The organism is Lentzea aerocolonigenes (genome assembly GCF_000955955.1).
Taxonomy (GTDB): Bacteria; Actinomycetota; Actinomycetes; order Mycobacteriales; family Pseudonocardiaceae; genus Lentzea; species Lentzea aerocolonigenes_A.
Window position 1 is genome coordinate 1 of record NZ_JYJG01000153.1, and the last position, 45,464, is coordinate 45,464.

Here is a 45,464-nt window from a genome sequence, read left to right on the forward strand (position 1 = left end):
ACACCGAGCTCTGCTCCACCGCGGCACCGGACTTGTGCACGCTGGTGACTACCACGTCGGCGCCCGCGTCCATGCCCCACGGCGGCAGGTCGTCGTGGAACGGCAGATGCGCGCCCCACGCCTCGTCGACGATCAGCGGTTTGCCGAACTCGTGGCACACCTCGGCGATCGCGGCGATGTCACCACACGTGCCGTAGTCGTTGGGGGTCACCAGCAGCATGCCCTTGGCCTCGGGCTCGGCCTCGAACAGCTTCCGCACCTCGTCCGCGCCCGGCGGATGGGACAGGTGGCGCTCGGCGTCCCAGTGCGGCGACAACCACACGGGGGAGACGCCGCTGAGGATGAGGGCGGAGGTGACCGACTTGTGGGCGTGGCGCGGCACGATGATCTTCTCGTGCGGCCCCGCGACGGACAGCATGGCGCTCTTGACCGACAGCGAGCTGCCGCACGTGGAGAAGAACGCCTGCTCCGCGCCCACCGCCTCGGCCATCAGCTGCTGGGCCTGCTCGATCACGCCCTGCCGGTTGAGCCGGTCGTCGAGGCCGTTGACCGAGATGACGTCGGCGGCGAACACCGCTTCGCCCAGGATCTCCAGCACGCGGGGGTCCACACCGCGGCCCTGGCGGTGTCCAGGCGGGTTGAACGGTGTGAAGCCGCACGCCCGGAACACCTGCAACGCTTCCAGTACCGGTGCCCTGTTCTGGTCCATGCAGGAGAGTTGCCGGGACGAGGCGCCTTCAATCCGATCTCCGGATGCATCAGCCGTCGGTGTCAGGTGAGCAGCTGGCCGCCGGTGACGCCGAGGACCTCGCCGGTGATGTAGCTGGACTCCTGCGAGGCGAAGAAGACGAAGACAGGCGCCAGCTCGGCGGGCTGCGCGGCACGGCCCATCGGTGTCTGCGCACCGAAGTCGTCGACCTTCTCCGCGGGCATCGTCGCCGGGATCAGCGGTGTCCACACAGGACCGGGCGCGACGGAGTTGACCCTGATGCCCTTGCCGATCAGGTCGGCCGACAGCGCCTTGGAGAAGTTCACGATGGCGGCTTTGGTGGCCGCGTAGTCCATCAGCTCTGGCGACGGCATGAAGGCCTGGATCGACGAGGTGTTGATGATCGCGGAGCCGGGGCGCATGAGCGGCACCGCTGCCTTGCACAGCCAGAACATCGCGTAGATGTTGGTCTTGAACACCCGGTCGAACTGCTCGCTGCCGATGCCGAGCAGGCCGTCGCTCTGCGCCATCTGGTACGCCGCGTTGTTCACCAGGACGTCGATGCGCCCGAACTCCTCCTCGGCGCGCTTGACCAGCTCGCGGCACGCGTCCTCGGTGCGCAGGTCACCGGGCACCAGCACGGCCTGCCGACCGGCGTCGCGCACGAGCTCGGCGGTGCGTTCGGCGTCGGCCTGTTCCTCTTCCAGGTACGAGAGCAGCACGTCGGCGCCTTCGCGGGCGAACGCCAGTGCCGCGGCCCGGCCGATGCCGGAGTCACCGCCGGTGATCACGGCTTTGGTGTCGGGCAGGCGGTCGCTGCCGCGGTAGGTGCGCTCACCGTGGTCGGGCTCAGGACCCATGTGCCGGTCGGTGCCGGGATGCGACTGCTCCTGGCCGTCCTGGTGACGGGGGCGCGGGTACTGCTCCCGCGGGTCCTGGCGCGTGTACTGGTCTGCGGACATCTGTGGCACCTCGTGACGACGGGACTACGGCATCGCAGGTGTTCCCGCGTGGCCGTCGTTCAACCGCGAGAGCACTCCGGTGTCGCGGACGGCGGTGAGGGAGAGCGTCTTGTAGCCGACGTCGTCGAACAGCACCATCAACCGGTCAGTCTCGTGGTGCACGACCGTGCCGCGACCCCATTGTTCGTGCCGCACAACGGAGTTCGGCGGGTACTCGCTGGTCTGCGGGCTGTCGTCCGGCACGCCCTCGTCGCAGGTGTCGCAGTGGCCGCACGGCCGGCCGAGCTCCTGGCCGAAGTAGCCGAGCAGAAACCGCCTCCGGCAGTCACGTGTCTCGGCGTACCGGCGCATCACTTCCACGCGCGACCGGTCTCGTCTCTCCTGTCTGCCGGCCTCCTCGGCCACGGCCGCGACGGCTTTCGCAGGTGGGGGAGCGTTCTCCTCGTACCGCACCCGATCGTGGCATGTTCGCACGACTTCCGCGCTCTCCAGCAGGTTCACGACACCGGTGACCTTCCTGCGGGAGCGGTCCAGCCGCCGCGCCAGGTCGGTGATCGCGATGCCCGCACGGCGGCGACGCACGGCGGCGGCGACCTCGCGCACGCACTCGCGGTCCAGCGTCCGGGAGGTCAGGAACCGTTGCAGGCCTTGGTCTTCCGGGCGGTGGAAGAGGATCACCTCGGCGGGTTCCCCGTCCCGCCCCGCCCGGCCGATCTCCTGGTAGTACGCGTCCAGCGAGCCGGGTGTCGCGGCATGCGCCACGAACCGCACGTCCGGCTTGTCGATGCCCATGCCGAACGCGGACGTGGCCGCGACGACGCGCAGCTCACCCCGCATGAAGCCGTCCTGCACCCGTCTTCGCTCAGGCGCCTTCATCCCGGCGTGGAACGGCGCCGCGGCCACATCCCGCGCGGCCAGGTCCGCGGCGTACCGCTCGGCGTCCTTGCGGGTGGGCACGTACAGCAGGCCGGGCCCGGTGCGGTCCGCGACCCAGTCGGTGACGGCCCGCCTGCGCTCGTCGTCGTCGGTGCAGAACCGCGCGGCGAGGTGCAGGTTGGGCCGGTCGAACCCGGCGACGATCACGGCCGCGTCGCGCAGGCCGAGGTGCTCGACGATGTCCGCCCGGACCGGACCGCTCGCGGTGGCGGTGAGGGCGAGCACGGGCGGATGTCCCAGCCGCTCGACCACGTGCCGCAGCCGGAGGTAGTCGGGCCGGAAGTCGTGGCCCCACGCCGACACGCAGTGGGCTTCGTCCACCACGAACAACGAAGGTCTCGCCCGGTGCAACCGTTGCAGCGTGCCGGCGTTCGCGAGCTGTTCGGGGGAGAGGAAGAGATACTCCGTCCTGGCCTCACCGAACGCCTGCCACGCTGCTTCGTTGTCCCCGGCCGACTGCGCGGAGTTGATCGCGGCAGCCGGCGGCGCGCCGGTGTCGCGCAGGGAGGTGACCTGGTCGCGTTGCAAGGCGATCAGCGGAGACACGACCACGGTGGGGCCGTCGAGCAGGATCGCCGGTACCTGGTAGATGGCCGACTTCCCGGCACCTGTCGGCATGACGACCAGCACGTCGCGGCCGTCGAGGAGGCGCCGCATGCCGAGCAGCTGCTCCTGGCGCAGTTCGGTCCAGCCGAACACCTCCTCGGCCGTCCGGAGAAGGCGTTCGCTATCCGGCATCGCGCAGGTCGAACCGTTCGGCCGCCCACGCGGCCAGGCGCGGCCGCAGGGCGACGTACACGTCCGGGTCCAGTCCCATCCCGGTGTGGGTGCTGTGCACCTCCACGCACTCGGCGGACGGGTCGAGGCTCAGCTCCCACGGCACGATGCCGTCCGACTTGGAGTACACCGACACCGCGGGCATCTCCAGCGGCGCGGTGGCCGCGGCGACGTTGTCCTCGAAGCAGGTGCCCGACAGGCAGTCGGTGTCCATCAGACCGGGCACACCGAGCGCGGCCAGCCCCGCCAGCGCCCTGGCCGCGAGCAGCACGTGCGGGTGGGCGCCCATCGGGTCGAGCACCGGGCTGCCCAGCATCACCAGGCCGCACACCAGGTCAGGACGGCGAGCGGCGGCCAGCCGGGCGAGTCCGCCGCCGCGGCTCTGGCCCAGCAGCACCACCGGCCCGCCGGTGGTCTCGACGTGCTCCTCCAGGCGTTGTTCGATGCGGTCCACCAGCTCGGAGGTGCAGCCCACGTTGAACCCGACGCCAGCGCCCACCGGCACGTAGCCGCGGTCGCGCAACCAGGTCGTGGCGAAGGTGAGGCTGAAGTCGCTCGCACCGAAACCGGGCACCAGCACCACCCCGAGTCCCGCGCCTTCCCGGGGATCCGCGTTACGCCACACCGGATGGCGCAGCAGGCGGGGAATCGTGAGGGCGGCCAAGGCGACGTGCTCACGTGCCAGCGACCGCAGTTGTCCTGCAGCACTCATCGTCATCTCTCCGCTCATTCCGTCCAGGTGCAGAGGAATTAGCCCGCCAGAGCGTGGGCAAACGCGGAGCAGAGTCACGTTTGGCGTGCCGCGAGCCGGACGCCGCTGCGCGGGCACGGTTCGCCGGGGCAGCGGTGCCCGGTGTGCGGATCACCGGCGCCCTGCGGCACGAGGTCCCGGGCGCCGATCGCGCGGTCGAGGAACCGCCGCGGGTCGAACCGGTGCGGGTCCGTCCACAAGCGACTGTCGTGGTCCTGGCCGGCCTTCGCCGGGTGCGGACTGACCGGTGTGGGCTTCAGCGTGGTCATGGTCCCCTTTCGGCACCGCACGGCAGGTGCCGCGCAGCGCCGGGACTACCCCGCGGAATCCGCGTGACACCGGCCAGAGCGCGTCCGTCCGGACGAAGCCGAGCCAGCCCGTGCGTAGACGCGCAGGACGTCCTCGGCCACGCGGCTCCAGGAGTACCGCGCGGTGACCCTGTCCCGGCCCGCCACCGCGAACTCGTTGCGCAATGTGTCGTCCAGCAGGAGCGAGCGCAGCGCCCGTGACAGGCTCTCCGGTTCTCCTGGCGGCACGAGCAGACCGGTCACGCCGTTCACGACGAGATCAGCCGGCGCACCGGCAGCCTTGGCGACGACCGGCACACCGCACGCCATCGCTTCGAGCGCCACCGCGCCGGACTCGTGCGACGTCGCGCAGACGACGGCATCGGCCGATCGCAACAGAGCGGGCATCGCGGAGTGCGCCACCGCACCGGCGAACACGACCCGGTCGCCGACGCCGAGGTTCTCAGCGTGTTCCCGCAACTTCGTGACCTCTGGATCGTCGTGCAGCCGTCCGCTCTCCGGACGTCCGGCGATCACCAGCTCGGCATCGTCGAGACCGGACAACGCCGTGATGACGGCCTCGATGTCCCGGTACTGCGGCGACGGAGCCGCAGTGACCACGCGGTACGACTGGTCGCGTTCTGCTCGGGGACCTTCGGGTGTGAACTGGTCGATGTCGACGCCGACGGGCACGACGGAGATCTTCGCCCGGTCCACTCCTGCCTTGATCAGCTCGGCCATCTCGCCGGAACTGGCCGCCGCGACGTGGGCGGCTTCTCTCCCGACCAGCACCTCGATCCGGCGGCGTTCTCGCGGTCCGGTGTCGCCGGCCCGCTCGGCCGCGGCCAGCGAGTGGAACGTCTGCACCACCGGAACTCGGGCCCGCCGCCCGCCGAGCACGCCGACCATGCCGGACATCCACCCGTGCCCGTGCACGACGTCCGGCCGGGACGTCGCCCATTCCCGCAACAGGAACGAGATGAAGTCACCGGTGTGAGGCAACGCCTGCTCGTCCGCGAGAGGTGTCGCCGGCCCGGCAGGTACGTGCACCACCTCGTAGCCGCGATCTGTGCGCATCCGGCCCGGCACGTCCGGGGCTTCCCTGCGGGTGTACACGGTCACGTCGTGCCCATGTCTGGTCAAAGCGGACGAGAGTTCGGCGACGTGCGTACCCCGTGCTTCGTCCAGCGGGCTCGCGTGAGCGGACACCATCGCGATCCTCATGATCACTCCAGTTGACGGGTTCGACAAGCTCGTTGCGAGCTGCTTGGTCAACTCGGAGTCACCGGTCGCTGCTGTGGATCACCCGAGTACCCGCACCAGAGCTGCGGGAAACCCTGCGGCCGGGCGCCCCGCCGCTGCCTGCCCATTCGGTGAAGGCACCGACGCTGCTGGGCGAGGAGATCACGCCGGACGGGGCGTGCCGCTGCAGCCGTTGGTCCGCATGCCCGAGGCTCCCACCGCCACCGTGACACCGTTGCACGACAACCCGGCCGGTTGAACGGGGAGGTCCTTGAGCACTTGTGCCGCACGCCGCGGCGGCGCGAAGCTGTCTTATGGCGTCCGAGGAGCGGGCAGCGTCGAGGGTGCGCGGAACGGCGGAGCGCATCCGCGAGCTGGAAACGCGCCGGGCCCAGCTCGGCACGCGCGCCCGCAGAGCGTCGACGACAGGAGACGCCGAAACGGCTGCGGCCGCGCTGACCTACGCCCTGCACCATGCGGCTCAGGCACGGGACAGTGGTCACCGGTCCCGCTCACGCCGAAGCTCTCCGCCGCACACCCATCCGCCGGTACGTGACGGTGTTCGCCGATCTCGAGGAGGCGCTGGCGAACGTCGATCGGCCGGCACCTCGCAGGCGCGCCTTCAGCGCGTTGCCTCACGATCTCAGCAGCCCGCACGGTGCCCGCCGGTTCGTGCGGCGGACGTGTGCGGAGTGGGGCCTGCCGGACGTGCTGGTGGACGACGCCGTGCACGTTGCCTCGGAGCTGGTCCAGAACACGATCCAGCACACGGGTTCCGAAGCACGCCTGCGCCTGGAGCTGCGGCACAACCTTCTCACCGTCGCGGTGGGCGACGACGACCCGGCGCCGGTCGTGCTCGCCGATCCGGGACGCGATCCGATCCAGACGGGGAAAGGCCTGCGGATCGTCGCGCAGCTCCCGAAGACCTGGGGCTGCGTCGCGGACCAGAACGAACACCGCAAGACGGTGTGGGCGGTCCTGGTCACCTCAGGCCGCGGCAACTGAGCGCCTGGCCAGAAGTCGTGCTCGTCACTCGTCAAGCGATCCCGGGTCCGGGGGCCGCTGTCCCGGCTCACAGCAGAGCGACCACTCCATATGCGCCGGCGGCGACGATCGCGGAGGCGGGCAGGGTCAGCACCCATCCCTTGGCGATGTCGCCGGCCACGGACCAACGCACCGCTGATCGACGGGTGGTCGCGCCGACACCCATGACTGCCGAGGTGATCACGTGCGTGGTGGAGATCGGGGCGTGGAACACGAACGCGGTCAGGTACAGCACGGAGGAGGCGGACAGTTCGGCGGCGAAGCCGTGCGGCGGGGTGAGGTGGAAGATGCGCCTGCCCAGAGTGCGCATGATGCGCAGGCCGCCCGCGTAGGTGCCGGCGGACAGAGCCAGCGCGCACGCCCCGATCACCCAGAACGGCACCGAGTAGCCGTCCTGGTTCATGGTCACCACCAGGGCGAGGACGATGACGCCCATGCTCTTCTGGGCGTCCTGCAGGCCGTGCCCCAGAGCGAGGCTCGCCGCGGAGAACACCTGCGCGCGGCGCATCAGACGCCCGGCGCGGTGTGCGTTGGCGTTGCGGAAGGCCCACATGATCACCGTCATCAGCGCGTAGCCGAGCAGCAGGCCGACGACGGGGGAGACCACCATCGGGATGACGACCTTCTCCAGCACGCCCGCCCAGTGCACGGTGGTGGCGGACGCCAGGGCCGCACCGACCAGACCGCCGACCAGGGCGTGCGAGGAGGAGGACGGCAGGCCGAAGTACCAGGTGATCAGGTTCCAGGTGATGGCGCCGACGAGTGCGGCGGTCACGACGTGCAGCGCGTCGTCGCCTGCCGGGGTGTCGATGATGCCCTTCGCGATGGTGACCGCGACGCCGGTGCCCAGCAGCGCGCCGACCAGGTTCATCACCGCCGCGAGCGCGAGTGCGGCGCGCAGGGTCAGCGCGCGGGTGGAGACCGCGGTGGCGATGGCGTTGGCCGCGTCGTGGAAGCCGTTCGTGAAGTCGAAGGCCAGCGCGAGCACCACCACGACCACCAGTCCGGCGGTCAGCATCACGCTTCCTTGACCGCGATCGTGTGCACGGCGTTCGCCACGTGCTCGAAGGCGTCGGCGGCGGCCTCCAGCTCGTCCACCACCTCCTTGAGCTTCATGACCTCCAGGGCGTCGCGCGAGCCGTTGAACAACTCCGACAACAGCCGCCGGTACACCTGGTCGGCCTCGTTCTCCAGCTGGTTGACCTCGACCCAGAACGCGGTCAGCTCCTGCGGCTCCTCCAGCCGCGGCATGGCCTCCGCGGTGAGCTGGGCGGCCCGGCACAACAGGTCGACCTGCGCCGCGACACCGTCCGGCAGCTCACCCACCCGGTAGAGCGTCGCCAGGTCGACCGCGGCGTCCATGTGGTCGACGACATCGTCCAATCTGGACGCCAGCCGGTAGATGTCCTCCCGGTCGAACGGCGTGACGAACGACCGGTCCAGGTGCTCGATGATCGCGTGGGTGGCGTCGTCTCCCGCGTTCTCGAGCGCGTGCATCCGCGCGGCCATCTCCGCGCGCTGCTCGACAGGCGCGCGCACGAACTCGCGCAACAACTCGACGCTGGTGCCGATGTTCGCACCGATCTCGGAGAACAGCTCGAAGAACCTCGCACCGGTGGGCTTGCGGCTGATGCGCATGCGGCTGTTCCTTCCTCGGCGCGCGAAATCGGGCGTCGGCAGCGGTCGTCAGTCGCGTCCGCGTGCCGGGGTCTGTCCGTGGACGCCGTGGCGCAGCGGTGTGCTGTCGGGGGAGGGACGGAAGGCTCGGCCGGTGTTGGTGACGTACCGGGTGCCGAGTTCACGCGGCTTGGCTACCCACCGGAACGGCGATCAAACATGCGGTTCTCCACCAGCCACGCCGCGACCTGGTGCAGTTTGACGTTGGTCGACTGGGAGGCTTCCACCAGCAACCGGAACGCCGACGCCGCGTCGATGCCGTGGCGTTCCATGAGAATGCCTTTGGCGGTGGCGATGATGTCGCGGCTCTCGATCGCGATGCCCAGTTGCGCCTCTCGTTGAGCGCCGATCAAGGCGATCGCGGCGTGCGTGGCGAAGAGACGGCCGTCCTGTTCGGTGTGGTGGTCGAAGGCGTCGACGCGGCTGGAGTAGAGGTTGAGGGCGCCGAGCGTCCTGTCCGTCACGAACAGCCGGTAGGAGAGCAACGAGCGGATGCCCTTCCCGGCCGCGGCCGGGCCGAAGGACGGCCAGCGGGCCTCCGCTCCGACGTTGCCGACGCGGAACGTCTCGTGCTCGGCGATCGCGTCCACGCACGGCCCCTCGTGCAGGTCGTACTGCAGCTGGTCGATGCATTCGACGATGTGACCTGTCGGCTCGACCGTGTGAATCCCGCCGCGTTCGACCAGGGAGATGCCCGCGTGTTCGGCGCCCGGAACGTAGTCGACGGCGGCCTTGACGATCGCCCGCAGCGTCGCCTCCACGCCGGGTTCCGCCTGCAGCGTCCGCGCGACGTCGCCGAGCGTCTCCGCGAGTCCCCTGAAGTCGCTGTCCTCCTCGGCCGCGCTCATGATGCCTCCACCACCACTCGATCCGGCGCAGTTCTTCTACCCTGCGCGGCCATCAGGGCAAACGCTCCGCAGGCCACGTGGGTGGAACGGCCGCGGCGCAGGGGTAGCCGCCGCGCCGCTGGGTACGCCAGTGAGCATCCGCTCTCGGGAAGGAACATCTCATGCGCAGTCGCGTACGTGCCGCGGGCCACGCCGTCCACCCGATCCTGATCGTCTTCCCACTGGGGCTGCTGACCACGGCGGTCGGCTTCGACGTGCTGCACCTGGTCACCGGCCGGGAGAGCTTCCAGTTCACCTCCGCCCACCTGATCGCCGCGGGCGTCCTCATGGGAGTGCTCACCGCGGCGACCGGCTGGCTGGACTGGCTGCTCGTCGTACCGCGCGGCACCCGAGCCCGCCGGATCGGGTTGCTGCACGGACTGGTGAACGCCACCGTGCTGGTGCTGTTCGCGGTGAGCTGGCTGCTGCGCCTGGCCGAGCAGGACTGGGCGCCCACCTGGCCAGCGCTGATCGCGGCGTGGCTGGGCGTGCTAGCGGGTGGTCTCGGTGGCTGGCTGGGCGGGGAGCTGGTCGAACGGCTCGGCATCAGCGTCGAGGAGGACGCGAACCCCGACGCGTCCAGTTCGCTGCGCGGCGTCGCGGTCTCAGGTCGATGAACCGAGCCGCTTGCCGTAGCGCCGCGCCATCCGGACGATCGCCGACGACGCGGGAGCGACCACGACGTCGAGCACCCGGCTGACCGGAGCGAACGAGCCGAGCCGGGCGATCTCCCACCAGCGCGGCACGGCCACGGTGCGGGACGCCCGCGCGGTCAGGCACTTCTCGACCGCGCGGGCGACGAGCTCGGGATCGGAGCCGGCGGAAAGCCTGGTCCGCGCGGAATGCTCGTCCGGCGTGCCGTTGAGGTCGCGGGTGAGCCACTCGGTGCGGATCGGTCCGGGGCAAATCGCGTGCACCCGCACCCCGCGCGGCACCTCCCTGCGCAGACCGAGGGCGAGGCCGAGCACTCCGGCTTTGGTGGCCGAGTACAGCGACAACGGCGGCACCGGCACCCAGGCCCCGATCGACGACAGCATCACCACGTGCCCGCCGCGGGCACCGAACAGCGGCAGCACCAGGCGGGTGAGCTCGGCGACAGCCGTGAAGTTGACCGCCACGAGGCTTTCGACCTGCTCGCCGCCGAGGTCGGCGAGCTTGGCCACCCGGCCCTGCCCGGCGTTGTTCACGAGCGCGTCGATGCGGCCGAAACGTTCGACGACAGCCCGCACCAGCAGCTCGCGGCCGGCGGGATCGGTGACGTCGCAGGACATTCCCCACGCGCCGGGCATCTCGCGGAGAGCGGCGTCCAGCCGGTGCTGGTCGCGGCCGCAGATCGCGACCTGCGCGCCGAGACGGGCGAGCCTCCTGGCGGTGACGCGGCCGATCCCGGCCGAGCCGCCGGTGACGAGAACAACGGTGCCTGCAACGGATCGCATGGTCATCACCTCGCGCGCAAGAGCGTGACGTACAGGGTCAGTCCGGGGCCGAACGCCATCGCCACCACGGGATCACCTGGTCGCAGCACGGTGCTTCCCAGGATCTCGTCGAGCACCATCAGCACCGTCGCCGACGAGCAGTTGCCGTTGTCGCGCAGCACTTTCTGGGACGGTTGCAGCGCGCTGGACGGCAGCCCGAGCTCGTGCTGAACGGTGTCGAGGATGCGCGGCCCGCCGGGGTGCACCGCCCAGGCGCGCACCTCGGGCACGGTGAGGCCGTGATCGGCGAGCAGGCCTTCGACGGCGTCGCGGACGTGCTTGCCCAGCACGTCGGGCACGTACCGCGAGAGCGTCATCCGGAAGCCGTGGTCGGTGACGGTCCACGTCATGTGGTCCGCCGTCGAGGGATCGGTGAGGGCAGCGGTGGCGACCACCTCGAGCCTGCCCTGCTCTGGCGTCACCACGACCGCGGTGGCGGCATCTGCGAACAGCGCGTGCGACACGATCTGTTCCACGTCCATTGTGGACGGTTGGACGTGCAGCGACGTGAGTTCCAGGCACAGCAACACCGCCGGCTGCTGGTGCACGGTCACGAAATCGGCCACGGTGGCCATTGCGGGCAGTGCGGCGTAACAGCCCATGTGGCCGACCATCAGCCGTTGCGCGCCGGGAGCCAGGCCGAGCGACGCGGCCAGCTGCACGTCCAGTCCCGGTGCCGTGTAACCGGTGCACGACGCGACGGTGAGCTGTCCGATGTCGGTGGGATCGAGTCCGGCGGAGTCGAGAGCGGACAGCACGGCCTTGTGCCCCAACGGCCTCGCGTACGCGTCGTACCAGCGCATCCGCTCGCCGGTCGTGCACTCCGACAGGTCGAGTTGCAGCGGGTTCACCACGGCGTGCCGGCGTTGCACACCGGCTGACGCGAAGATCCGCCCAGCAGCCCTGCTGCCGTTCAGGAGTGCGCGGAAGTGGTTTTCCCACAGGGAACTCTGCTCGAACGCGGGAGGCAGCGCGGTGCCGATCGCGGCGATGTGCGCGGTCACCAGCGGGCCACCTCGTCCGGGTCGTCGCCCATCGCGCAGGCTCCGAGCCAGTCGGCGCACACGTCGGACGTGGCCGGTTGCAGGGCACCACACCGCGCGTCGCGGTAGAGCCGCTCCAGGGGATGACCGCGACGCATGGCCGACGCGCCGGCGGCCTCGAGGACGGAGAACGCCACCTCGGCGGCCGTGTCCCCGGCGGCCAGCTTCGCCCGCCACACCCAGCGGTTGGTCTCGGGACTGCCGGGATCCTCGGTGACGAGCCTGGCCGCGTTGCGGACGACGAGCTCCGCGGCGGCGACCTGGGTGTCGGCGCGTCCCATGCGCGCGCGGACCATCGGGAGTCTCTGCAGTCCGCGCTCATTCAGGTGTTCCGCACCGTGCCGCAGCACGGCTTTCGCGACACCGACGTAGACAGCGGCATACGAGGCGACGAGCCACTGCGGCATCACCTGGGCCAGCAGCAGCGCGGTTCCCTCGATGCCGCCGAGGAGGGCGTCTTCCCCGACTTCGGCGTGCAGGTGCAGGTCGTGGCTCGCGGTGGCGCGCATGCCGAGCGCGTCCCAGGCGGGCCGGACCTCCACGCCAGAGCCCGACGGGACGAGGAAGTACGAGATCCTGGGTCCCTCCGACGTGCTGTCCCTGGCGGCGACGAGGTAGGCGTCGGCGTGGCCCGCACCGGAGACGAACGTCTTCGCGCCGGTGATCCGGAAACCGGAATCCGTTCGCTCATAAGAGGTTCGCACCTTCGACAGGCGCGAGCCGATGCCGCGTTCGCTCATCGCCACCGCGTACAGGGCACCGCCCGCGGCAGCCTGCAACACACGGTCGCGGGACGCGGCGAAGCTCTCCGGTGCGCCGAACTGCCGTACCAGTTCCTCGGGGATGTGCGCGAGCGCTCCGGTGACCGACGCGTGCATGTTGAAGATCAGCGCGGTGGCACCCGCTCCGCTGCCCAGCCGCATCGCCACGTCGGTGTACTCGGCGAACGACGCACCCCCGCCACCGAGCCGGCGCGGCACCATCAGCCCGAGCAGCCCCGCGGCACGCAGGTCGTCGAAGTCCTCCTCGGGGAAGTCGCCGGACACGTCGTACTTCGACGCCCGGCTGGACATGCGGTCGGCCAGGGACTCCAGGTCCACGGCTCATCCCTCCTTGCGGCCGGCGCCCTGGAAGAGCACGGCGGTGGTCGCGGTCGGAACCATGCGCACGGAGGCTCTCCTGCGCACCGACCACGCGAGCAGGTCGGCCAATGAGGGGCGGATACCCCGCAAAGCCATGCGCACACCGTGGCGGGCGCACTCGCGGACGAGCGCCCGGCGGTCGACGAACAACGCGGGATCGTGCACACCGCGCGGCGCGAGCCCCAGCACGCGTTCCACGACGCCGATCGCCACCAGCCGGCACAACGCGGTGTCGGCCAGCGTGTCGAGCACCAGCAGACCGCCGGGCCGCAGCAACCGGCACGCCTGCGCGACTGCGGCCGGCAGGTCGTGGACGTGCTCCAGGATCTCGCCCGCGACGACGACGTCCGCACACCCGTCCGGCAGCGGCACGGCGAGCACGTCGCCCCGAATCGCCCGCACGCCGTGCTTTCGCGCCTGGCGCAAGGCTTCCTGGGAGAAGTCGACGCCGATGTGGCGGTAGCCGCGCAGGTGCGGTGCGAGCAGCCCGGCGCCGCACCCGAGGTCGACCAGCACCGCGCCGGGACGCGGCGGCGGGATCAGCTCAGCGCGTGCCGCGGCGAGCCAGTGCAGCATGACGAACGCACCGCGCGGATCCCACCACTGGCCGGCAAAACGTTCGTACAGCTCCGGATCGTTCGGCTCAAGATCGTTCTGCGCGCCGTCCGCCGGCTGGCAGACTGGAGGCTCATGGGCCGCCTCGGAGCTCTCGCGCGTTCCAGTCATCCGTTGCCTTCTCTCGCCGTCACCGCGGTCGCCACCGCCTTGGCCGTGACCACCGGCAGGTCACCAGGAGGGCTGCTGGCCGTGGCGTCGGCCGTGCTGGCGGGCCAGCTCTCCGTGGGCTGGCTCAACGACCTCCTCGACGCCGACCGTGACGCGAGCGTCGGCCGCCAGGACAAACCCGTCGCCGCCGGTGCCGTGTCGCGCAGGCTCGTGGCCATCGCAACGCTCGTCGTTGCGGCGCTTGCGATCTGCTTGTCGCTGCTGTCCGGTGTGGACGCGACGGTGGTGCACGTCGTGATGTTGTGCTCGGCGTGGGCGTACGACTTCGGCCTCAAAGCAACGGCGTTCTCCGTTATGCCGTACGCAGTTTCGTTCGGCTTGCTGCCCGCGTTCGTGACACTCGGCGGCCCGGCGGCGCAATGGCCGCCGTTGTGGCTCATCGCCGCGGCCGGCGTGCTCGGCAGCGCGGCGCATTTCGCGAACGTGATCCCCGACCTGGAGGACGACGCCGCCACGGGGGTGCGCGGCCTCCCGCACCGCCTCGGCAAGACCGCCAGCGCGGGATCGGCGTCCGCGCTGGCGGTGATCACCGGAGTGGTCCTCGCGTTCGGCCCGCCCGGCCCGGTCACGACGGCGGGGCTGGTGGCGGTGCCGTCGTCGGTGCTGATCCTGCTGATCGGCCGGGTGCGCGGCCGGCGGCCCGGTTCGCGGGCGAACTTCAACGCGCTGCTCGCGGTGGCCGTCGTCGACGTCGCGCTGCTGATCATCACAGGGGGAGCGGAGCTGTGACTCAGCGCCCGCGCATGCCGGCACCGCCGCCTTCCGCACAGGCCGACGTGTGTCACGAGCGCTCCATGTGAACGTGGAATTCCGCTTCGGTCGTGCTCCGGCTACCCGTGACCTCACCGGGGAAACTGATGACAACGCGTCACCACGGAGAAGCCCTTCGACACGTACGGCACGATCACCAGGACGGTCACCTGGGAGCTGGGCCACCCACCCGGTGGGCCCGCCGGACAGCCGGGCGAGGATCGTGACGCCCGCGGAACGAGCCGCGGCCGGGAACCCACCCCGGACAACCCCAGGGAGCGCCGGTGAGGCTCATCAGGTTGGTCACCGTGCTGTTGCTCGCGGTGATGACCGCCGGCTGTCAGACGTCGTGGAACGGAGGAACGAACGTGCGCGACACCGGCACCGCCGAGAAGTCCGGAACCGGCGAGCTGCGAACCGACCTCGAGCCGCTCACCAAGCGGTTCACGGCACTCGACGACCCGGAGCACGCCCGCTGGATGTCGGGCACCTTCGGTTCCGACCGGGCACCCGGCCCGTCGACCTACTGGATCGACGCCGTGGTCACGCTGTCCGAGCGCAAGATCGACGAGCTGAAGACCACCTACGCCTCCGCACCCGCGGGAAAGAGCCCGGAGGTCGTGGAGGGGTTGCGCGCCGAACTCCCGGCGGGCGCGTTCCTGACCAGCGATCGTCTCGACCAGGCTTTCAGCCACGACAAGTGGTCCGCCAAGGCCTACCTCGTGCCGGAACGCCGCGTCCTGGTGCTCGTCGCCACCGGAACCTGACGGCGACGAGCTCAAGGACGGGCGTCCTCCAGGGGCAGCAGAACCTGGAACCGGGTGTCACCCGGTGCCGACTCCACCCGGATCTCGCCGTGGTGCTTGTTGACCACGATCCGCCACGAGATCTCCAGCCCGAGTCCGGTGCCCTCTCCGACCGGCTTGGTCGTGAAGAAAGGTTCGAAGATCCGGCTCTTCACCTCCGCCGGGATGCCGGGACCGGTGTCGCCGATCTCCACGACGAGGTGCTCGTCCCGCCGGAACGTCCGCACGGTCAGCGTGCCGGACCCGCCCATCGCGCTCAGCGCATTGTCGATCATGTTCGTCCACACCTGGTTGAGCTCGCCGGCGTACGCGGGGATGGCGGGCAGCGTCCGGTCGTAGTCCTTGACCACCTGCACCTCCTTGAGCTTGCCGCCGAACATGACCAGCGTGGAGTCGAGCAGCTCGTGCACGTCGACCACCTGGAACGGCGCGCGGTCCATCTGCGAGTACTGCTTGGCGGCACCGACCAGAGTGGACACTCGGGTGGTCGCGTCCTCGATCTCGTTCATCAGCATCTCGGTCTCGACCGTGTACCTGAGCCAGTACACGGCTGATGCGGTGACACCGACGGGGCACGCCGTGAGCGAGCTCTCCAGCCACTCGACGTCCAGCCCGGCCGCCACCAGGACCGGTGCGACGTCCCATCCGCCGCTGATGTCATGCGAGTCGAGCCAGTCGGCGACCTCGTCCTCGGCGTCGCTGGCCTCGAGCGGGCTGAGCTTCGGGGCCTTGGCGACCCGTTCGACCGCCTTCTCCTGCAGCTTGACCAGCGTGGGCAGGTCTGCCGGGTCGATCGAGCCCTGGGCCAGCAGGGCGAGCTTGTGCCGCATGCCCGCGACCCGTTCGCGCAGAGCGGCCGTCGCCCGCACCGCGGCCGCGGCCGGGTTGTTGAGCTCGTGCGTGAGGCCCGCTGCCAGTGCGCCGAGCGCGGTGAGCCGCTCGTGCTGGCCGACCGTCGCCTGGGTGTTGCGCATCCCCCAGAACAAGCCCTCCAGCAGGTGCATCGCCATCGGGAACCACGCGCGGATCGTCGGCCCGATCTCGTCGGCGTCGAACTGCAGCATCGACGTGGCGGTGATCGACTCGACGGTCATCTGGTAGGTCGGCTGGTCGAGCTCCAGGTAGGCCTGCGTGGCGCCGAAGTACGAGCCGCGCAGGCTGCTGCGGCTCACCTCGACCCGTTGCCCGCCGATGTTGCGGCACAGCGCGACCGTGCCTTCGAGCAGCACGAAGAAGCACGTCGCGGGCTCGCCTTCGGTGAGCACGGGCGTGCCGGCCTCGCGGGTCTCGATGTGACCGTGTCCGGCCAGCCAGTCCAGCTGGCCCTGGTCGAGCTTCTCGAACAGGAACAGTTCGCGCAGCTGCGCCGCGGTGGGCCTCTCCATCACGACCTCTCCAGGTAACGGTGGACCAGGGTGACCGCCATGGCGCCCTCACCGACCGCGGACGCGACCCGCTTCACCGAGTCCGCCCGGACGTCTCCCGCCACGAACACCCCCGGCACGTTCGTCTCCAGGTGGTACGGCGCCCGCTCGAGGTCCCAGCCGGCGGGTGAGCCGCCGAGGTCGGGCCCGGCGAGGAGGAACCCGTGCGAGTCCCGTGCCAGCGTGCCGTCCAGCCAGTCCGTGCGCGGGGCGGCGCCGATGAACGCGAACAACCAGCTCGCCTGAACGGTCGTAGTCTCGCCGGTCTTGTTGTGCAGCAACGTCAGCGTCTCGAGGTGATCTTCACCGGTGCCGCCGACGACCTCGGTGTGCGTGCGCACCTCGACGTTCGGGATCGCTTCGAGCTGGTCGATCAGGTACCGCGACATCGACTGCTCCAGCGAGTCGCCGCGCACCAGGATCACCACCTTGCGCGCGTGCCCGGAGAAGTAGACGGCCGCCTGCCCGGCCGAGTTCGCGCCGCCGACCAGGTAGACGTCCTGACCGGCGCAGTTCGGGCCCTCGGTGGTCGAGGCGCCGTAGTACACGCCCCGCCCGGTCAGCGCGCCGAGTCCGGGCGCGTCGAGCAACCGGTACGACACGCCGGTGGCGAGGATGACGGTGTGGGCGGCCAGTTCGGTGCCGTCGCCGAACCGCACGACGCGCGCGGCGCCCCGGCGTTCGAGGGCCACGACGTCACGGGTGGTGAGCAGCTCGACGCCGAACTTCACCGCCTGTCTGCGGGCCCGCTCGGTCAGCTGCCCGCCGGACACGCCGTCGGGGAAACCCAGGTAGTTCTCGATGCGGCTGCTGGTACCCGCCTGGCCGCCCGTGGCGATCCGTTCAACGAGGACGGTGCGCAGCCCTTCCGAGCCTCCGTACACCGCGGCGCCGAGCCCGGCGGGCCCGCCGCCCACGACGATGAGGTCGTAGAAGTCGGCCGACGGCCGCGTGCTCAGCCCGACCTCGGCGGCGAGGTCCGCGTCCGAGGGGTCGACGAGAGCCTTGCCCTGGGCGGTGACCACGACCGGCAGAGTTGTCCCGTCCTGATGCGCCGCGGTGAGCAGACAGCGTGCCTCCGGCTCGTCGAGCGCGTGCCAGCGGAAGGGAACGTTGTTGCGCGCCAGGAAATCCCGCACCTCGTAGGAACGCGGCGACCAGCGGTGCCCGACCACCCGCACCCGCTGCGGTGGCTGCCGGTCGCTCACGGCCCACGCGCGCAGCTGCTCGTCGAGAACCGGGTAGAGGTTCTGCTCCGGCGGATCCCACGGCTTGAGCAGGTAGTGGTCGAGGTCCACGACGTTGATCGCCTGGATCGCCGCGTCGGTGTCGGCGTACGCCGTGAGCAGGACCCGGCGCGCCTGCGGGAACACGTCCATGGCCTGTTCGAGGAACTCGATCCCGCTCATCTGCGGCATCCGGTAGTCGGCGAGCAGCGCCGCGACCTCCTCGCCCCGCAGCTTGATCTCGTGCAGCGCCTCGAGCGCCTGCGCCCCGGACTCCGCCCGCACGACCCGGTAGTGCTCGCCGTACATCCGGCGCAGGTCGCGTGCCACCGCCCGGGACACGGCCGGATCGTCGTCCACCGTGAGAATCGAAGGCCGCGCGACGCGGTCGGCAGTCGTCATGCGACCAGTCAAACACCAGCGTTCGACTTTCTGGAACTTGTCGATGACACCAATCGAGGTACTGTCGCGCCGTGGCAACTACCTGCGAACACGTCGCCGAGCTGGGCCCAGAGCCCGCTCCCAGCACGCTCGAGGGGTGCGAGGACTGTCTGGCCGCCGGCGGCAGGTGGGTGCACCTGCGCCTGTGCCTCGGCTGCGGCAAGGTCGCCTGCTGCGACTCCTCGCCCGCCAAGCACGCCTCGAAGCACTTCGCCGAGGAGGGGCACCCGATCATCCGGTCGTTCGAGCCGGGGGAGACCTGGCGCTGGTGCTTCGTGGACGACACGATCGTGTGACCTGCTGGGAGGGCCGGCATCTCGCCGGCCCTCCCAGCAGCGTTCAGCGGGCAGGATCAGATCTTGCCCGCGGCCACGTCGGCGAGCGTCACGCGGGACGACTTGTAGGTCACGACCGCGTACTTCGACGGGTTCGGCGAGTTCTTGGCCGGGAACACCTCGTCGCGGATGGGCAGGCCGTTGTCAGCGTTGATGGTCAGCGCACGCTCGGCCCGCGACGGCGTTGCTGTGGCTGCTGGGCACACTGGCGGTGTCCGCGGCGGTGGTGCTCGGATCGGGCGCAGTGCGGTGTTCCGCAGTGGACCAGATCGGCTACGCGCTGAACGCCGCCGCACCACTGGTGAAAACCGATGTGCAGCAACGATGTCAGGTCGCCACGAGCACGAGCGCCGGCCAGTTCGTCGTCGTGACGATGTGGGTGCTGCAGCTGATGGCCTGGGCGTTCGCGACGTTGTTCGTCGCGGGGTTCACCGGCCTGGTGCGCAAGACGACCTGAGCCTACTCGGCGTCCTGTGCCTCGATCAGGCCGAGGTCGCGCACGCAGAAGCCGTGGTGCTCGAATGTCTCCCTGAGTACCGTGCCGAGGCACTGCCGCACCGAGCGACCCCTGGCGTAAGGCGGCCAGACGTCGTCGTCCGGCACCGGCGCCCGCACCGCGAGCTGCGCGGCGGTGACGTCGTCGAGCCAGGCCTCGAGCTCCGCGGCCTGCGCGTCACGCACGCTCACGATCTCGTCGAGGTCCGGGTCGAGGGAGAGGTCGAGCCCGTGCGCTCCGCGGTAGGGCTCGACGGACGGCCCGATGCCCATCGGCGTGAAGAGCTCCGTCGAGCCCAGGCAGCAGCGGCGGAACCACGAGTCGTGGACGAAGACCAGGTGGCGCATCGTCTGCACCGCCGACCACTCGTCGTTCACACTGCGGCGCTCGATGCCCGGTGCACGGCGGATTCGCTCGATCGTGGCGGTCCAGCCGGCCTGGAGCCGCCGTGCCGCCTCGCGCAGATCGGCGGGGTCCTCGGAGCGGATCAGCACCCGCACCGGATGACGCCGGTCGAGCTCCGCCTCGACGTACTCGGTGACCTCGACACCGTTCACCACGAGGTTGGTGACGAGGCCGTCGATCACCGCGTCCTGCATGACGACGCCGATCAGGCGTGCCCCGGTCAGGTCGCACTCGCGGAACTCCGCACCGTGCAGATCCTCGTCGACGTACCGCGTCATGGTCCGACTCCTAGACTCCGATGTGGACGAATCCCGCCCACAGCAACGGTTCTGCCTTGCGTTGCGCACGCACGAGCAGAGCGACCTCACCGATGGCGGTCGCCGCGGCATCCGGCCCCGAGACCGCCACCTTGCGGTAGAACGCCTCCGCGACCTTCGCCGCCAGTTGGTCGCCCACGGCCCACAGCGTGCCGACGACCTGCCGGAAACCGGCGAGGAACAGGGCGGCGCCGAGGTGGATCGACTCGTCGGACAGCTCGGGTGCCCCCATCGCCGTCCGGCACGCCGACAGGTACGCGAACTGGGCGTCGTCCGTGCGCACCTTCGCGATGTCCAGCACGCTCAGCACCCCGTCGGCCAGCACGATGCCACTGGCAGACGGGGCCTTCGGGTCGTGCGCGCCGTGACAGGACACGTGGACGAACCGGTGCCGCGCGAGCTCGCGGGCCGCGGCGTCACGAGTCGCCTGCAGGTTCAGCAACGACTTGTGCCGAGCGCTCGGCAACACCCGTTCGACAGCGGCGACCTCGGCCTTGACGTGGACGAGCGCCAGGTTCTCGTCGGGGTGGTCGTCGAGCGCGATGGTGAGGAATTCCTCGATCTCCTGCCCGGCGCCGCGACGGGGAAGCGCGGTCGCGAGAGACCGCAGGCTCGGCACGTACGAAGAGACCGCGAGATCGAGGCACGAGCGTCCGGTCGTGGCGTCGGTGGCGGCGTGCAGCGGCATCATCGCCAGCGGCCCGGTCGGGCACCAGAACAACCGCGGCCGGCTTCCGGACTCGGGCAGAGCCGCGAGCACGGGCGCGACGACCACGTGCCACGACCAGTCGAGGACGGCGGTCGCCACCCGCTGGGCCTCGCCGATGGTCTCCTGGTCGCCAGTGCCGAGCGCGTTGGTCGCGGAGACCAGGAAACCGCACCACTGGTCGATCTCCGGCGCGGTCATGCCGGGCAGCTCGATCGCCTGGACGTCGTCGCGGCGGACGATGATCGCGTGGCCCTGCTCGCCGTGCGCCACCAGCACCACCACCGACTCGGCGGCGTCGAGCTCCAGTTCGGCCGAGCCCTCCTGCCGCCACAGGATCGACCGGCCGTGCTCGATCAGCTCGAGCGCCCGCCGCACCTCACCCGACCTGATCGCGAACGTCGCCGCGCGCGAGACGTGGCGCTGGTACTTGACCAGGAACCGTTCCTGGTCGCTGCGGGGAAGCCCTTGCCAGGCAACGGAACCGAGCAGCCGGATGACCTCCTCCCAAGCGCCGATCGCGTCGGTGGGCGAGCCGCCGTCCTCCGCCAGCCGCGCCCAGTCGACCCCGGCGTTGAGCCGGGTCTCCGCCGGGGCCTGCGGCGCGCGAACGATGTGCTGGCACAGCTCCATCGCCTCGGTCGGCGAACCCCCGTACAGCGTCAGCGCGGCGGCCAGAACGTAGGCCACGTCGTACCGCCTCGGCTCGTCCGGCCCGAACCCGGCCAGTTGGTCCCGCAGGATCCGCAGGCCTTCTGCCTGGTCGTCCGGGCGTGCGGACGACGTCTCCGACCGGTGCAGCAACGCCTGCGCCAGCGACACCCTCCGGTTGTGCGACGCCGCGTGCCCGGCGGGGGTGCCTTCCAGGGCGGCGTTGAACAGCCCCACGATCTCGTCCGGATCCGAACTCCGGCCCTGGGCGGCTCGGTAGAGCAGGAACCCGCCGAGGTTGTGCTGCGCCATCGCCCGGTCCGGGTGGTCGTCGGGCAGGGCGTCGAGCGCGGCACGCATCGCGGTGAGCGCCCGGTCCAGGTCGGCCGGGTCCTCGCTGAACGCGAACCGCTTCCGGTACCTGCCGGCCAGTCCGTTGTGGATGGCGAACCGCCCCGCGGCGCTGGTGCGGTCGTCGATCAGTCCGCGGGCGTGTTCTCCCAGCGCCACCGCCTCGTCGAGGTCGGTCTTGCTGCCCATGACGTCGAACCGCTCGGTGAGCTTGTGCGACAGGTTCGCCAGCATCAGCGGGTCGGCCGGCCTGAGTCGCACCGCCTCGCGCATCGCCGTGATCGAACGGTCGAGATCGCCTCTGTCGCCGGTCCTCGCGAACCGCGAGATGTGCGCGCCGGAAAGATCGGAGAGGACCACGGAGCGGAACTGCGTGCCCGTCTTCTTCACGAGGAGCTCGCCGAGCAGGCCGATCGCACGATCGAGATCGTCCACGGGGGTGACGGCCGAGGGCGCGCCGATCAGGCCGGCGCCGAGCGTCCAGCGCGCATGGTCGTCGGTCGCCGTCGCCTGCCGGAGTTCGGGCATCTCCTCGTGCATCGTGCTGACCCGGTACCTGAGTTCCTCGAACATCGTCTGGTCGTCGACGACGACCATCGCTCGTGTGCAGAGGCCGTACAGCGGCTCCGCGACAGCCGCCAGCGAGCCGGCTGTGCGTGCGATCTCGTGGAGATCGATCACCAGGTCGGCGAAGCCGGAGCGCGTCGCGCGGTTGTCCGGGAGCTCCGCGTCCGGCTGGTCCAGCAGGCGGATCGCGGCGAGCCAGTCCTCGAGGTTCTGGTCGCGGCCGAACCGCTTCCGCAGCAAGTCCGCGTGCAGAAGGGCGTATCCGTAGGCGTGATGGCTGATCTCCTCGCAGATCCGGACGGCCTCGTCCAGTTCGGCGTCGGCGCCCGTCCGCCGGTAGTTGGAGGACAGTGCGTTCGCGAGCGCGGCCAGGTCACCTGGCGAGCCGTTCGCGGCGATCCGGCGGTGCACCTCGATGAACGCCCTGCCGTCGCCGGGTTCCGCCGCGCGGTTGAGGTACTTCAGGTGCAACGACGACAGCGTCGACAGCAGCGCCTTCCGGCCTGCCTCCGGGATGACGTCGGCCACCGGCTCGATGATCTCGATGGCCGCCTTCAGCGTGGCGGGAGAAAGCTCGGCGCCCGAACTGCTCCACACGTTCGCGATCAGCATGAGCTGCACGGCCAGGAAGTTGACGAGATCGCCGAACTCGGTGTGCGTCCTGATCGCGTGTGCGCACATCCCGAGCAGGACGAGCATCTCGCGATCGGGGAGGTCGATCGGGGCGTACCGCTCCTTCCGGTGGGCGGCCCATTCGCGCACGGTCTCCCTCGCGAAGACGCCGCGCGAGTCGTCGTACCCGGACTCCGTGTAGAGCCCGAACAGCACGCTCAGCAGACTCGGCCTGCCGGTCGCCTTGTACCGGTTCGTCACGATCAGGACGACCAGTTCCTGGTGGAAGTTCTGGTCGCCCTTCTCGTGCAGCGCGTCGCACAGCGCCGTCACGACGCCCGCGGCCACGCCGGCCGTGTCGGGCAGGCTCTGCAGACAGTCCGAGAGCAGCCCGCCGGCCTCCAGCCTGCGCTCCTCCTCGTTGCGCTCGTCGGCCGTCAGCATCGCCGACGCCGCGAGGCCGATGGCACGCAGGAGATCTTCTTCGTGCTGGAAGGACTCGTACCTCGAACGCAGCAGACTGCCGAGCAGCCACCGGGTCCGGTGGTCCGCGGACCGCTGCGACCGCGCGTCCAGTTTGGCGATCGCCTCGTTGAGGTCGGAAGGGCTGTACGCCACGGTGTAGCGCAGGACGAGCAGGTCGGCCTCTTCGTCCGCCGCTTCGGGGAACTCATCGGCGTACGCGCCCACCTCGGCGATCGCGGTGTCCAGCGTGGCGCGCGACGGATCCCGCTGCGCCCGCATGCCCCACGCGGTGGCCATCGCGACCACCGCGCTCCGGCGGGAGTCCGGCAGGTTCGCGACGATGCGGAACATCGCGATGGCCTCGTCGAAGAGGCCGTCCTCGCCGCCGGCGTTCCACCAGGTGACCAGCGCCCAGCCGAGCAGCCAGACGTCTTCCACACGCAGCTCGTCCTGCCCGCAGCTCAACACCAGGGCGCGAGCGGCCTCGACGGCGGCTTGAGCTGCTTCGGCGGTCGGTGTCTCCCGCGCCTTCGCGTGCAGTTCCGCGGCTTGCGCACGGAGAGCATCGATGTCCACCGAACGAACGTATCGCGACTACGCCGGCCTTCGGGCGCGAACGAACTCGTTACTGCTTCGCGGGCGGCGGCGGGGGAGGAGGCGCGTCCGCGGTAGGAGGCAACTGCGCGTGGCCCGCCACCGCATGGCCGCGGACGTGATCCGGGCCGTCGTCGGAGAAGTCGATGTCGGCGAACTCCGGATCCGGTGGTGACGACACGGGGTGACTCCGTCCAGCCGCTGAAAAGATCTTCGTGACACAATCATAGGCCGCGGAGCACCACTGGGAGGGGTGGCATGGTCCCCACGACGTTGGTCGGGCTGGTCCTGTTCATCGCATTGCTGACCCCCGGCTTCGCCTACAGCGCACGGCGCGAGCGCTCAGGGCCGGAGCGGCAGTTCTCGGCGTTGCGCGAGACCGTGGCGATGGTCGTGGTCAGCGTGGTGTGCGACCTGGTCGTGCTGTCCCTGGCACTGGTGGTGTGGTCGGCCTGGCCGCGGCAGACCGTCGACCTCACCGCACTGTTCACCCGTCCCGGCGACTACGCGGTGCAGCACCACGTCGCGCTCTGGATCTGGGGCGTGGGCCTCGTCGCCGCCGCCTCGCTGCTGGGCGCCCTGGTCGCGGGCCCGATGTTCGACCGGCTGCGCAGGAGGAACGAATCCACGTTCCTCTCCGCCTGGGGACGCCTGTTCACGGCACATCCCGACTGCCGGGTGCACGTGGGCTGTCACCTGTCGGACGGCACCTACGTGGCCGGGTGGTTGCTCACCTACAGCCGCTCGGCGACGGACATGGCCGATCGCGAGCTCACGATCAGCGGTCCCGTGCAGTACCGGGCCGCTGGGCAGGACGAGGCGGCGGAACTCTCGAACGTGGGCGCAGTGGCGGTGAGCGCCCGCCAGCTGACGCTGCTGCAGGTCAGCTACGTCCGCGTCGCGCAGCCGTCCGCACCAGCTGAAGCAGCCGAGGCCGGAAAGTGAGCAGCCCGTTCAGCCAGGACGATGCGCCTCGCCGTCCATTATCCCTTGCCGGCGCACGATTTCGAGCGTCTGCACGACGAACTGCCACGGCCTGACGCCGAGCTGGCGCAGCCCTGGTGCGTGGTCGTGCGCGACTGTCACCACGGCCCCGGCGAACAACATCCACCAGAACGCTCGTGCAGGCCGGCGGACCCGGCCGAGCCGGGCTTGGTGGAACGGGACGTGCCGCTCCTCGTCCCGCAGAATCCGATCCGCGACGTCAGCGGTGAGCGGGTCATGACTGCCGTCGCGCAACGCGCGGTAGTACCGCAGCGCCACGGTTTCCGCGATGAGCAGCACCATCAGCTCCAGTCGCAGTCCCAGCGCCCGGCGCAGCCGCACGAACACCGCGTCCGTCCAGTGTGAACCGATGGTCGGCTGGCCGGCCGACCGCAGCAGATGTTCCAGCATCCGCGCGTGGTTCTGTTCCTCGGCGACGAACAACCGCACCGCCGCGCCGTACGTTCCGCCGCCCGCCTTGGCGATCAGGTTGGCGCCGTCGCCGGACTCGCCGACCTGGAACCGTTGCACGCTCTTGACGACGTCGGGGTGCAGCCGGGCACCGGCGGCCCAGTCGGGGTCACCTGTTCGCTTCCGGCGCGCCGCTTCGGACTCGAAGTTCTCGACCCATGTGGTGAACATGACGGGAAGACGGCTGGGGAACCGCATGCGTTGGCCGGGTTGTGGGGAGGTTCTGTGAAGGTTCGGTGTGCGTGTTCAGCAGGCCCGTCCGGCCTCGACGATCGCGGCGAGCACGAGGTCCAGGTCGGCCTGCGTGGTGCGCGGGTTGATCGTGCACAGCCGCAACGCCAGCGCGTCGTCCACCGTGGTCGTCGCGATGAGCAGGTGACCGCTCTCGTTGATCTCACGGCAGATCGCGGCCTGCACGTCGTCCGTTCCTCCTCGGTACCGCAGGCAGACGATGCCGAGGCTCGGTCCTGCCACCAGGTCGAGCTCCGGGTTCTCCTCGGCACGGGCGGCGACGTGTTCTGCCTGGTCGAGTCCGCGGTCGATGGCCGCGCGGAACGCGGCCACACCGAAACCCTTGAGCGACAACCAGAGTTTCAGCGCGCGGGCGGCCGTGGTGAACTGCACGCCGTGGTCGGACAGGTTCGTCTCGGCGTCCGCGGGCCTCGAGAGGGCGAGGTAGCCCGTCTGGGCGCGGAACCTGTCGATCGTGAACGCGCGGCGCAGCACCTCCGGGTCACGCACCAGCACACAGCCGATCTCGTACGGCTGGAACAGCCACTTGTGCGGGTCGATCACAACGGAGTCGGCTTCGTCCAGTCCGCGCAACGCTTTCCGGCCGCGTTCGGTCAACGCGGCGGCGGCGCCGTGTGCGCCGTCGACGTGCAGCCACAGCTGTTCCTCGCGGCACAGCGCGGCCAGCCCTGGCAACGGGTCGATGGAGCCGGTCCCGGTCGTGCCCGCGTTCGCCACCACGAGGAACGGACGCAGGCCGCTCGTCCGGTCCGCGTGGACCTGGCGCCGCACCACGTCCGGTTCCACGACCGGCAGCATCCGCACCTGCTCCTGCCGCAGCCCGATGATGTGACACGCGCGCAGCACGGCGGGATGGGTCTGGTCCGAGCAGTAGAGCACCCCGCCGGTCGCGTCGGTGCCGAGGCGGTCGTCGCGTGCGGCGGCGAGCGCGGTCAGGTTGGCCAGCGCTCCGCCGGGGGTGAACACCCCGCCGGAGCCGCCGGGCAGGCCGAGCAGGTCGGCGAGCCACCGTGCGGTGACCAGCTCGACGGCGGCGGGTCCCGCGCCGACCGGCCAGGCACCGGGAGAGGTGTTGAAGCCGGAGGCCAGCAGATCGCCGAGCACACCGAGGAAGTTGTTCGCGCTGGGGATGAACGCCAGGCAGCCGGGATGTCCGAGCCGCAACGACCGCGGCAGGACCTCCGCGGCGAGGAAGCCGATCAGCGCGCCCGGATCGGCCGGCCCCTCCGGCACGGGCTCGTCCAGCACGTGCCGCAGCTCGTCCGGTGTCGCCAGGGTGCGCACGGGCTGGTCGCGCAGTCCGGTGAGGTGGTCCACGACGAGGTCGACCACCTGGTGGCCGAGTTCGCGCATGCGGTCCGGCGGCAGGTCGACCCATCCCGACGGTTCAGTCATCCTCGATCACGAGCTCCTGCCGCACGGCCCTGATCCACCGCAGTGCCTCGGCGGAGAGCTCCGGGTGCGCCCGTACCGGCGCGACCGGGCCCGGCAGCTGCAGCACCGCGAGCTCCTCTCCCGGCCTGATGCGGTCACCGGGATGCGCGTGCGCCCACAGCAGTGCCTCGCCGGGCCGCAACGCCGCGAGATCGCCTTCGCCTTGAGGCAGGAGCCGGCCCTGCGCCAACAGGTGCACTCCTGACGCGACGCCGGTTCGGAGCACTCCGGCTCGGTCGGCGGTGATGACGATCTGGCTGAGCCTCAGGCACGGGGTGCGGACTTCCTCGACCGGCACGGACTGCAGCAGCGAGGCGAGCACGTGCGTGCCGAGGCAGGGGAGCAGTCCCGCGGCGCGTTCCTGGGCCTGAACCAGTGACACCACAGTCTGGAACCGGGGGTTGATCTCGATCGCCAGCGCGGCGCCCGCCGGCGTGACCAGCAGATCCAGCCCGAACGCCCCGAGAAAACCCAGCCGCCCCAACTGGTTCCCGACCGCGGCGCACACCTCGCGGCAGCGCGCCGCGGCACCGGAGGGGAGGTCGTCGTCGGCGATGAGCTGGTTGCCGCAGTGCGCGCCCCAGTACGGCGTGAGCGACGGAATCCCGACGAGCTGATGGGACAACGCGGACACGACGGTGCTCTGCCGCATCACGCATCCGCTCACCGTCACGGGAACGCCGGGCACGTGAGCCGACACCCGCAGCGTCTCGCCGCTCCACTCCCGCAGCACGCCGGTGAGCTGTTCCGGTGTCGTGACGAACCGGGTGCCCTTGCCGGTGAGGTTGTTGGCGCGGCGCTGCACGACGAGAGAACCCGTTGCGTCAGCTGGAAAGTCGTCCGTCACGACCCACGTGCGAGGCGTGGCCACCCCGGCCCGCTCGAACAACGCCAGCGAGGTGATCTTGTCCGCCGCGGTGGCGACCGCTGCGCTGTCCGCGGCGAGCAGGCGAAGTCCCGCCGCGGCCGCCCAGGCGCGTGCTCCGAGGCCGTCCTCCGGCGCGAAACTGACGGCGACGCCCCGAGGCGCGGGACAACTCGCCGGGAGCTCGACGTCCGTCTCTCTTCTGTGGTCGCGGCGGGCAATGCGCAACCACGGGATCACCGGTGCGGCCGAAGCACCGAGAAAAGGGGACCGGTCCTGCCAGGTGAGGTCGGGCGCGTGCCGGCGTAACAGGTTCGTGCCCTCGCCGGACGGTACGCCGCTGATGGTCAGCACTGCGGTCAGAGGACCGTGAAGGTGCCCACTGAGGACTGTCGCGTGATCCCTTCGTCCGACAGGCACAGCAGCAGATCGGTCGTCGGTGCCGCCTGCACCGCCTGAGCGGACCGCCCGGCGAACACGCCGCCGGTGATCGTGCCGATCTTGGTGATCACGTCGGCACCCGGCGCGGACGTCACGGTCACGGTGTAGGTGAAGGCGCTGGTGCTGCCGTCCCCCCAGGTGATGACCCTGGTCTCCGGCACGGCCGCGAGCGGTTCCAGGCATCCGGCGCTGCGGTCCACGACGAACTCGCTGTCCCCGGTCGCCGCGACGGCCCCTCCGAGCCCGGTGCACGAGGTGTACTCGTCCCGCACCGTCGTGCGCAGCGGCCGCGGCACCAGCACGACGCCGGGCGAGTACGACCAGTGCGACGAGGTCGTGCAGACCACGGCGGCGGGTGCGTCCGCGAGCGCCGGCGCACCAGGCACGGCGACCGGCACCAGTGCGGCCACGGCAACGCCGAGCACGCGAGTTGACTTTGCGAGGTGGGCCACGTGTTCACATCCGGACTTGGTGGGGTGGAAGGGCGTCAGGATGCTAATGATCAAGTGCTGACCTCCGTAAGAAGGTGTCACCCGAACGTGTTCGGCAGTGCGGCCTGCTTCCGGACCCTCGGCTGCCCTGCGGGCTACTGGTCTGATCGCTGCCAGTCGCGCAGGAGATGTGCCTCGACGCGGGCGAGGACGGCGGCGGTCAGGTGACCGAAGGTGCCGACGAGGAGGAGCAGGCCCCAGACGGCAGGCGCGTCGAGGTTCTGCTGGCGTTCGACGAGAAGACGGCCGATGCCGTGTCCCGTGCCGAAGATGTCGGCGAGGAGCGCCACGATCATCGCGATGGACGACGCCACGCGGGTGCCGAGCACGATCGCCGGTGTGAGGGACGGCAGGACGAACTTCCGCCAGCGTTCAACCCGCGAGAAACCAAGTGTGCGTGCGGTTTCGAGCCGGACGGCGGGGATGGCTCGCGTGGCGGTGACGGCGTTGAGCAGGATGGGCCAGACCACGGCGAACGCCACCGTGAGGACGCCTGTCAGCCGGCCTGTGCCGAGCAACAGCACGGCGACCGGCACGAGCGCGGCTCCTGGCACCGTGGCGACGAAGTCCAAGGACGGCGTCAGCGCGCGGTCGAGGTGGCGGGACGACCCGATTGCCGCGCCGGTGAGCGCACCGGTGATGACGGCGAGGGCGAGGCCGAGTACGTAGGTCGACAGGGTCTCCGCGAGTGCCGCCACCAGTTCGCCGTCGGCGTGCAGCTCGGCCAGGGAGCGGAACCACTCGGCCGGTGGTGGGAGTGCGATCGAGGCGGGGTCGCCCATCAGCTGCCACCCGGCGAGCAGCGCGACGAGGGGAAGGAGTCCGCGGGAACCTTTCACGTCGCGCCCGCCTGGTCGAGGTTCACCGCACTGCCGGGCAGACCGATCCGGACCGCGCGGCGCAGCGTCGCGTTGAGCACAGCGCCGACGACGCCGCAGGTCAGGGCGTAGGCCCACATGCGCGCGGGATCGAGTGCCTGCATGGACTGGATGAGGCCGCCACCGAGACCTTCGGGTGTCATGATCATCTCGGCGACGACGGTGACCAGCAGCGCGATCATCCCGGCGACCCTGGCCCCGGCCAGCCATGCCGGGAGCACGGCGGGGAACACGATCGTGCGGAGCTTCTTCGTCCTCGTGAGTCGCAGCGTTCGCGCGACGTCGTGCAGGCGCGCGGGAACGGTGGCGACCGCGCCCGCCGTGTTGACCAGCACGGGCCATTGGGCGGCCCAGGTCGCGAGGATCAGCTCGGTGCCGGGGCCAGGACCGAACTGCAGCAACGCGACAGGCAGGAGTGCGACCGCGGGGATCGTGCGCAGGAAGTCGACCGAGGCCATGAGATGGACCCGCACCGGCGGCAGGGAACCGATCGCGAAGCCGAGGGCGCCACCCAGCGCGAGCGCGAGTGCGGCCGCGAAGACGACGATCGCGAGGGTGTGGGCGAGGTCGGCGGCGAGTTCGCCCGACGCGGTGAGCGCGACCAGCGACTCACCGACGTCGACCGGTGCGGGCAAGTAGTCGTAGCGCAGCACACCGGTTGACACCAGCACTTGCCACGCGCCGGTGAAGGCGAGCGGGACCAGCAGCCCGGCGCGACTAACCATGATCGGCGCGCAGGGCTTCCCAGAGTTGGTGCCGGACTCGCAGATATCCGGGTAGTTCTCGGGTGGCGAGCTGGTCGCGCGGGCGGGGCAGGCCGGTCGGCAGGGCTCTGGTGATGGTGCCCGGTGCGCCGGCGAGGACGAGCACGCGGTCGCTGAGGTAGATCGCCTCGTCCAGGTCGTGGGTGATGAACACGATCGTCGTGCGGGTCTGCGCGTGGATGTCGAGCAGCACGTCCTGCAGAGTCGCCTTGGTGAGCGCGTCGAGTGCGCCGAACGGCTCGTCCATCAGCAGGACGGTCGGTTGCACCGCCAACGCCCTGGCGATCTGGACGCGCTGTGCCATGCCGCCGGAGAGGCGCCGCGGGTACTCCTTGCCGCGTCCGTCCAGTCCGACCAGACCCAGCGCCCGCTCCACCCGCGAACGCCGCTCCCGCCGGGGCACCCTGCCCTCCAGTCCGAGGGCGACGTTGCGCTCAACGGTGCGCCACGGCAGCAGTGCGTTGTCGTAGTCCTGGAAGACCACGACGACGTCGGCAGGCGGTCCGTGCACCGCGCGGTTGCCCAGGAACACGGTGCCCGAGGAGGGGGCGAGCAGGCCGCCGAGCACCCGCAGCAGCGTGGTCTTGCCGACTCCGGAACGGCCGACGATGCCGACGATCTCGCCGGGGGCGACGTCGAAGGAGATGTCCCGCACGATCTGCCGGGGGCCGTCGGTGGAGTTCAGCCGAACCCCGAGAGAGTCGACCTCGTACGCGACCGCGGTCCGCTCGGCGGTGCTCACGGATGGTCCTGCCAGACCAGCGCGCGCACGTCGGGTTCGGTGTCGATGGTGCCGACGGCCCGGGAGATGGCGACGTACGGGCGCAGGTCCTCCGGCGTGATGTCGATCGTCCACTCGGGCAGCGGCGACCGCTGGGCGACCTCGGATGGCATCGCCAGCCACGTTTGCAGGTACTCGCGGGCCTCGGCGTCGTGGCCGTTCAGGTAGTCGACGGCCTCCTGCAGCGACTTGCGCCAGGCCCTGATCACGCCGGGATGCTCGCGCGTGTACGCCGCAGTGGCCGCGAACAGTGCCGTCATGCCGCTGGTGACCTTGCCATCGCTCGCTTTCCGCACCGCCGCGGTGACCACTTCGGACTGCAGGTGGAACCCGCGGTCCAGCAGTGCGCCGCTGAACGGGATTCCGGCCACGACGGCATCGACGCGCCCTGCGTCCAGCTGGTCGCCCATCGCCGGGAACGGCGTCTGCACGAACTCGACCTCCTTGAGGCCGACGTTCTCCTTCAGCAGCAGGTACTTCAGGGAGTCCGTGATCGTGCCGGTCAACGCGGGGACGGCGATCTTGCGGCCCCTGAGCTTCCCGAACGAGTCGAGGGATCGGTCCTTGGTGAACAGGGCGCCGTTCGGGCTGCCGGGCGTCGAGCGCTGCATCCGGTTGACCACCTGGAGGTCCAGGCCCTTGCCGGCGGCCACCAGCACGATCGTCGGGAGGCTGAAGGCGATGTCGTACTGGCCGTTCGTCAACGCGGGCGCGAACGTCGCGGGGTCCTGGGCCTCGGTCCGCTCGATGCGCAGCCCGTTGCGCGCGAAGATCCCCCGCTCGTCCGCGACGTGCACCGGCAGCGTGCTGCCCAGCGGGATCATCGCCACCCGAACCCGGGTGACCCCGTCCGGCGAGGACGGTGCATCGCTTCCGCAGGCGGCGACCGCGCCGGTCAGCAGCAGGACCGCCGCAGCGCGGATCCAGTTCCTCTTCATGGCGGGCCACCTCGTTGACAACTCGTATGCGTTATCGATCGATCACAGCCGGATGTAACAGCAGCTCACTCAATGCGGCCGCCGTCCCCACACCGAGACCATCCACAGCGCCGCGGGAAACAACCGATCGGGCTCGGCTAGGCAGGCGCGGTACCGGTCGACGTCGGCGGCGGTCATCAGGCCGGCGGTGACGATCTGGTCCTTGACGAGGTCGACCGTCGCCAGTGTGAACCTCGCGACCGGCCGCGTGCGCAGTGGCACCGCGAAACTCTCACCTCCGAGGTCGCTCAGCCCAGCACCGCGCACCAGTTGCGGCACCCGGAGGCCGAGGCCCGGGTCACCGCCGCGCCGCACGATCAGGGTGTTGATCGCGCGCCGCATCTGGTGGGCGAGGACGGCGGCCTCGTCGTCCGCGGGCTCGAGGCACTCGGTCGGCGCCGAGCTCATCTGCTCCAGCAGCAGCCATCCACCCGGCTTGAGAGCCGCGATCATCGGCTGCAGCGCCGTCAGGGGCGCGAAACCCAGCACGGCGCGGGCGTGCACCAGGTCGAACGCCGCCTCCGGCAGCGCGTCGGCGCCGATGTCGTGCGTGCGCAGCTCCAGGTTCGGGGCCGGCGGCGCCGCGAACACACTGGTGTCGATGTCAGTGGCGAGCACGTGTCCCGCCGGGCCGACGCGGTCGCTCAGGTAGCCGGCGATCGAGCCGTGGCCCGCGCCGACCTCGAGACACCGCCAGCCGGGACCGACGCCCAGGCCGTCCAGGTGCCGGCGGGTGGCCGGGTCGTACAGGTCCTCCAGCAGGGCGAGCCGGGCGCCCGCGTCCGGTGTGGAGTTGCCGAACGGGTAACAGGACGCTGCCGCACACCGACTGTCAGGGCACATGGGCTGATGATCGAGGCGGCGAACCGATGCACCAACGGGGAATGCCCGCAGCTTCGACCGAAGGATTACTCGACCGCGACGACGACCTCGGTCAGATCGACCGGGCCCTCGCCCGAGCCCTGACCGGCGATGGCCAGGTCCTGCTGATCGAAGGTGCGCCCGGCATCGGGAAGACGACCCTGCTCGCGGAGTTGCGCAGACGAGCCCGCGCCGGGGGAACGACCGTGCTGGCCGCCCGAGGTGGCGAGCTGGAGCGCGATTTCGGGTTCGGGATCGTCCGCCAGCTGCTCGAGGCACAGGTGGCCGGCGCCGCCGAGGACGAACGCGATCGGCTGCTGGCCGGTGCGGCCAGCCTGGCCGCCCCCGTGTTCACCGCGACCGATGTCCAGGAGAACAGCGGCGACGTCACCTACGCGACACTGCACGGGCTGTACTGGCTGGTCGCGAACCTCGCGGAGCAAGCGCCCCTGGTGCTCTCCGTGGACGACGCCCAGTGGGCCGACGCGCCGTCTCTGCGCTTCCTCAACCACCTCGCGCACCGGCTCGACGGCCTGCCGGTGATCATCGCGCTGACCGCGAGGCCGGGGATCGCGGCGCACCGCGACGATCTGCGGTCGCTGGCGCTGGAGGCAGCGATCACGATCCTGCCGCAGCCGCTGAGCGAAGCGGCGGTCGGTCACCTGGTCCAGGCCGGTCTCGGTGCCGACGCACCGGCAGCGCTGCGGCTGGCCTGCCGGGAGGCAACGGGTGGGAACCCGTTCCTGCTCGCGGAGCTGCTCGGGGAACTGCGCCGCGGTGCGGATCCCGATCCGGCGGTCGTTCCGCACCTCGCACCGGAGCGGATCGCGGCTTCCGTGCTCCTGCGCGTCAGCCGGCTGCACCCGGCGGCACCGGCGCTCACCCGCGCGGTCGCGGTGCTCGGTCCACACGCGACACTGGCCAACTGCTGCCGGCTGGCCGAGCTGAGTCCCGCCGCGGCGCGCTCACTGGTCGACTCGCTCGCCGACCTCGGCGTGCTGGAGGGTGGCGACCCGCTCCAGTTCGTCCACCCGATCGTCCGCACGGCCATTTACGACGACTTACCGGCTGCCGAACGCTCGGTGTCGCACGCCGCGGCGGCGCGACTGCTGGCCGATCTCTACGCCGACCAGGAGACGATCGCGGTGCACCTGCTGAGCACCCGTCCCGCAGGGGATCCGGCGGTGGTCGAGGTGCTGCTCGAGGCGGCTCGCAGGACGATGTCCAGTGGCGCGCCGGACACCGCCGCGGCGCTGCTGCGCCGAGCGATCGCGGAGCCCCCGTCCGACGGTGATCGGCCGGAGGTCGTGCTCGAACTGGCACGCGCCGAACACGAGCTGAACTCGGCCGAGGCCCCTCGTCTGTTCCTGCTCGCGGCCGAGGACGCGGCCGATCCGGTGGTCCGCGCCCGCGCGTTGATCGGCTACGCCTGGGCGGTGCATCCCGACGTGGCCCGCCTGCGTCCCCACCTGGATTCGTGCCGAGAAGCGGCGTCGGCGGTGCGCACGCAGGATCGGGAGCTCGCGCTCGAACTGGAGGCGGCCCGGCTCGGCGCGCTGCTGTTCAGCCGTGACCTCCCGACGTCCTTCGAGGACGAGGTCGAGCGCTTCCGCGACCTGCCTGGACGCACGGCGGCCGAATGCCTGCTGCTGTCCTTCGTCGCCCGCAAGGCACTGGCCGGGCGGGACGTCGCCGAGGCGGTCGCGTTCGCCCGCCGGGCCGCGGCGCACCCGACGCTCACCAGTCGCGCCGGGCACCCGCTGTGGCGGACGAACATCATCTTTCCGCTGCTGGCGGACGAGCAGTACGACCTCGCCGAGCAGATCCTGTCCAGGGCGCTGCTCAACGCGGAACGCTCCGGCTCGCCGCAGTGGCTCGGCCGGATCGGATGGCTGCGCGCCGTCGTCCGGCACTGGCGCGGCGACCTGCGTGGTGCCGAAGCCGATGCCCGGCTGGTGATGGAACGACAGCGCCCGGGCAAAGGGGTCAACGCCTGCGTTCTCATGGCGCAGATCCTCCTCGACCAGGGACGGACCGAAGAATGCGCGGCGATGCTGGCCGGGCGCGGGCTCGACGGACACTCGGAGCACGACATGCCGTCGGTCTGGTTGCTGACGACGACCGGCCGGCTGAGGGCCGCTCTGGGTGATCTCGACGGAGCGCGTTCCGATCTCGAGGAGGCGCTCGACCGCGCGCAGAACTTCCGCAACCGGGTGCCCAACGAACACGACATCCGCGTCGCGCTGGTGTCCGTCCTGCACGCTCTCGGCGATGAGAGCGCCGCAGCCTCCCTGGCTCACGACGCACTCGAAGCCGCTACCGCCACCGGCGTCCGACGAGCCAGGGGAGGGGCGCTGCGGGTGAGCGGCCTGGTGCACGGAGGCACGGCCGGGTTGGAACAGCTCCGCCAGGCCGCCGGGATCCTCGCCGAGTCGCCGTCGCTGCTGTGGCGGGCCGAGGCACTGGTCGACTACGGAGCCGCCCTGCGCCGCCACGGACAGCGCACCGCGGCCCGCGACCCGCTGCGCGAAGGCATGGACCTGGCCCACCGCTGCGGTGCGGCATCGTTGACCCAACGCGCCGCCGACGAACTGCGAGCCGCGGGCGCCCGGCCTCGGCGGATGACCGAGACCGGCGCCGACGCGCTCACTCCGAGCGAACGCCGCGTCGCCGAGCTCGCCGCCGCGGGCAAGACCAACAAGGACATCGCGCAGTCCCTCTTCGTCACCCTGCGCACCGTCGAAATGCACCTCTCCAACGCCTACACCAAGCTCGGCATCGATTCCCGGCAAGGCCTCGCGCACGCACTGGCCCGCTGAAATCCTTCGGTCGGTGCTTCGGTCCGGCCCCGTCGTGTGCGGTTCCCCGCGCGCGGAACGTGGCTGCCATGAACAGAGCGCTGATCGTTGTGGCCGTCGCGGGTGTCATCTCGATGGCGCCGGTCGCGCCGGCGTCCGCAGGTACCTACGACACCGGGCTCGTCAGCGCGGCTCCCGGTGGCACGGCCGGTGACGGGAGCTCGCGCGATGCCTCGTTCTCGGCCGACGGGAAGTTCGTCGCGTTCACCTCGGACGCGGACAACCTCAGCGACTCGGACGACAACGCCTACACCAACGTCTTCGTCCGCGACCTGGTGAACGCGAGGACGATCCTGGTCAGTGGCGCGGACGGCAACGCGGGCAGTCCGTCCATCTCCGCCGACGGACACCGCGTCGCCTTCACGACCGAGGGCGCCGATACCTGCCTCAACGAATGGGGCGAGCTCGCGGCGTGCGTCAACGTGTTCGTGCGCGACATCGTCGATGGCACGACAACGCTCGTCAGCCGGGCATCGAACGGTGGTCCTGCGAACGGAACCTCTGCCGCTCCCGCGATTTCGGCTGACGGGCAGAAGGTGGTGTTCTACTCGGTCGCCGCGAACCTCAGCGACTCCGATCAGGACAGCTGCGGTACCTGGCCGTACGAGGTTCCGTGCACCAAGGTGTTCGTGCGCGACCTGGCGGCCGGCACCACCACGTACCTGACGGACGGCTGGGCCACCTCGTGCGGGCCCGCGATCTCGCCGGACGGAGGCTATGCCGCCGTCGAGTCGGGCAGCGGCATCGCGAGGGTGAACCTGCAGGACCACACCCAGACCTGGGTGAGCCTGCGCGGTGACGGCTCCTGGATCTTCCCGGCGTCCTGTCCTGCGATCTCACGGGACGGCCTCCGGGTCGCCTTCGCCGGCATCGAGCACTCGGGTGACATCACGTGCAGCTCTCCGCCTGGAGGGTGCGACAACGGGGACGAGGTCTACGTCCGTGATGTGCGGGCGGGCACGACGACGTGGGTGAGTCAGCACGCCCCGTTCCCGTCCTACGGCCACAAACCCTCGAACGACCCGTCCATCTCCGCGGACGGACGCTTCGTCGCCTTCGACACCGCCAACCCGAACCTCACCGCCGCCGGTGCCGGCGCGTACGTGTCCGACCTGACGACCAACGCATTGACCTTCGTGTCGCAGGGCGATGATCCGTCGCTCTCGGCGGACGGATCGGTGGTGGCCTTCGACGCCGAGCCCCCCGGCTACGCGACCCGCAACGTCTTCGCCCGCGAGCGGGTCTCGCCCACACCTGTCGGCGCGGACCTGTCGGTGACGCTCACCGCCTCGACCACCTCGCCCGCGGTCGGTCAGAACGTGACCTACACGATGACGGTGACCAACGCGGGCCCCAACGCCGCCACCGGTGTGACGGTGGGAGGGAACGGTCCGTGGTGGGGTTCGAACCTGGTCTCGGCGACACCGTCCCAGGGTTCGCACGACTCGGTCACCGGGCTCTGGACGGTCGGCACGATCCCCGCGGGTGCCGGCGCGACCCTTCAGGCCGTCGTCAAAACCAGTGCCGGCACGAACACCTACTACGCAACGGTGAACACGTCCGATCAGCCCGACCCGGACTCCACCCCCGGCAACTACAACCTGGCGGAGGACGACCAGGCCTCGGTCACGATCACGGCCGCGGCGAACTGTGCGGCGGCCACGACCACCGCTACCGGTGACAGCTGGGTCGGCCAGAACGAACCCGCTACCGCCCACGGCACGGACGCCACGCTGCGAGCACGCAGCAAGGCCAATGCCAACGCGCGCACTCTCATCCGCTTCCCGCTCCAGGCGATTCCGGCCGGCTGCCAGGTGTCCGGCGCGAAGCTGCGGCTGTACAGCTCGACCGCCGCAACGGGCCGAACGCTGTACCTCAACCGGCTCGCCGCACCGTTCACCGAATCCAGCGTGACCTGGAACAACCAGCCGGCCGTGACCGGAACGTCCGCCAGTGCGTCCTCCCACGCCGGTTGGGTCGAGTGGAACGCGACCGACCAGGTCAAGGCGATGTACGCCGGCAGCAACCACGGCTTCCGCGTCCGAGACGCGTCCGAGAACGCCGGCACCGCCGCCGAACAACGCTTCACCAGTCGCGAGAACACCACCAACAGGCCCGAACTGATCGTCACGTTCAGCCCGAGCCCGTGAACCGATCGGAGGGACTCATGGAACTGACCACACACGGTCCGCGGAAGACGTGGTCGCTACTCCTGTCCGTCAGCCTGGCCACGGCGGCTTTCGGCTCGGGCCACCTGACGGCCGCCGCGTCCTCGGACGGCTGGTGCGACACGACTCCGACGAGCGTCAGCGTCTCGGATCAATGGCTGCCGTTCACCGTTCCGGCCGGGCTGATGCCCGACCCGAAGTTCGACGGGCGCTCCGCGGAGATCCAGGTGCACCGCGTCAGTCCCGTGTACGCCCACGGCAAATGCGCCTATGTGCCGAACCGCGCGGCAGTGCTGGTGCACGGCAGCAGAGTGTCTGGCACGCCGTCGTTCGACCTGCGGCACAACGCCCCCAACGGCGACACGCTCAGCACACAGCGCGCGCTCGCCCAGGCGGGAATCGACACCTTCGCACCCAGCCTGCTCGGCTACGGCCGTTCGACGCGGTTCGCCGACGGCCTCGACGATCCCGGCAACGCGAGCCTCAGGCCCTACAACACCGATGGCAGCTGTTCCCACGCCGAGGGATGCGACCGCGCGCACCTCCCGATCTTCCCCCTGGACCAGCAGGGCACGCTCCTGCTGAACAACCCCCTCGACGGGCAGCGGAGCGCACACTCCACCGGCACCCGCTTCGCCCGGACCGACGTGTTCGTCCGCGACATCCGCCAGGTCGTCAACTACGCCATCGCGCACGCGAAGCCGTCGGACCGCAAGGTCACCCTGATCGGCTGGTCGTTCGGCGCGAACTACGTCGCCGCGACGCTGCACGCCAACCCGGCGTTCGCCAAGAAGGTCAACCGCGTCGTGTTCCACTCCTCGGGTTTCGACACGCCAACCGAGGAACTGGTCCCGCCGGACGGTTTCACGAGCTTCCCGACGAACCTCGCGACGCGGGACTCCATCGTCTCCGGCCCGGCGATGCCGCCAGGACGTGCCGCCGCCTGCACCGGCCACCGCATCCCGGGAACACAGGAACAGCTGTGGAGCCAGATGATGGAGGAGGACCCGCTGGGCAGCACGTGGGGCGGAGGCACGGGCCTGCACCGCTCGCCGACGTTCTCCTTGTACGGCTGGAACTCGGAGGTCGCGTCCTCACTGACGACGCCCTCGCTGGTCATCCACGGCACCGACGACACGGTCGCGAAGCCGGAGTGGGGACCCGCCGTCTACAACAGCCTCGGCGCGTCCGGCAAGGTGCTGGTGCAGGTGCAGTGCGGCAGCCACCTGCTGCACCTCGCGGGCTGCTCCGGCGATCGCTGCACCCCGGAGTCGGGCACGCCCTACGGCGGTCGCCCCGGCGAACCGTGGGCCGGTCCGTATTCCACCTACCAGGCCGCACTGACGGAGTGGATCAAGAACGGCACCTTCGACGGGGCGTCGCGCGGACACTTCGTGGTCAACGAGAGCGGCGTGGCGAATCCCGCCTGATCCACCACTCATCGAAGGAAAGGAAACGAACTGTGCGCAGCGACATCCGGCTGGACGCCGACAAGGACGGCTGGGTCACGATCGACGGCGCGGTGCTGAACGTGACGGCGTCCGACGTGATCCTCGAGCAGAAGGCATACCGCACCGACAAGGGAGGCGAGTACCGGCGAGCTCTCGTCCACGACCTGAACGACGGCCTGACGATCAACTTCGATCGCGACTACCCGGGCGGCGTGACCGTGCACAACGCGAACCTCAACCTCAGCCAGAGCGTGCAGCTCGGGACAGGAGAGCCGAGCCTGCCGCGCGACGCCGCGACCGGGGATCTCGTGTTCATCCGGCGGTACTTCCTGCGGCCCCTCGACCTGAAGACCACTTTCGACGAAACGACGCTTTGGCTGTGCGTGGGCAGAAGGTCCGGAGGCGGCGCCCTGTGGTCGAAGGTTCCGCTCGGCGAACCCGTCGAGGGCACGGGCTGAAGACGGCACCGGGAGGACAAGTGATCAGCTTGAGAGACGTGACGGCAGAACTGGGCGGGAGCGGCCTGCGGGCCACCCTCGGCCAGGAGGGGTTGCCCTCCCTGCGAGCGCTGTTCGTCAAGGCCGTGGCCAAGCAGCTCAACCAGATGCCGTATCCCATCGGCTTGCCGATCGACGCCGGGACACGGGAAGCGGTGACCGAACCGGCTGTGCTCGCCGATGCCGGCGGCGGATACCGGTCCGACTTCCGCGGTGGCGTTGTGCGGGATCTGCCACATGTGTGAGACCGACGAGGAGGAGTGATTCGATGCCACCCGAACCAGGGGGTCCGTACGTGACCGACAAGCGACGGATCACCGTGTGGTTGACCGGACTCGAGTGTCAGATCAGGCAGGAGGGCGAAGACGAGGTCCACGGATCGGTCGGCGTCATCGTCCCGTCGCGGAAGACGTCGACGGTCCATCATTTCCCGGCCGGGGTCGACGACCTGAAGATGGGGAAACCCGGAGTCCGCATGGTGACCCTCGATTCGCTCGTCCACGAGGATGTGCCGGGCGACGTGGTCCTCAGTGTCCTTCTCGTGGAGCACGACTCCGGCGACGTGACCGAGTACAAGGAGAAGATCGCCGCCGAAATCAGCCGAGCCGCCACCTCGCTCGGCGCTGCCGTAGGCGTTCCGGCCGAAGCGATGGGCTCGAGCCAGGGGTTCGTCAACGACCTCTCGCTGGGGCTCGTCGATCTGCTGTCCGACTGGGTGGGCGCGGATGACGACCCGTACAACCCCGGCACCAGGCGGATCTCGGGCAGGGACATCATGACGGCTTATGGGCTTGCGCTGGAGGAGTTGCACGACGTCCCCAACCCGTTCGTGTACCGGCGCGCGAGCCGCCCGGACACCCCCGGCGTCGAGCTGGAGCACAACATCGACCCGGTCGTCGTCAGCGGCACCGACGGCGGTGGTGACACGGGCAGGTATGCGTTCTACTTCCTCGTCGAACTCTTCGCAGGCACCGAAAAGGTTCTGGGCCGCCCGGAGTGAGGCAGGCATCGCCGGCGTCCCGCCCGCCCTGGTGGGGCGCCGCCAGTCGCTGGAACTCTCAGGTGCGCGAGGCGTTCGCGAAAGCGGCGAAACCAGGGCGTTGAGTTCTGATCGGCGACCGCCGCAGCACTGCGAGTGCCACGAGCAGTCCGATACCCGTCCACACGTAAGCGTCCGCGATTGCGTGTTGCAGCAGGGAACAAGCCTGCCCCTCGCCGTACCCGCACGGTAGCCAATCCGCAGGCTGCAGGAAGAACACCGCGGCAACCCCGAGCAATGCCGAGCGCTGCAGCCAGGTGGTTGCCCGCATGGCGAAGCAGAGGATGGCGGGCACGCACCACACCCAGTGGTGAGACCAGGAGATCGGAGAGATCAGCAGGCCGACTGCCGCGATGGCGAGCATCGGCTCGATGTCGTCCTGGGCGCGTTGCGCGACGATGGCGCCGAGTACTACCACCACGATCGACAGGCAGACCCACAACAGGCTTTCGACCCAGGTGCTGGGAAGCAGCCGGAGCAACGCTCCGTGCAGCGACTGGTTGTAGACGTACCAGAGCGTCTGGTTGCTGCCGGGGTTGAGCATCGCGCGGAACCAGAACTCGACAGAGTCCTTCGGCGCCAGCAGGAAACCAGCGACGGCGAGCCCCGCGAACGTGACTCCTGACGTCATCGCGGCTCGCCAGTCGCGTTTGAACAGGAGGTACAGCACGAAGATGGCCGGTGTGAGCTTCACCGCGGCCGCGATCCCGATCAGCACACCGCGCCACTTCGGCTTCACCACGAGGCAGTCCAGCACGATCAACGCCATCAGCACCAGGTTCACCTGACCGAGCGCGAACGTCGAGCGCACCGGCTCGATCTGCAGAAGCACGATCGCGGCGATCGGCCCCACCGTCCACATGAGACGCGGCCGCACCCGGCCGACGATCACCACGCACACCAGTGAGAGCGCTGTGAAGCTGACCATCACGTAGCAGGCGTGCACCAGCCACCACGGGGCGACGGTGAGGCTCGTGAAGAGGAGCGCGGCCATCGGCGGGTAGGTGAACGGCAGGTCAGGGCCGCCGAGTCCGCCGGGGAAGTCGACGTACAGCGGAAGGTCGCGCAACCAGGCCAGCCCGCCGTTGCGGTACACCATCATGTCGGCCACTTGATCTCCCGCCCAGGCGATCGGCAGGACGATCAGCGCGAGCACCCATGTCACGCCGACGATCCGCCGGCAGTGCAGCTGACCGAGACGGTGGCGCCAAACGTCCACCAGCATCGGCAACATCTTCGTGACCATCGCTCGAGCGTCCCCGTCTCGTTGTGCGCCAAGAACCTTGACTGTCCGATGTAGACGAGGGTGCCGGTCGGAGGCGGGCCGTCAGATCGGCTCGAAGGCCCTGATTCGCTGGACGATCAGGTAGGGAGGACGGCGTGCCTCGGCCGTTCGGCCGAGGTCGATCGGACACCACCTGGGAGCAACTGGCTTATCGCTGAACCTGCTCTAAGAGCCGGTTTCCAGCGTTGGGCGGCATGACACAGCGAATTGACACGCGGACACCGTGGCCGAGCGGGGTATCAGGTTGAGCGAGCCCCGCTGGTCAGCGGGGCTCGCCGTAGTGGTCGAACTCGCTTTCCAGCACGCCTTCGCCACGGGTCAGCGACGGCAGCCGTCGTTGCAGCTCGTGCACGCGTGCCGCGGGGATCTGTCCTTCCAGGACCGTTGCGGTCGTCGTCAGCGGCACCGCGCCGACCTTGCCCAGCGCGACGAGCACCGCGCTGAGCGCGTCCCCGGGAATCTCCAGCCGGAAGCGGTGCACCGGTTCGCACGTCGAGGTGCCCGCCCGCCGGACCGCTTCCCGCAGCACGATCGGCGCCAGGCCGCGGAAGTCGCCCGCCACGCTCACCGGCGACGAATAGCCGGAATGCGTCATCGTGACCGTGCAGTCGCGGATCCGGTCAGCGCGCAACGTGTCGCGCACGGTCTCCTCCACGGCCCGGAAGAAGGCCAGCGGCAACGAACCCAGCTCCACCTCCAGCCGGAACTCCTCCGGCCCCGGTTGCACCCGGAACCCGATGGTGGCCGCGTACGGGTTCTGGCCGAGGAACCGCACCGCCTCGCCCACGCCGCGGAGGCGTTCCACGCGAATCATCCTGGTCTCGCGGAACGTCACGGCCACGCCGTACTCCAGCGCGAGCGTCGCCTCGATCACCTCCCGCTGCACCTCGCCGTACAGCGAGACCACGATGTCGTCACCGTCGAGCCGCAGGTTGATCAACGGATCCTGCTCGGAGAGCTGCTGCAGCGCGGCGTGCAGAGCCGCGCGATCAGGTGACTCCACCACGGTTTCCAGCGTCGGTGGCGAGAAGTGGTGGACGCGTTCGCGACGCGCGGCGCCGATCGCGTCGCCGATGCGGACGTCGAGACCCCACAGCTTCGCGATCTGCCCCGCCCTGGCGACGTTGCGGCGCACCGCCGAGGCACCCTCGAACACCGCGATCGAGGTGACTTTTCCTTCGCTGTCACCGATTCTCACCCGGTCACGGGTGCGCACAGTGCCGGCGAAGAGCCGCACGAGCGCGATCTTCTCGCCCGCCGCGCCACGTTCGACCTTGAAGACCGTGCCGGACAGCGGACCGTCGGCCGCGACCGTCACCGCCAGCGACGTCGTGACACCCGCGACCAGCTCCGCCACCCCGGCGCCGGTGATCGCGGAACCGAAGTAGACGGGCGCGTCGGTCTCCAGCTTCTCGGCCACCTCGCGTGCCACGCGCTCCCCGTCGGCGCCACGGCGGTCCATCTTGTTCACGAAGACGACGGCCGGGATCCCCAGGCGCCGCAACGCCCGCATGAGCACGCGGGTCTGCGCCTGCACGCCCTCCACCGCGGACACCACGAGCACGGCGCCGTCGAGAACGTCGAGCACCCGCTCGACCTCGGCGATGAAGTCCGGATGGCCGGGCGTGTCGATCAGGTTGACCGCGACGTCGCCGACGGTGAACGAGGCGACCGCGGACTTGATCGTGATGCCGCGCTGCCGTTCCAGCGCGAGCGAGTCGGTCTGCGTGTTGCCGGCGTCCACGCTGCCGAGCGCGTCGATGACACCGGCGGTGTGCAGCAGCCGCTCGGTGAGGCTCGTCTTACCGGCGTCGACGTGAGCCAGAATTCCCAGGTTCAAGGTGCGCGACAAGCGTCATGTCCTCTAGATAGGCGATGAATACCTTCTGGGTGAACACGAACGCCTCGCGCATGTACCTCTCCTTGTCCTGATGACTGGTCGTGCGCAGTGGAGCAGGTCCACCGCGCACGACGCAACCGAAATTCGGGTCAGCTCGTCACGCGGAACGTGGCGTCACCGCGTCCCGTCGCGGTGGTGATCGGGTCGAGCTTCAACTCGTAGGCGTAGTGGCGGAGATAGCGGTCGGGGTGGTTGTAGGACTGGAACGACGACCAGTTCGCGTCGGCGAGCCCGGCGACCTGGCGGAACGTCGCGTCCTGCGCGAACTGCGCGGTGCCGTCGTTGTAGACGAGTTGGAAGTCGTAGTTGAAGTGCCGCAGGAAGTAACCGGGGAAGTTCACCGACTCGAACGACACCGTGCCGGAGCCCGCCAGGCCGGGCCGGAGCCGGAACTGGGAGTCGTCGGCGGGGTTCACGTTGGGATCGATGCGTGCGTCGAAGCTGGCGTGCCGCACGTACCGGTCCTGGAAGTTGAACGACTGCAACCGGTTCACCGCGGTGCCGGGCCAGCGCGCGAGCACGCGGTTCTCCTCGGCCGCGGTCACGTTGAGGACCCAGCCGTGGCGCTTCTTGGTCCCGCCCATGTTGTACGTGCCCGACGCCGGAATCTGGTAGCTGCCGGGGTTGGTCGGGTCGGTCGTCACGACCGGCAGGTACCCGCGTCCTGACGCGTACTGGTCGACGTACAGCGCCCACTTGGTGCCGGAGTTGAACCTCATCCACATCGGACCCTCCACTTGCGACCCCGTGAGCCCGATGCCGGAGAGGTTGCCGAGCGTGGTCCACGTGCCGAGGATCGAGTTGCTGCCCTCGAGCGTGATCTGACCGTCGCCGGAGGCCCGGACGTAGCGGTGGCTGCCGACGCCCGCGGGCATCTCGATGATCTGGGTGTCGATGATGTTCTGCGTGCCGGGGCGATCGATGTAGAGCTGTGGTGTCGTGATGCTGCGGAAGTCCGTCGTGCGGGCGGCGTAGATGCGGTGCTTCAGCACGCCGTTGAGCGTCGCGTTCGTCGCCCAGTACAGGGCGTAGTCACCTGTGGCCGGGTTCCAGATCGCCTCGGGTGCCCACGCGTTGCGCCCGTCCGGGATCGCGCCCGCGACGTTGAGCAGCCACGGTTGTGACCAGGTGACGAGATCCGTCGACTCCCACACCACGAGGTTGCGGCTGCCGTTGTTCTGCGAGCCGGGCCAGTCCTGGCCC

Annotated in this window: 44 protein-coding genes; 13 read left to right on the top strand and 31 right to left on the bottom strand. The window is 70.2% G+C overall.

The features are described 5' to 3' along the window. The 6 genes from UK23_RS22225 to UK23_RS22250 all read right to left on the bottom strand — a co-directional run. The coding region (locus UK23_RS22225) for an aminotransferase class I/II-fold pyridoxal phosphate-dependent enzyme (RefSeq protein WP_045313521.1) at positions 1–709 on the bottom strand (709 nt) is incomplete at its 3' end. A gap of 62 nt (positions 710–771) precedes the next feature. Then, the gene (locus UK23_RS22230) at positions 772–1,671 is read right to left on the bottom strand and encodes an SDR family oxidoreductase (RefSeq protein ID WP_045313522.1); all 900 of its coding nucleotides are present in this window, start codon (positions 1,669–1,671) and stop codon (positions 772–774) included. Between the two features lie 24 nt (positions 1,672–1,695). Next, positions 1,696–3,345, bottom strand: a complete 1,650-nt coding sequence (locus tag UK23_RS22235; RefSeq protein WP_045313523.1) for a RecQ family ATP-dependent DNA helicase — start codon at positions 3,343–3,345, stop codon at positions 1,696–1,698. Next, on the bottom strand, positions 3,335–4,096 hold the full coding sequence (locus UK23_RS22240; RefSeq protein ID WP_045313552.1) for an alpha/beta fold hydrolase: 762 nt from the start codon (positions 4,094–4,096) through the stop codon (positions 3,335–3,337). Before UK23_RS22240 ends, UK23_RS22235 begins: the two co-directional genes overlap by 11 nt. A 74-nt stretch (positions 4,097–4,170) precedes the next feature. Continuing rightward, positions 4,171–4,404: a hypothetical protein gene (locus tag UK23_RS52795; protein ID WP_045313524.1), complete on the bottom strand. Its 234-nt coding sequence runs from the start codon at positions 4,402–4,404 to the stop codon at positions 4,171–4,173. 45 nt (positions 4,405–4,449) lie between these two features. Further along, the gene (locus UK23_RS22250; RefSeq protein ID WP_045313553.1) at positions 4,450–5,646 is read right to left on the bottom strand and encodes a glycosyltransferase; all 1,197 of its coding nucleotides are present in this window, start codon (positions 5,644–5,646) and stop codon (positions 4,450–4,452) included. A gap of 492 nt (positions 5,647–6,138) precedes the next feature. Here UK23_RS22250 and UK23_RS22255 point away from each other — a divergent pair, with 492 nt between their 5' ends. Next, positions 6,139–6,669 (top strand): ATP-binding protein, encoded by a 531-nt coding sequence (locus UK23_RS22255; protein WP_156213309.1) that lies wholly within the window; start codon positions 6,139–6,141, stop codon positions 6,667–6,669. 67 nt (positions 6,670–6,736) lie between these two features. On the opposite strand, the gene UK23_RS22260 is transcribed toward UK23_RS22255, so the two are convergent. From UK23_RS22260 to UK23_RS22270, 3 genes are all read right to left on the bottom strand, one after another. Continuing rightward, positions 6,737–7,726, bottom strand: a complete 990-nt coding sequence (locus UK23_RS22260) for an inorganic phosphate transporter (protein WP_045313525.1) — start codon at positions 7,724–7,726, stop codon at positions 6,737–6,739. Beyond that, positions 7,726–8,346 (bottom strand): DUF47 domain-containing protein, encoded by a 621-nt coding sequence (locus UK23_RS22265; protein WP_045313526.1) that lies wholly within the window; start codon positions 8,344–8,346, stop codon positions 7,726–7,728. The genes UK23_RS22260 and UK23_RS22265 overlap by 1 nt, the downstream gene beginning before the upstream one ends. 173 nt (positions 8,347–8,519) lie before the next feature. Beyond that, complete coding sequence (locus UK23_RS22270; RefSeq protein ID WP_045313527.1) at positions 8,520–9,233, bottom strand: GAF and ANTAR domain-containing protein; 714 nt, start codon at positions 9,231–9,233, stop codon at positions 8,520–8,522. Positions 9,234–9,394: 161 nt separating this feature from the next. Between UK23_RS22270 and UK23_RS22275 the strand changes: the two genes are divergently transcribed. Continuing rightward, the gene (locus UK23_RS22275) at positions 9,395–9,889 is read left to right on the top strand and encodes a DUF2231 domain-containing protein (RefSeq protein WP_045313528.1); all 495 of its coding nucleotides are present in this window, start codon (positions 9,395–9,397) and stop codon (positions 9,887–9,889) included. Here the strand turns inward: UK23_RS22275 and UK23_RS22280 are convergent. From UK23_RS22280 to UK23_RS22295, 4 genes are read right to left on the bottom strand one after another with little or no spacing between them, the layout of a single operon-like run. Then, positions 9,878–10,708, bottom strand: coding sequence for an SDR family oxidoreductase (locus UK23_RS22280; protein WP_052684940.1), 831 nt, complete (start codon positions 10,706–10,708; stop codon positions 9,878–9,880). The genes UK23_RS22275 and UK23_RS22280 overlap by 12 nt on opposite strands. 5 nt (positions 10,709–10,713) lie before the next feature. Next, on the bottom strand, positions 10,714–11,751 hold the full coding sequence (locus tag UK23_RS22285) for a type III polyketide synthase (RefSeq protein ID WP_156213310.1): 1,038 nt from the start codon (positions 11,749–11,751) through the stop codon (positions 10,714–10,716). After that, a complete protein-coding gene (locus UK23_RS22290) occupies positions 11,748–12,890 on the bottom strand; it encodes an acyl-CoA dehydrogenase family protein (RefSeq protein ID WP_231114621.1) in 1,143 nt (380 codons plus the stop codon). The genes UK23_RS22285 and UK23_RS22290 overlap by 4 nt, the downstream gene beginning before the upstream one ends. 3 nt (positions 12,891–12,893) lie before the next feature. After that, a complete protein-coding gene (locus UK23_RS22295; protein ID WP_082114877.1) occupies positions 12,894–13,658 on the bottom strand; it encodes a class I SAM-dependent methyltransferase in 765 nt (254 codons plus the stop codon). A gap of 3 nt (positions 13,659–13,661) precedes the next feature. Here UK23_RS22295 and UK23_RS22300 point away from each other — a divergent pair, with 3 nt between their 5' ends. Together UK23_RS22300 and UK23_RS22305 are read left to right on the top strand one after the other, a co-directional pair. Further along, positions 13,662–14,447 carry a UbiA family prenyltransferase gene (locus UK23_RS22300; protein WP_231114622.1) on the top strand — a complete coding sequence of 262 codons (786 nt, stop codon included), beginning with the start codon at positions 13,662–13,664 and terminating at the stop codon, positions 14,445–14,447. A 305-nt stretch (positions 14,448–14,752) separates the two neighbouring features. Then, complete coding sequence (locus UK23_RS22305) at positions 14,753–15,235, top strand: hypothetical protein (protein WP_052684937.1); 483 nt, start codon at positions 14,753–14,755, stop codon at positions 15,233–15,235. 11 nt (positions 15,236–15,246) lie between these two features. On the opposite strand, the gene UK23_RS22310 is transcribed toward UK23_RS22305, so the two are convergent. Further along, the gene (locus UK23_RS22310) at positions 15,247–16,659 is read right to left on the bottom strand and encodes an ATP-binding protein (protein ID WP_045313530.1); all 1,413 of its coding nucleotides are present in this window, start codon (positions 16,657–16,659) and stop codon (positions 15,247–15,249) included. Next, positions 16,659–18,326, bottom strand: coding sequence for an FAD-dependent oxidoreductase (locus UK23_RS22315; RefSeq protein WP_045313531.1), 1,668 nt, complete (start codon positions 18,324–18,326; stop codon positions 16,659–16,661). The genes UK23_RS22310 and UK23_RS22315 overlap by 1 nt, the downstream gene beginning before the upstream one ends. Positions 18,327–18,397: 71 nt before the next feature. On the opposite strand from UK23_RS22315, the gene UK23_RS22320 reads away from it, so the two are divergent. Next, the gene (locus UK23_RS22320) at positions 18,398–18,661 is read left to right on the top strand and encodes a UBP-type zinc finger domain-containing protein (protein ID WP_045313532.1); all 264 of its coding nucleotides are present in this window, start codon (positions 18,398–18,400) and stop codon (positions 18,659–18,661) included. A 56-nt stretch (positions 18,662–18,717) separates the two neighbouring features. On the opposite strand, the gene UK23_RS50470 is transcribed toward UK23_RS22320, so the two are convergent. Next, complete coding sequence (locus tag UK23_RS50470) at positions 18,718–18,906, bottom strand: hypothetical protein (RefSeq protein WP_082114872.1); 189 nt, start codon at positions 18,904–18,906, stop codon at positions 18,718–18,720. Positions 18,907–18,959: 53 nt separating this feature from the next. On the opposite strand from UK23_RS50470, the gene UK23_RS22325 reads away from it, so the two are divergent. Beyond that, positions 18,960–19,157: a hypothetical protein gene (locus tag UK23_RS22325; RefSeq protein WP_156213311.1), complete on the top strand. Its 198-nt coding sequence runs from the start codon at positions 18,960–18,962 to the stop codon at positions 19,155–19,157. A gap of 2 nt (positions 19,158–19,159) precedes the next feature. Here UK23_RS22325 and UK23_RS22330 read toward each other — a convergent pair whose 3' ends face one another. Genes UK23_RS22330 through UK23_RS51815 form a run of 3 tightly spaced genes read right to left on the bottom strand, consistent with a single transcriptional unit; the run spans position 19,160 to position 24,045 of the window. Then, complete coding sequence (locus UK23_RS22330; protein WP_045313534.1) at positions 19,160–19,879, bottom strand: DinB family protein; 720 nt, start codon at positions 19,877–19,879, stop codon at positions 19,160–19,162. Positions 19,880–19,889: 10 nt separating this feature from the next. After that, positions 19,890–23,846 (bottom strand): CHAT domain-containing protein, encoded by a 3,957-nt coding sequence (locus tag UK23_RS22335; protein WP_045313535.1) that lies wholly within the window; start codon positions 23,844–23,846, stop codon positions 19,890–19,892. Between the two features lie 49 nt (positions 23,847–23,895). Beyond that, entirely contained in the window at positions 23,896–24,045 is a 150-nt protein-coding gene (locus UK23_RS51815; RefSeq protein WP_156213312.1) for a hypothetical protein, read from the bottom strand. A gap of 77 nt (positions 24,046–24,122) precedes the next feature. Between UK23_RS51815 and UK23_RS22340 the strand changes: the two genes are divergently transcribed. After that, the gene (locus UK23_RS22340; protein ID WP_045313536.1) at positions 24,123–24,809 is read left to right on the top strand and encodes a DUF6338 family protein; all 687 of its coding nucleotides are present in this window, start codon (positions 24,123–24,125) and stop codon (positions 24,807–24,809) included. A gap of 9 nt (positions 24,810–24,818) precedes the next feature. Here the strand turns inward: UK23_RS22340 and UK23_RS22345 are convergent, their stop codons facing one another. The 9 genes from UK23_RS22345 to UK23_RS22385 form a co-directional block, all read right to left on the bottom strand. Next, on the bottom strand, positions 24,819–25,490 hold the full coding sequence (locus tag UK23_RS22345; protein ID WP_045313560.1) for a ferritin-like domain-containing protein: 672 nt from the start codon (positions 25,488–25,490) through the stop codon (positions 24,819–24,821). Positions 25,491–25,565: 75 nt separating this feature from the next. Then, entirely contained in the window at positions 25,566–26,966 is a 1,401-nt protein-coding gene (locus UK23_RS22350; RefSeq protein WP_045313537.1) for a pyridoxal phosphate-dependent decarboxylase family protein, read from the bottom strand. Beyond that, the gene (locus UK23_RS22355) at positions 26,959–28,224 is read right to left on the bottom strand and encodes an ATP-grasp domain-containing protein (protein ID WP_045313538.1); all 1,266 of its coding nucleotides are present in this window, start codon (positions 28,222–28,224) and stop codon (positions 26,959–26,961) included. Before UK23_RS22355 ends, UK23_RS22350 begins: the two co-directional genes overlap by 8 nt. A 5-nt stretch (positions 28,225–28,229) precedes the next feature. Continuing rightward, on the bottom strand, positions 28,230–28,736 hold the full coding sequence (locus UK23_RS52800) for a hypothetical protein (protein WP_045313539.1): 507 nt from the start codon (positions 28,734–28,736) through the stop codon (positions 28,230–28,232). Between the two features lie 161 nt (positions 28,737–28,897). Then, positions 28,898–29,641: an ABC transporter permease gene (locus UK23_RS22365; protein WP_045313540.1), complete on the bottom strand. Its 744-nt coding sequence runs from the start codon at positions 29,639–29,641 to the stop codon at positions 28,898–28,900. Beyond that, the gene (locus tag UK23_RS22370; RefSeq protein WP_045313541.1) at positions 29,638–30,405 is read right to left on the bottom strand and encodes an ABC transporter permease; all 768 of its coding nucleotides are present in this window, start codon (positions 30,403–30,405) and stop codon (positions 29,638–29,640) included. Before UK23_RS22370 ends, UK23_RS22365 begins: the two co-directional genes overlap by 4 nt. Further along, complete coding sequence (locus UK23_RS22375) at positions 30,398–31,186, bottom strand: ABC transporter ATP-binding protein (RefSeq protein WP_231114623.1); 789 nt, start codon at positions 31,184–31,186, stop codon at positions 30,398–30,400. The genes UK23_RS22370 and UK23_RS22375 overlap by 8 nt, the downstream gene beginning before the upstream one ends. Next, positions 31,183–32,163, bottom strand: a complete 981-nt coding sequence (locus tag UK23_RS22380; protein ID WP_045313542.1) for an ABC transporter substrate-binding protein — start codon at positions 32,161–32,163, stop codon at positions 31,183–31,185. Before UK23_RS22380 ends, UK23_RS22375 begins: the two co-directional genes overlap by 4 nt. 69 nt (positions 32,164–32,232) lie before the next feature. Beyond that, positions 32,233–33,045 carry a methyltransferase domain-containing protein gene (locus UK23_RS22385; protein WP_045313543.1) on the bottom strand — a complete coding sequence of 271 codons (813 nt, stop codon included), beginning with the start codon at positions 33,043–33,045 and terminating at the stop codon, positions 32,233–32,235. Between the two features lie 41 nt (positions 33,046–33,086). Here UK23_RS22385 and UK23_RS22390 point away from each other — a divergent pair, with 41 nt between their 5' ends. From UK23_RS22390 to UK23_RS22415, 6 genes are all read left to right on the top strand, one after another. Beyond that, complete coding sequence (locus tag UK23_RS22390) at positions 33,087–35,882, top strand: helix-turn-helix transcriptional regulator (protein WP_045313544.1); 2,796 nt, start codon at positions 33,087–33,089, stop codon at positions 35,880–35,882. A gap of 68 nt (positions 35,883–35,950) precedes the next feature. Next, complete coding sequence (locus UK23_RS22395; RefSeq protein WP_045313545.1) at positions 35,951–38,071, top strand: DNRLRE domain-containing protein; 2,121 nt, start codon at positions 35,951–35,953, stop codon at positions 38,069–38,071. 17 nt (positions 38,072–38,088) lie between these two features. Next, complete coding sequence (locus tag UK23_RS22400) at positions 38,089–39,519, top strand: alpha/beta fold hydrolase (protein ID WP_045313546.1); 1,431 nt, start codon at positions 38,089–38,091, stop codon at positions 39,517–39,519. A gap of 32 nt (positions 39,520–39,551) precedes the next feature. Further along, positions 39,552–39,998 (top strand): hypothetical protein, encoded by a 447-nt coding sequence (locus tag UK23_RS22405; protein ID WP_045313547.1) that lies wholly within the window; start codon positions 39,552–39,554, stop codon positions 39,996–39,998. Positions 39,999–40,036: 38 nt separating this feature from the next. Next, complete coding sequence (locus tag UK23_RS22410; RefSeq protein WP_156213313.1) at positions 40,037–40,282, top strand: hypothetical protein; 246 nt, start codon at positions 40,037–40,039, stop codon at positions 40,280–40,282. Between the two features lie 50 nt (positions 40,283–40,332). Continuing rightward, a complete protein-coding gene (locus UK23_RS22415; RefSeq protein ID WP_045313549.1) occupies positions 40,333–41,037 on the top strand; it encodes a hypothetical protein in 705 nt (234 codons plus the stop codon). Positions 41,038–41,095: 58 nt separating this feature from the next. Here the strand turns inward: UK23_RS22415 and UK23_RS22420 are convergent, their stop codons facing one another. The 3 genes from UK23_RS22420 to UK23_RS22430 all read right to left on the bottom strand — a co-directional run. Beyond that, positions 41,096–42,322, bottom strand: coding sequence for a glycosyltransferase 87 family protein (locus UK23_RS22420; RefSeq protein WP_052684939.1), 1,227 nt, complete (start codon positions 42,320–42,322; stop codon positions 41,096–41,098). A gap of 301 nt (positions 42,323–42,623) precedes the next feature. Further along, positions 42,624–44,213: an elongation factor G gene (locus UK23_RS22425; protein WP_045313550.1), complete on the bottom strand. Its 1,590-nt coding sequence runs from the start codon at positions 44,211–44,213 to the stop codon at positions 42,624–42,626. Between the two features lie 137 nt (positions 44,214–44,350). Next, positions 44,351–45,464: glycoside hydrolase family 43 protein (locus UK23_RS22430; protein ID WP_045313551.1), on the bottom strand; the 1,114-nt coding region annotated here is incomplete at its 5' end.

Coding starts and splice junctions, on each gene's coding strand:
- UK23_RS22230 (WP_045313522.1), bottom strand. CDS start 1,671: ATGTCCGCAGACCAGTACACGCGCCAGGACCCGCGGGAGCAGTACCCG.
- UK23_RS22235 (WP_045313523.1), bottom strand. CDS start 3,345: ATGCCGGATAGCGAACGCCTTCTCCGGACGGCCGAGGAGGTGTTCGGC.
- UK23_RS22240 (WP_045313552.1), bottom strand. CDS start 4,096: ATGAGTGCTGCAGGACAACTGCGGTCGCTGGCACGTGAGCACGTCGCC.
- UK23_RS52795 (WP_045313524.1), bottom strand. CDS start 4,404: ATGACCACGCTGAAGCCCACACCGGTCAGTCCGCACCCGGCGAAGGCC.
- UK23_RS22250 (WP_045313553.1), bottom strand. CDS start 5,646: ATGAGGATCGCGATGGTGTCCGCTCACGCGAGCCCGCTGGACGAAGCA.
- UK23_RS22255 (WP_156213309.1), top strand. CDS start 6,139: ATGCGGCTCAGGCACGGGACAGTGGTCACCGGTCCCGCTCACGCCGAA.
- UK23_RS22260 (WP_045313525.1), bottom strand. CDS start 7,726: ATGCTGACCGCCGGACTGGTGGTCGTGGTGGTGCTCGCGCTGGCCTTC.
- UK23_RS22265 (WP_045313526.1), bottom strand. CDS start 8,346: ATGCGCATCAGCCGCAAGCCCACCGGTGCGAGGTTCTTCGAGCTGTTC.
- UK23_RS22270 (WP_045313527.1), bottom strand. CDS start 9,233: ATGAGCGCGGCCGAGGAGGACAGCGACTTCAGGGGACTCGCGGAGACG.
- UK23_RS22275 (WP_045313528.1), top strand. CDS start 9,395: ATGCGCAGTCGCGTACGTGCCGCGGGCCACGCCGTCCACCCGATCCTG.
- UK23_RS22280 (WP_052684940.1), bottom strand. CDS start 10,708: ATGCGATCCGTTGCAGGCACCGTTGTTCTCGTCACCGGCGGCTCGGCC.
- UK23_RS22295 (WP_082114877.1), bottom strand. CDS start 13,658: ATGACTGGAACGCGCGAGAGCTCCGAGGCGGCCCATGAGCCTCCAGTC.
- UK23_RS22310 (WP_045313530.1), bottom strand. CDS start 16,659: ATGGAGAGGCCCACCGCGGCGCAGCTGCGCGAACTGTTCCTGTTCGAG.
- UK23_RS22315 (WP_045313531.1), bottom strand. CDS start 18,326: ATGACGACTGCCGACCGCGTCGCGCGGCCTTCGATTCTCACGGTGGAC.
- UK23_RS22330 (WP_045313534.1), bottom strand. CDS start 19,879: ATGACGCGGTACGTCGACGAGGATCTGCACGGTGCGGAGTTCCGCGAG.
- UK23_RS22340 (WP_045313536.1), top strand. CDS start 24,123: ATGGTCCCCACGACGTTGGTCGGGCTGGTCCTGTTCATCGCATTGCTG.
- UK23_RS22345 (WP_045313560.1), bottom strand. CDS start 25,490: ATGTTCACCACATGGGTCGAGAACTTCGAGTCCGAAGCGGCGCGCCGG.
- UK23_RS22350 (WP_045313537.1), bottom strand. CDS start 26,966: ATGACTGAACCGTCGGGATGGGTCGACCTGCCGCCGGACCGCATGCGC.
- UK23_RS22370 (WP_045313541.1), bottom strand. CDS start 30,405: ATGGTTAGTCGCGCCGGGCTGCTGGTCCCGCTCGCCTTCACCGGCGCG.
- UK23_RS22380 (WP_045313542.1), bottom strand. CDS start 32,163: ATGAAGAGGAACTGGATCCGCGCTGCGGCGGTCCTGCTGCTGACCGGC.
- UK23_RS22385 (WP_045313543.1), bottom strand. CDS start 33,045: ATGTGCCCTGACAGTCGGTGTGCGGCAGCGTCCTGTTACCCGTTCGGC.
- UK23_RS22390 (WP_045313544.1), top strand. CDS start 33,087: ATGCCCGCAGCTTCGACCGAAGGATTACTCGACCGCGACGACGACCTC.
- UK23_RS22395 (WP_045313545.1), top strand. CDS start 35,951: ATGAACAGAGCGCTGATCGTTGTGGCCGTCGCGGGTGTCATCTCGATG.
- UK23_RS22400 (WP_045313546.1), top strand. CDS start 38,089: ATGGAACTGACCACACACGGTCCGCGGAAGACGTGGTCGCTACTCCTG.
- UK23_RS22420 (WP_052684939.1), bottom strand. CDS start 42,322: ATGGTCACGAAGATGTTGCCGATGCTGGTGGACGTTTGGCGCCACCGT.